Annotated in this window: 52 protein-coding genes, 2 pseudogenes and 1 riboswitch (1 of these 55 only partly in view); of the genes and pseudogenes, 26 read left to right on the top strand and 28 right to left on the bottom strand. The window is 66.8% G+C overall.

Translation table 11 applies throughout. The features are described 5' to 3' along the window. Positions 1–383 (top strand): annotated as a pseudogene (locus JSE7799_RS21935) (transposase); the annotation flags it as partial. A 149-nt stretch (positions 384–532) separates the two neighbouring features. Here the strand turns inward: JSE7799_RS21935 and JSE7799_RS21470 are convergent. Both JSE7799_RS21470 and JSE7799_RS19050 read right to left on the bottom strand, forming a co-directional pair. Next, on the bottom strand, positions 533–676 hold the full coding sequence (locus JSE7799_RS21470; RefSeq protein WP_222101825.1) for a hypothetical protein: 144 nt from the start codon (positions 674–676) through the stop codon (positions 533–535). A gap of 66 nt (positions 677–742) precedes the next feature. Next, positions 743–1516 (bottom strand): IS1/IS1595 family N-terminal zinc-binding domain-containing protein, encoded by a 774-nt coding sequence (locus tag JSE7799_RS19050; RefSeq protein ID WP_055665021.1) that lies wholly within the window; start codon positions 1514–1516, stop codon positions 743–745. 504 nt (positions 1517–2020) lie between these two features. Here JSE7799_RS19050 and JSE7799_RS19055 point away from each other — a divergent pair. From JSE7799_RS19055 to JSE7799_RS19075, 7 genes and pseudogenes are all read left to right on the top strand, one after another. After that, complete coding sequence (locus JSE7799_RS19055) at positions 2021–3037, top strand: MDR/zinc-dependent alcohol dehydrogenase-like family protein (RefSeq protein ID WP_055665022.1); 1017 nt, start codon at positions 2021–2023, stop codon at positions 3035–3037. After that, a complete protein-coding gene (locus JSE7799_RS19060) occupies positions 3034–4080 on the top strand; it encodes a Gfo/Idh/MocA family protein (RefSeq protein ID WP_055665023.1) in 1047 nt (348 codons plus the stop codon). The genes JSE7799_RS19055 and JSE7799_RS19060 overlap by 4 nt, the downstream gene beginning before the upstream one ends. 90 nt (positions 4081–4170) lie before the next feature. After that, positions 4171–4437: a transposase gene (locus JSE7799_RS22400; RefSeq protein ID WP_055665024.1), complete on the top strand. Its 267-nt coding sequence runs from the start codon at positions 4171–4173 to the stop codon at positions 4435–4437. Positions 4438–4535: 98 nt separating this feature from the next. After that, a complete protein-coding gene (locus JSE7799_RS22405) occupies positions 4536–4937 on the top strand; it encodes an IS3 family transposase (RefSeq protein WP_370736673.1) in 402 nt (133 codons plus the stop codon). Continuing rightward, positions 4883–5002 (top strand): annotated as a pseudogene (locus tag JSE7799_RS22410) (IS3-like element ISMamg1 family transposase); the annotation flags it as partial. The gene JSE7799_RS22405 and the pseudogene JSE7799_RS22410, both read left to right, overlap by 55 nt. A 32-nt stretch (positions 5003–5034) precedes the next feature. Continuing rightward, entirely contained in the window at positions 5035–5334 is a 300-nt protein-coding gene (locus JSE7799_RS22415) for an integrase core domain-containing protein (RefSeq protein ID WP_370736674.1), read from the top strand. Further along, positions 5298–5549, top strand: a complete 252-nt coding sequence (locus JSE7799_RS19075; protein WP_055665025.1) for a hypothetical protein — start codon at positions 5298–5300, stop codon at positions 5547–5549. Before JSE7799_RS22415 ends, JSE7799_RS19075 begins: the two co-directional genes overlap by 37 nt. Here the strand turns inward: JSE7799_RS19075 and JSE7799_RS19080 are convergent. After that, positions 5546–6127 (bottom strand): DUF6151 family protein, encoded by a 582-nt coding sequence (locus JSE7799_RS19080; protein WP_055665026.1) that lies wholly within the window; start codon positions 6125–6127, stop codon positions 5546–5548. The two genes, JSE7799_RS19075 and JSE7799_RS19080, sit on opposite strands and share 4 nt — an antisense overlap. Further along, a complete protein-coding gene (gene phaZ, locus JSE7799_RS19085) occupies positions 6127–7452 on the bottom strand; it encodes a polyhydroxyalkanoate depolymerase (protein ID WP_055665027.1) in 1326 nt (441 codons plus the stop codon). Before phaZ ends, JSE7799_RS19080 begins: the two co-directional genes overlap by 1 nt. A 224-nt stretch (positions 7453–7676) precedes the next feature. Here phaZ and JSE7799_RS19090 point away from each other — a divergent pair, with 224 nt between their 5' ends. The 3 genes from JSE7799_RS19090 to phaR all read left to right on the top strand — a co-directional run bounded on the left by JSE7799_RS19090 (position 7677) and on the right by phaR (position 10693). Beyond that, positions 7677–9407 carry a PHA/PHB synthase family protein gene (locus JSE7799_RS19090; RefSeq protein ID WP_245624943.1) on the top strand — a complete coding sequence of 577 codons (1731 nt, stop codon included), beginning with the start codon at positions 7677–7679 and terminating at the stop codon, positions 9405–9407. A 147-nt stretch (positions 9408–9554) separates the two neighbouring features. Beyond that, positions 9555–9998 (top strand): phasin family protein, encoded by a 444-nt coding sequence (locus tag JSE7799_RS19095; RefSeq protein ID WP_055665078.1) that lies wholly within the window; start codon positions 9555–9557, stop codon positions 9996–9998. A 110-nt stretch (positions 9999–10108) separates the two neighbouring features. Next, a complete protein-coding gene (gene phaR / locus JSE7799_RS19100) occupies positions 10109–10693 on the top strand; it encodes a polyhydroxyalkanoate synthesis repressor PhaR (protein ID WP_055665028.1) in 585 nt (194 codons plus the stop codon). A gap of 23 nt (positions 10694–10716) precedes the next feature. Here the strand turns inward: phaR and JSE7799_RS19105 are convergent, their stop codons facing one another. The 8 genes from JSE7799_RS19105 to JSE7799_RS19140 all read right to left on the bottom strand — a co-directional run bounded on the left by JSE7799_RS19105 (position 10717) and on the right by JSE7799_RS19140 (position 19348). Next, positions 10717–11922 (bottom strand): hypothetical protein, encoded by a 1206-nt coding sequence (locus JSE7799_RS19105; protein ID WP_055665029.1) that lies wholly within the window; start codon positions 11920–11922, stop codon positions 10717–10719. A gap of 622 nt (positions 11923–12544) precedes the next feature. Then, positions 12545–12982: a D-aminoacyl-tRNA deacylase gene (gene dtd / locus JSE7799_RS19110; protein ID WP_055665030.1), complete on the bottom strand. Its 438-nt coding sequence runs from the start codon at positions 12980–12982 to the stop codon at positions 12545–12547. After that, entirely contained in the window at positions 12979–13860 is an 882-nt protein-coding gene (locus JSE7799_RS19115; protein ID WP_055665031.1) for a carbohydrate kinase family protein, read from the bottom strand. Before JSE7799_RS19115 ends, dtd begins: the two co-directional genes overlap by 4 nt. 62 nt (positions 13861–13922) lie before the next feature. Beyond that, positions 13923–15053, bottom strand: a complete 1131-nt coding sequence (locus tag JSE7799_RS19120) for a TFIIB-type zinc finger domain-containing protein (protein WP_055665032.1) — start codon at positions 15051–15053, stop codon at positions 13923–13925. 110 nt (positions 15054–15163) lie between these two features. After that, positions 15164–16267, bottom strand: a complete 1104-nt coding sequence (locus JSE7799_RS19125) for an SPFH domain-containing protein (protein WP_055665033.1) — start codon at positions 16265–16267, stop codon at positions 15164–15166. A 43-nt stretch (positions 16268–16310) separates the two neighbouring features. Then, on the bottom strand, positions 16311–17267 hold the full coding sequence (locus tag JSE7799_RS19130; RefSeq protein WP_055665034.1) for a DUF2927 domain-containing protein: 957 nt from the start codon (positions 17265–17267) through the stop codon (positions 16311–16313). Further along, complete coding sequence (locus tag JSE7799_RS19135) at positions 17264–18460, bottom strand: toxic anion resistance protein (protein WP_055665035.1); 1197 nt, start codon at positions 18458–18460, stop codon at positions 17264–17266. Before JSE7799_RS19135 ends, JSE7799_RS19130 begins: the two co-directional genes overlap by 4 nt. Before the next feature lie 3 nt (positions 18461–18463). Next, positions 18464–19348 (bottom strand): 5-bromo-4-chloroindolyl phosphate hydrolysis family protein, encoded by an 885-nt coding sequence (locus JSE7799_RS19140; protein ID WP_055665036.1) that lies wholly within the window; start codon positions 19346–19348, stop codon positions 18464–18466. A gap of 287 nt (positions 19349–19635) precedes the next feature. Beyond that, positions 19636–19711, top strand: a riboswitch (SAM riboswitch). 44 nt (positions 19712–19755) lie between these two features. On the opposite strand from JSE7799_RS19140, the gene metZ reads away from it, so the two are divergent. The 3 genes from metZ (at position 19756) to chrA (ending at position 23596) form a co-directional block, all read left to right on the top strand. Further along, on the top strand, positions 19756–20949 hold the full coding sequence (metZ, locus tag JSE7799_RS19145; RefSeq protein WP_055665037.1) for an O-succinylhomoserine sulfhydrylase: 1194 nt from the start codon (positions 19756–19758) through the stop codon (positions 20947–20949). A 201-nt stretch (positions 20950–21150) separates the two neighbouring features. Further along, complete coding sequence (gene folE2, locus JSE7799_RS19150) at positions 21151–22191, top strand: GTP cyclohydrolase FolE2 (RefSeq protein WP_055665038.1); 1041 nt, start codon at positions 21151–21153, stop codon at positions 22189–22191. A 175-nt stretch (positions 22192–22366) separates the two neighbouring features. Next, on the top strand, positions 22367–23596 hold the full coding sequence (chrA, locus tag JSE7799_RS19155; RefSeq protein WP_055665039.1) for a chromate efflux transporter: 1230 nt from the start codon (positions 22367–22369) through the stop codon (positions 23594–23596). On the opposite strand, the gene glmM is transcribed toward chrA, so the two are convergent. From glmM to JSE7799_RS19195, 8 genes are all read right to left on the bottom strand, one after another. Beyond that, positions 23593–24939, bottom strand: a complete 1347-nt coding sequence (gene glmM / locus JSE7799_RS19160) for a phosphoglucosamine mutase (protein ID WP_055665040.1) — start codon at positions 24937–24939, stop codon at positions 23593–23595. The genes chrA and glmM overlap by 4 nt on opposite strands. Next, positions 24920–25912, bottom strand: coding sequence for a dihydropteroate synthase (folP, locus tag JSE7799_RS19165; protein ID WP_055665041.1), 993 nt, complete (start codon positions 25910–25912; stop codon positions 24920–24922). The genes glmM and folP overlap by 20 nt, the downstream gene beginning before the upstream one ends. Beyond that, positions 25912–26847: a dihydroneopterin aldolase gene (locus JSE7799_RS19170; protein ID WP_055665042.1), complete on the bottom strand. Its 936-nt coding sequence runs from the start codon at positions 26845–26847 to the stop codon at positions 25912–25914. The genes folP and JSE7799_RS19170 overlap by 1 nt, the downstream gene beginning before the upstream one ends. A gap of 72 nt (positions 26848–26919) precedes the next feature. Continuing rightward, positions 26920–27591, bottom strand: coding sequence for a cell wall hydrolase (locus tag JSE7799_RS19175; protein ID WP_055665043.1), 672 nt, complete (start codon positions 27589–27591; stop codon positions 26920–26922). A gap of 204 nt (positions 27592–27795) precedes the next feature. Next, positions 27796–30339: a putative PEP-binding protein gene (locus tag JSE7799_RS19180; RefSeq protein ID WP_055665044.1), complete on the bottom strand. Its 2544-nt coding sequence runs from the start codon at positions 30337–30339 to the stop codon at positions 27796–27798. Between the two features lie 153 nt (positions 30340–30492). After that, entirely contained in the window at positions 30493–32580 is a 2088-nt protein-coding gene (gene glyS, locus JSE7799_RS19185; RefSeq protein ID WP_055665045.1) for a glycine--tRNA ligase subunit beta, read from the bottom strand. Further along, positions 32581–33144, bottom strand: a complete 564-nt coding sequence (locus tag JSE7799_RS19190; RefSeq protein WP_055665046.1) for a DUF6446 family protein — start codon at positions 33142–33144, stop codon at positions 32581–32583. Continuing rightward, positions 33141–34091 (bottom strand): glycine--tRNA ligase subunit alpha, encoded by a 951-nt coding sequence (locus JSE7799_RS19195; protein WP_055665047.1) that lies wholly within the window; start codon positions 34089–34091, stop codon positions 33141–33143. Before JSE7799_RS19195 ends, JSE7799_RS19190 begins: the two co-directional genes overlap by 4 nt. A 155-nt stretch (positions 34092–34246) precedes the next feature. Between JSE7799_RS19195 and JSE7799_RS19200 the strand changes: the two genes are divergently transcribed. After that, on the top strand, positions 34247–35941 hold the full coding sequence (locus JSE7799_RS19200) for a serine protease (RefSeq protein WP_245624941.1): 1695 nt from the start codon (positions 34247–34249) through the stop codon (positions 35939–35941). A 3-nt stretch (positions 35942–35944) separates the two neighbouring features. Here the strand turns inward: JSE7799_RS19200 and JSE7799_RS19205 are convergent, their stop codons facing one another. The 3 genes from JSE7799_RS19205 to ilvC form a co-directional block, all read right to left on the bottom strand. After that, the gene (locus tag JSE7799_RS19205; protein WP_055665079.1) at positions 35945–37393 is read right to left on the bottom strand and encodes a TrkH family potassium uptake protein; all 1449 of its coding nucleotides are present in this window, start codon (positions 37391–37393) and stop codon (positions 35945–35947) included. A gap of 48 nt (positions 37394–37441) precedes the next feature. Then, a complete protein-coding gene (locus JSE7799_RS19210; protein ID WP_055665049.1) occupies positions 37442–38356 on the bottom strand; it encodes a DMT family transporter in 915 nt (304 codons plus the stop codon). 111 nt (positions 38357–38467) lie between these two features. Next, positions 38468–39490, bottom strand: a complete 1023-nt coding sequence (ilvC, locus tag JSE7799_RS19215; RefSeq protein ID WP_055665050.1) for a ketol-acid reductoisomerase — start codon at positions 39488–39490, stop codon at positions 38468–38470. Positions 39491–39628: 138 nt separating this feature from the next. On the opposite strand from ilvC, the gene JSE7799_RS19220 reads away from it, so the two are divergent. Together JSE7799_RS19220 and JSE7799_RS19225 are read left to right on the top strand one after the other, a co-directional pair. Next, a complete protein-coding gene (locus JSE7799_RS19220; protein WP_055665051.1) occupies positions 39629–40084 on the top strand; it encodes an Lrp/AsnC family transcriptional regulator in 456 nt (151 codons plus the stop codon). Positions 40085–40094: 10 nt separating this feature from the next. After that, positions 40095–40553, top strand: coding sequence for an Lrp/AsnC family transcriptional regulator (locus tag JSE7799_RS19225; protein ID WP_055665052.1), 459 nt, complete (start codon positions 40095–40097; stop codon positions 40551–40553). Here the strand turns inward: JSE7799_RS19225 and JSE7799_RS19230 are convergent. Both JSE7799_RS19230 and JSE7799_RS19235 read right to left on the bottom strand, forming a co-directional pair. After that, positions 40522–41742 (bottom strand): FAD-dependent monooxygenase, encoded by a 1221-nt coding sequence (locus JSE7799_RS19230; RefSeq protein ID WP_055665053.1) that lies wholly within the window; start codon positions 41740–41742, stop codon positions 40522–40524. The genes JSE7799_RS19225 and JSE7799_RS19230 overlap by 32 nt on opposite strands. Before the next feature lie 25 nt (positions 41743–41767). After that, the gene (locus tag JSE7799_RS19235) at positions 41768–42415 is read right to left on the bottom strand and encodes a pyrimidine 5'-nucleotidase (protein ID WP_055665054.1); all 648 of its coding nucleotides are present in this window, start codon (positions 42413–42415) and stop codon (positions 41768–41770) included. 225 nt (positions 42416–42640) lie between these two features. Between JSE7799_RS19235 and JSE7799_RS19240 the strand changes: the two genes are divergently transcribed. After that, positions 42641–43267, top strand: coding sequence for a GntR family transcriptional regulator (locus JSE7799_RS19240; protein ID WP_055665055.1), 627 nt, complete (start codon positions 42641–42643; stop codon positions 43265–43267). A 23-nt stretch (positions 43268–43290) separates the two neighbouring features. Here the strand turns inward: JSE7799_RS19240 and JSE7799_RS19245 are convergent, their stop codons facing one another. Further along, positions 43291–45387 (bottom strand): glycosyltransferase, encoded by a 2097-nt coding sequence (locus JSE7799_RS19245; protein WP_055665056.1) that lies wholly within the window; start codon positions 45385–45387, stop codon positions 43291–43293. Between the two features lie 56 nt (positions 45388–45443). Continuing rightward, a complete protein-coding gene (gene carA / locus JSE7799_RS19250) occupies positions 45444–46592 on the bottom strand; it encodes a glutamine-hydrolyzing carbamoyl-phosphate synthase small subunit (protein WP_055665057.1) in 1149 nt (382 codons plus the stop codon). 177 nt (positions 46593–46769) lie between these two features. Between carA and JSE7799_RS19255 the strand changes: the two genes are divergently transcribed. The 8 genes from JSE7799_RS19255 to JSE7799_RS19290 all read left to right on the top strand — a co-directional run bounded on the left by JSE7799_RS19255 (position 46770) and on the right by JSE7799_RS19290 (position 56503). Then, on the top strand, positions 46770–47222 hold the full coding sequence (locus JSE7799_RS19255; RefSeq protein WP_055665058.1) for a GatB/YqeY domain-containing protein: 453 nt from the start codon (positions 46770–46772) through the stop codon (positions 47220–47222). A 93-nt stretch (positions 47223–47315) separates the two neighbouring features. Beyond that, entirely contained in the window at positions 47316–48449 is a 1134-nt protein-coding gene (locus tag JSE7799_RS19260; protein WP_055665059.1) for an AI-2E family transporter, read from the top strand. Positions 48450–48452: 3 nt separating this feature from the next. After that, a complete protein-coding gene (locus tag JSE7799_RS19265; RefSeq protein ID WP_055665060.1) occupies positions 48453–49106 on the top strand; it encodes a P-loop NTPase family protein in 654 nt (217 codons plus the stop codon). Between the two features lie 159 nt (positions 49107–49265). Then, positions 49266–51464 carry an RNA degradosome polyphosphate kinase gene (locus JSE7799_RS19270; RefSeq protein ID WP_055665061.1) on the top strand — a complete coding sequence of 733 codons (2199 nt, stop codon included), beginning with the start codon at positions 49266–49268 and terminating at the stop codon, positions 51462–51464. Between the two features lie 100 nt (positions 51465–51564). Further along, positions 51565–53115: a Ppx/GppA family phosphatase gene (locus JSE7799_RS19275; protein WP_144431825.1), complete on the top strand. Its 1551-nt coding sequence runs from the start codon at positions 51565–51567 to the stop codon at positions 53113–53115. Positions 53116–53205: 90 nt separating this feature from the next. Continuing rightward, positions 53206–54564: a proline--tRNA ligase gene (gene proS, locus JSE7799_RS19280; RefSeq protein WP_055665062.1), complete on the top strand. Its 1359-nt coding sequence runs from the start codon at positions 53206–53208 to the stop codon at positions 54562–54564. A 3-nt stretch (positions 54565–54567) separates the two neighbouring features. Further along, complete coding sequence (locus tag JSE7799_RS19285; protein ID WP_055665063.1) at positions 54568–55836, top strand: lipoprotein-releasing ABC transporter permease subunit; 1269 nt, start codon at positions 54568–54570, stop codon at positions 55834–55836. Then, positions 55829–56503: an ABC transporter ATP-binding protein gene (locus JSE7799_RS19290; RefSeq protein WP_055665064.1), complete on the top strand. Its 675-nt coding sequence runs from the start codon at positions 55829–55831 to the stop codon at positions 56501–56503. Before JSE7799_RS19285 ends, JSE7799_RS19290 begins: the two co-directional genes overlap by 8 nt. On the opposite strand, the gene JSE7799_RS19295 is transcribed toward JSE7799_RS19290, so the two are convergent. After that, a protein-coding gene (locus JSE7799_RS19295; protein ID WP_055665065.1) for an alpha/beta fold hydrolase crosses the window boundary here: on the bottom strand, positions 56500–56613 show its final stretch. The gene runs 735 nt beyond the window's last position; only the last 114 of its 849 coding nucleotides appear in the window; the start codon falls outside the window, past its right edge; the stop codon is at positions 56500–56502. The two genes, JSE7799_RS19290 and JSE7799_RS19295, sit on opposite strands and share 4 nt — an antisense overlap.

Consider the following 56613-nt stretch of genomic DNA (forward strand, 5'->3'; position numbering starts at 1 on the left):
GAGCCTGCCGATGCGCACCGATGTGACGCCGGGCCAGACCTCGGACGACAGAGGCTTCGACCTCGTCATGGACGATGCCTTGCCCGCGCCGGGCGAACTGCTTGCCGACAAGGGCTACGACGCGGACCGCATCCGCGACTGGGCCGAGGCCGAGGCCGAGGCCGGCGATCCCCGTCATCCCCATGCGCCGCAACCGCAAGGCCCGCGCGGGCGTGGACAAGACCCTCTACGCGCTGCGCAACCCGGTCGAGCGCTGCGTCAGGCGGCTCAAGAACAGCCGCCGCGTCGCCACCCGCTACGACAAGACCGTCGAAAGCTTCCTCGGCTTCGTCGACGTCGCCTGCATCCGCCTCTGGACACAACGTTCTGTCAACAGGACCTAAGCGCGCGAGAGGCAACCTTTCGGAAAGCGCGGCGTCCATGATCAGCCCGGCACGCGCGTCCGCGCAGTCCTCAGGCTCTTCGCATTCGCGGGCAGCGATATCTTGCTCCTGCGCGGCGGCTTCTGGCGAAACATCCGCCTATGGCGGTGTCAGCAAACCGTGTTGGCGCGGGGGCCTGATGCGAGGAGCAGCCTGAGGACGTCAAGGTAATCCCGCTGGCCGTTGTCCCGGGCGGCGTGCCAGCGGCCGTAGGCGGCGAGGTTCTTTGAGAAGGGGCCACAGAAGGGCTTCATGAAGGTGCGGAATCGGCCGATGAGGGCAATCACGGTATTGATGTGATGGCTGCGCGGGGTGCGTTTCTAGCGCCGGCCGGCGTTGAGCGCAAAGTGCGGGATGCGCTCGTCCCTTGCGATCCGCGCGTAGGTCGCCAGGCCGTCGGTGCAGAGGACCGCGTCCCGCGCCATCACTGGCAGAAGGGCACCGGAGATCGCCCGCTGGCCCGCGTCGGTGATCGCTTCGAAGACCCGGTGGCCGCCGTGATCGGTCGCCGCGAGGAGCTTCTTCTCCCAGACCCTCCAGCCGCCTGGAGGTGTCGTGGCCGGATCGCGCCGGTGCCGGACCCACTCCCGCGACGCCTTTCGGCTCTCGCGCTGGTGCGCTTCGTCGGCCTCGACGATACCGGCGAGGGTGCCGTCGGGCTCCGGCGCCAAGGCGCCGATGATCGTCATCCGCCAGCGCCAGATGCTGTGGCGCGACGTGTCCAGGACCTCGGCCCCGCGGCGGCAGGACATCGGCTGCGGCGCCTCGATCATGTCGCGCGCCAGTGCAACCACGAGGTCGGGGCGGTGCACCCGGGCGAGCGGCGTGTCGCTGCGACCGGACCAGGTCGCCCCGCAGCCCGAGCAGTTCCATCGCTGCGCGCCTGTCCGGGTTCGGCCCCAACGGATGCGCTCGTCGCCGCCGCAGCGCGGGCACGAGCTCGCCGGACCACCCGCCTCGGCACGGGCATCAATCTCCAGGACGGCCTCGGCCCGCTTGCGCGCCTCGGCAACAATCCCCTCGACTTGGCGCAGCTCCTGCGGTGTCAGGCGGGCAAGCATGCGGCTGAACTCGGCCGGATCGAAGTGGGACATGGCGGGTCTCCTGAGGTCTCGGGACCTCGGACTCTATCCTGCTGCCGCATAAGAACAAAGACGGAACAAACACGGTTTGCTGACACCGCCGAGAAGTGTATCAGCGCTCTGCCACAAGAAGACAGACTTGCATTAACAAATCCTTCTTTGCGCTTAATCCTCAACTGAACCTCTGGTGTTCCTCCGCTTGAGTATTCGAACCCACCGCGGCCTTCCAGTAGAATAAGCGGCTTCGGGGCTCGGCCTAAGCTGCAATCCCTCCGGCCTCCTCGTCCTCGATGATCAGGAAAACAAGACCCGGACCTCAAATCGTTTTTTGACCTTGTAGAAACATGAAGAGTCAGGTTCGCTCAATGAGCGCGTCTGATCCGGCGTACTATGACACCCTGAGGATCTTCTTCTGGAACGTATCGAGCATTGATGAGTTGGCCGTGTCGACGGCGCCAGACGAGGGTAGTGGCGCCGTCATGAGTGGTCGCGACCCCCGCCAAACAAGGAGAAACGATGTTCGAAGATAGCTTGGCCGCCGCCCGACCCGATCCCGTCGCGGCGCATGTTCAGGCGGTGCGAGTCGTGGCGCCCGGGCGGGTGGAGACGGTCGAGACCCCCCTGCCCCAACCGGATGCCGGTCAGATCCGCATCCGGATCGAAGGCTGCGGCGTCTGCGCCTCAAATCTCGAGCCTTGGTCCGGGCCCGAATGGCAGTCATTCCCGATGGAGCCGGGTGCCATGGGCCACGAGGCTTGGGGCGTCGTCGAAGAAATGGGTGCAGGGGTTACAGGTCTGCGCGAGGGGCAGCGGGTCGCCTTTGCCGGCAGCCACGGCTATGCCAGCCACGAGGTCATCTCAGCCGACGGCGCACTGCCCTTGCCCGATGCACTGGCAGGTCGGCCCGTGCCGGCGGAGCCGCTGGGCTGCGCGATGAACATCTTTTGCCGCGCCCAGATCGCTTCCGGGCAGACGGTCGCGATTATTGGCATCGGGTTCATCGGCGCGGCGCTGACCGCGCTTGCGGCGCAGGCTGGCGCACGCGTCATCGCCATATCGCGACGCGAAAGCTCATTGGAACTTGCCCGCACCATGGGGGCAGCCGAGACGATCCCGATGCAGGACCACTGGGAGATCATGCGCGAAGTCGGGCGGATGACCGGCGACCGGCTGGCGGACGTGGTAATCGAGGCGGTGGGCCAGCAATGGCCGCTCGATCTTGCGGGCGAGTTGGTGCGTGAAGGCGGGCGGCTGGTGATAGCCGGATACCACCAGGACGGCCCGCGCCAGGTCAACATGCAGATGTGGAACTGGAAGGGGATCGACATCGTGAGTGCGCACGAACGGGACGCCGAGGTGCAATTGCACGGAATGCGCGAGGGCATTGCCGCGGCGGCCGAAGGTCGGCTTGATCTGGATGCTCTCGTCACCCATCGCTATCCGCTGTCGCAACTGGACCGGGCGCTCGACGCGACCCGCGACAAAACGGAGGGTTTCGTGAAGGCTTGGGTCTCACCGGAGGCCTTGGCATGACCGATACCACGATCCTGACCGTCGGCACCGATACCGTCACGACACGCCGCCCCCGCCTCGCGTTTCTCGGGCTTGGCTGGATCGGCCGGCACCGGATGGAGGCGATTGCCGCCGAAAATGCCGCCGAAATCGTTGCCATCTCCGACCCCTCACCTGAAGCGATCGAGGCGGCGGCGGGTCTCGCGCCCCACGCGGCACGTTGTGGCAATCTTGAGGAGCTGCTCTCGCTGCGCCCCGACGGAATCGTCATCGCGACGCCGTCCGCGCTTCATGCCGAACAAACGATTGCCGCTCTTGAGGCCGGGGTCGCCGTGTTCTGCCAGAAGCCGCTCGGGCGCACCGAGAGCGAAGCCCGCGCCTGCATCGGTGCCGCCCGCCACGCCGATCGGCTTCTGGATGTCGATCTAAGCTACCGGCACGCCGCCGCTTTCCTTGCGCTGCGCGATGCGGTCGCGGCGGGAGAATTGGGGCCGGTCCATGCGCTCGACCTGACATTCCACAATGCCTATGGACCTGATAAGCCATGGTTCCGCGATCGCGCGCTCTCGGGCGGCGGCTGTCTCATCGACCTTGGCGCGCACCTGATCGATATGGCGACTTGGGCGCTGGGGGCACGCAATCTGCGCTGCACTTCGGCCCATCTCTACGCCGGTGGTCAGCGTCTGCGCGGCGAGACCGTCTTTCAAGCGGTCGAGGATTATGCGGCAGCCACCCTGGAGACGCCTGAGGGCGGGGTAATCCGCATCGCCTGCTCGTGGAACCTGCCTGCGGGCTGCGATGCTGTGATCGGCGTCGACGCCTTCGGCACGCAGGGCGGGTTCTCGGTGCGAAACGAGAACGGCAGCTTCTACGACTTCTCTGCCCATCGCCATCACGGCACGCAGAGCGAGCAACGCATTGCCCCACCCGACCCATGGGGCGGACGCGCCGCCGCCGACTGGGCGCGGCGATTGGCCGAAAACCTCGGCTTCGACCCTGCCTGTGAGAGTTTGGGTGAACTTGCCGCCGCCATCGACGCCATTTACGCACGCGCCGCAGCCTGAGGTCGGACAACGGCGACCTAGACGGTTGACCTGAGACCCGTATCTTCCTCCAGTTTGAGGTAGAATCCGCTCCAATTGAGGAGACGGACGATGAAGCGATCGAGGTTCAGCGAGGAGCAGATCATCGGGATGCTGAAGGAGCAGGAGGCCGGGATGTCTACGGCCGCTGTCTGCCGGAAGCACGGGGTCAGCTCAGCGACGTTCTACAAATACAAGGCGAAGTATGGCGGGCTGGAGGTCTCGGATGCGCGACGGCTGAGGGCGCTTGAGGACGAGAATGGCAAGCTCAAGAAGCTCTTGGCCGAGGCGATGCTCGACAATGCCATCCTGAAGGATGTTGCGGCAAAAAAACGGTAACGCCCGGTGTGAAGCGGGAGGCGGTGGCGCATGTCGTGGCGGTCCACGGCGTGAGCCAGCGCCGGGCGTGCCGGGCCCTGGCCGTGGATCGGTCAAGCGTGCGCTATCGCAGTGTCCGTCCCGACGATGCCGAGGCGCGGGCGGCGATGAAGGCCGTCGCGGCCGAGCGGCGGCGCTTCGGCTACCGGCGCATCCACGTCATTCTCGAGCGACAGGGGATCGTGATGAACCTCAAGAAGCTGAGGCGGCTCTACCGCGAGGAGAAGCTCCAGGTGCGCCGCAGAGGCGGTCGGAAGCGCGCCCTCGGCACACGACGACCGATGCTACTGCCGGATGCGCCCAACATCCGCTGGAACCTCGACTTCGTAAGCGACGCGCTCACCGACGGACGCCGGTTCCGGGTGCTGGCCGTGGTCGACGACTACACCGGGAATGCCTCGCGCTGGTGGCCGACACGTCGCTGTCCGGCCACCGCGTCGCCCGAGAACTCGACGCCGTGATCGCCCGGCGGGGGCGCCCGGCCATGGTGGTCAGCGACAACGGCACGGAGCTGACCTCGATGGCGATCCTATCGTGGCGCCAGCGGACCGGCGTCGAATGGCACTACATCGCGCCGGGCAAGCCGATGCAAAACGGCTTCGTCGAGAGTTTCAACGGGCGGTTCCGGGACGAACTGTTGAACGAAACCTGTTCACGACGCTCGACGAGGCGCGGCAGAAGATCCAGGACTGGCAGCACGACTACAACCACCGCCGCCCGCATTCCGGCCTCGGGAACATCCCGCCGGTCGAGTTCATGGCAAAGAAGGGGCTGGAAATCCGTGCGGCGCAGCCCCAAAAATCAACCCGTGGATTCTCCGAATGGCCGGAGGAGAGTCGGGGCTCCGGTCAAGTCTGATCGAGCAGTTCCGGGAGCCGAACGAACGTCTGCTCGAGATGCTGACGCCGCGCGATCAGGAACCCATGCGATCGGATGCACGCTGGTGGTCGGCGGAGGCCTATGCCGGGCGTAAGGTGGAAGACTGGCGTCCGCAGCCGCCCAATCCGGAGGAGTTGGATGCCTTGGCTGTGCGCCTCGTCGAGCTTGCCTTTGCGCAGGGGCGCCGCCCTTAGCGGCCGAGGGCCATGAGTGCGGCTGCCCGTTCTTCACGGGTGAGGATGCGGGGTTCCACAACCGGGGCTCCTGCCTTGTCGAAGAATGGCGTGTCGCGCCACTCTCCGGAAAGATTTTTGGCCAGTATCCGTGATGCAATTCGCGCAACCATGCGCGCGGCTCCCTTGTGGCGGTGCTTGCCGTCGCGGCTCGGCAGGAAACCTTCGGCCGTGACCTTGCCGATCGACACGGAATCGTCGAGGCGATCGGTGTTGACCCCCACATGAGCCAGCCGTGCCTTGAGCGGTGTGAAGAAAAGCGGCGTGTCGCAACATGTCGCATACCAGCGCAAGGCGCCGCGGGAGGTGTGGCGGAGGACCCGAAGCTTCTCTCCCCCCTGCGATATGTGGATGCGGTCCTGCGTCGTCTGCAGGATGCCGACCCTCTGCGGATCGGCCTGTCCTAGATGTGTGTAGGCGGAGCGGCAATCGTCGCAATGGCAGACGATATGCGTGTAGGCGGCGGGCGAGACGTCGGTGATCCTGCTCCGCAATGTACCGCAGGCGCAGGAGAAGCCGAGCGTTCCGTCCTCCTCCATCAGACGGGAACCGAATCCGGCCCTTCCGCAGGAGCTGAGCGCTCCGCCTCGCGCGCGGGTGCATCGGCGGGCGCGATCTTCTTCGAGGCGGGCATATCGGAATTCGCATCGATGAAATCGAGAACGAGAGGCCGGATATTGCGCCGCCAGGAGCCCCCGGCAAAGATGCCGTAATGGCCCGCGTCCGGCTCGAGGTGGCTGGCCTTCTTCTCATCGGGCAGGCCGGTCAGCAGGTCCAGCGCCGCGACGCACTGGCCGGGCGCGGAGATATCGTCCTTGCCGCCCTCGACCGTCTTGATGGCGACCTTCGTGATCTTGCCGATATCGACCGGCTTGCCTTCCACGGTGAAGCGGTTCTGCGCGATCTCCAGCCCTTTGAAGATACGCTCTACGGTCGAGAGGTAGAATTCGGCCGTCATGTCCATCACGGCGAGGTATTCATCGTAAAAGCGGTTGTGCCGGTCATGGTCGGATGCCTCTCCACCCGCGACGGCGAAGATCTGGTCGCGGAATGCGCGCGCATGAGTCTCGGCGTTCATCGAGATGAAGGACGACAGCTGCAGCAGCCCGGGATAGACCATCCGGCCGACGCCCGCATATTTGGAGCCGACCCGCTGGATCATCGCCTGTTCGAGTTGCCCCATCGTGACCCGGCGGCCGAAATCGGTGACGTCAGTGGCGGCGGCGTCCGGGTCGATCGGTCCGCCGATCAGGGTGAGCGTCCGCGGCTGCGCGTCGGGATCCCGCTCGGCCAGAAGCGCAGTCGCCGCGAGCGCCAAGGGCGCCGGCTGACAGACGGCGATGACGTTCAGGTCGGAGCCGAGATGCTTCATGAACTCCGCGAGGTAGAGGGTGTAATCCTCCACATCGAATTTTCCGGCGGAGACGGGGATGTCGCGGGCATTGTGCCAATCCGTGATCCAGACATCGGCATCGGGCAGAAGGGACACGACGGTCGAGCGCAGCAAGGTGGCGTAGTGCCCCGACATGGGCGCCACCAGAAGGATGCGCCGGGCCTTCGGTTCGCGCCCGTTGACGTGGAACCGGAGGAGATCGCCGAACGGACGCTCGAGAACCTTTTCCACCAGCACGGATTGGTCATGTCCGTCGGCGGCGGCGATCGGCGGGATGTTCCAGTCAGGCTTGGCGACCATGCGGTTGAAGGCGCGCTCCGTCACCTCGCCCCAGGCGGCGAGCATTTGGAACCCGGGGTTCAGCGACAGAGCGGTCGCCGGATAACTACCCATCGTGCGCGCAGTCGCGCCGAGCCACGCATTTGTGTTGCGGGCGGTTTCCATCAGATCATAAGCGGCCATGAAACGCATGTCGCGGTCCTCCTCCGGGCGGATACGGGTGGCATCGTTGCGCCGGGATGTTACGGTTTCCCTAAGAGCAACGTTCGAGATCACTTAGCAGTTGCAGCATGGCAGCGGGAAGGCAAGCGATGAGCGGAGGAGATCACGTGGGCGAGAGCGGTCGTGACGGAGATGACACGGGTGGCGTGGACGGGGCCGAGGCGCTGGCGCGGCTGAACGCGAACCTCGCGAAGATGGACGAGCTGACGAAGCGGCTGGTGGCGGCGCTGGCGGCGCGGCGCGCGTCCGATCCGGGCCTGCAGGGGCCGGGGCCGGAGCTTTATGCCAAGGCGATGGCCGCCTATTGGGTCGAGATGGCGAACAATCCCGGTAAGCTGATCGAGCGTCAGGTCAGCTACTGGGGCCATGCCGTGCGCCACGCGATGGAGGCGCAGCAGGCGCTCGCAACCGGGCGGCCGGCGCCGCGGGGCGAGGGGACGCAGGATGACAAACGGTTCTCCAATCCGCTCTGGGACGAGCATCCGTATTACAACTTCCTCAAGCAGCAATATCAGATCAGCGCCGCCGCGATTCGCGAGCAGGTGCAGGATCTCGACGGGCTGAATGAAGATGATCGCAAACGTGTCGCGTTTTTCAGCCAGCAGATCGTGGATCTGTTCAGTCCCACCAACTTCCTCGCCACAAATCCCGAGGCGATGCAGAAGGCGGTGGAGACGGAGGGCGAAAGCCTTGTGCGGGGGCTGGAGAACCTCGTTCGCGACATCGAGGCGAATCACGGCGACTGGCTGGTGACTCTGGCCGATCCCGACGCGTTCCAGGTGGGCGGCAACATCGCCACTACGCCGGGAAGCGTCGTCTACCGCAATCGGATGTTCGAACTGATCCAATATGCACCGACCACCGAAAAGGTGCGGCAGGTTCCGATCGTGCTGTTTCCGCCTTGGATCAACAAGTTCTACATCCTCGACCTCAAGCCGCAGAACAGCCTCGTGAAGTGGATCGTCGACCAGGGATACACCCTCTTCGTCGTCTCTTGGGTGAACCCGGATGCCTCCTACGCGGATGTCACGCTGGGCGACTACGTGGAGCACGGTTTCATCGAGGCGATGCGCGTGGCCAAGGAGATCACCGGACAGAAGCAGGTCAACACCATCGGCTACTGCATCGCCGGGACGACCCTGTCGGCAACGCTCGCGCTGTTGAGCCGGCGGGGCGACGACACGGTGCGTTCGGCCACGTTCTTCACGATGCTCGCGGATTTTTCGGATCCGGGCGAGATGGGCGTCTTTCTTGACGAGGACTTCGTGAGCGGGATTGAGCGGGAAGCGGCCGTGAAGGGCTATCTCGACAAGTTCTTCATGGGGCGGACCTTCACCTATCTGCGCTCCCGCGATCTGGTCTACGGGCCCGCGATCAAATCCTACATGCTGGGCGAGGCGCCGCCGGCGTTCGATCTGCTCTACTGGAACGGCGACGGGACCAACCTGCCGGGCCCGATGGTGACGGAATATCTGCGGCGGCTCTGCATTGAGAACCGGTTGGCGGAAGGCGGCTTCGACCTGTTGGGGGAGGAGGGGCTGACGCTGGACGACGTCAAGGTGCCGCTGACCTCCATCGCCTGCGAGACCGATCATATCGCGAACTGGCCCGGCGCGTGGCGCAGCGTGGCGCGGATGGGCAGCAAGGAGAAGACGTTCATCCTGTCGCAATCGGGGCATATCGCTGGCATCGTGAATCCGCCGACCAAGAAGAAATACGGCCATTATGTGAATGAGTTGGGTCAGGAGAGCCCCGAGGATTGGTTCGCACAGGCCGAGTTTCACGAAGGCTCGTGGTGGGGGCGCTGGGAGGAGTGGCTGCGGTCCCGATCCGGTCGTCTGGTCAAGGCGCGGGAACCGGACGAGGGCAAATTCCCGGAGATCGAGCCAGCCCCCGGGCATTACGTGCTACCCGCCGCGGAATAGAGATGCCGTAGGGGAAAGTTTTTTTGCTGCGCTGCAGCATTGGTCTTGCAATGCCGCGGTGCAGAAAGTATATCCCGGTCATCCGCTGACGAGGGCCACGCAAGGGCCGCAGCAGCGAACTGAAAAGCCAGCGAGGATCTGAAAATGATGACCAAGACGCCCGATTTCACCAAATACATGACCGACATGATGGGTTCGTTCCCCGTCGACACCACCGCGATGCAGGACGCGTTCAAGACGCAAGCTGCCTTCGCCGAGAAGATGTCGAAGGTCGCGCTGACCGCCGCCGAGCAGTCCGCCGAAGTGTCGCACAAGTGGACCCGCGAGACGCTCGCCAAGATGGGGCCGATGGCTTCTGTCAAGGACGAGCCCGCCGACTACGCCAAGTCGATGACCGATTTTGCCTCCGCCTCCGCCGAGGTTGCGTCCGAGAACATGGCCGCCTTCGCCGAGATCGCGAAGAAGGTTCAGATGGACACGGTCGAGCTGATGATGGCGGCCGGCAAGGAAGCGCAGGAAGATGCGACCAACGCCATGAAGAAGGTCTCCACCGACGCGACGACCGCGACCAAGAAGACCGCCGCGAAGTGAGACCTTCGAACGGCTGAACGGATCGGGCGCCCCTGTGGGCGCCCTTTTCGTTTGCGCTTTCTCGCCCGAACGTTACCCTTGCTGCGGTGCAACATGGGGAGGACCGGGCGATGGCGGACGATACGAAACCGCTTCTGATCAAGCGTTACGCAAGCCGCAGGCTCTACAACACCGAGACGAGCGATTACGTCACCCTCGACGATATCGCGGGCTTCATCCGCGCAGGCCGCGAGGTCAAGATCGTCGATCTGAAATCCGGCGACGACCTGACGCGCAGCTACCTTCTGCAGATCATCGCGGAGCATGAAACGAAGGGAGAGTCGGTCTTGCCTCTCGGCGTGCTGACCGACCTCGTGCGCTCCTATACGGGGGCCGCGCAATCGGTCGTTCCGGATTTCCTCGCCTCCAGCTTCGAGATGCTGCGGTCCGGTCAGTCGCAGATGATCGAGAACATGAACTCGATGAACCCGATGGCTCAGATGCCCGGCTTCAAGGCGATGCGTGAGCAGCAGGCAGCGTTCTTCAAGGCGATGACGAGCGGGGTCGGCGGCGCCGGACCCGCATGGCCCAGTGGTCCGGCGCCGGAGGAGATGGAGGACGAGCCCGCTGCGGCCGCGCAATCGCGCGAGGAACTCGATGCGATCCGCAAGCAACTTGCCGAAATGCAGGCGATGCTTGCCAAGATGAATAAGTAGGCTCCGTCAGGGCGGGGCGCTAGTCACTCCGCCGGTACATATCGCTGAAGCAAAAGCCGCACATTTCCGGTCGTGCTCCCTTCCTCGATCGTCCGGACGGCGAGAACGTAGCTGCCGGCCAGAAGCCGGGAGGCGAGGAAACTGTCGAGGCCGGTCGGACCGTCATCGTTCTCGCCGATCCGCCGGCCGACCCGGTCAAACAGGACGATCATCGGATCAACGCCATCGCCGATCGCTTCGGTCACAACCAGCCCGCCTTCAGGCAGATCGAAACGGACCCAGGAGGCGACAATCGAGGTGGAAACGTCGTGCAGGACCGACGTGTCGAGCGTACCGAGCTCCGTGACCTCGACATCGTCGGACGCCGTCGGGGAAAACTCGGCCTGACCGATCCGGCGCAGGCGAAAGGCCGTCGGATCAAACTGCTCCACAGTGACGTTGATTGTATTGTCCCCGCCGTCGAGATCCTCGACCGCAACACAATATTCGCCCGCCGCAAGCGGATCGGATAGGTCGATCCGGCTGTTCAGACCGTCATGATCGTCATTCTCGGCAATTATGGCACCCGCCGAATCGAGCACGCGGATCAGCGGGTCGCCACCGATGCTGGTCGCGGTAATCGACAGCGGCATCGCCTCATCGAGGTTGAAGCCGTAGGCGGGAGACTCCGCAGCGGTCGCAACTGCCCCAACGCCGTCCAAAGGGTCGAGCATCGCCATGTTCCCGATAAAGCAAGCTGCATCGGGCGCGCCACCTTGCGAAGGAACGCCATCGTTTACCTCCGCGATGTCCTCCGGCGCCTGTTCCGTGCGACCGATGAAGACGGAGACGTCGGTGACGCCGCTCTCATAGCTGCGAGCGGCGAGGCAGTAGGCGCCGGGATCGAGCGTCACCTCAAGACGGCTCGCCAATCCGTTGCCGCCGTCATCGTCGGTGGCGATCTCCGATCCGGCCGCGTCGAAGACCGAGATGTAGGGGTCGCCGGAACGCAACGCCGCCACATCGACCCGCAGATCCGTCGTCTGCGAGATGGAGAAGAGGCGCACCAGATGGCCGGCGATCGGCACCTGGCCCTCCATCTCGAACGGACTTCCGGCAACGCTGACATCCGAGCCTGCCTCGTCGCCACCGACCCATTCCCCAACGAGGCTGATCCCGCCGCAGATCGGCGCCTGTGCCGATGCGGGCGTGGCGAGCGCGAGCGCGGCTGCGGTGAGCAGGAATTTCATGGGGACCTCTCGTGTCGGACCGGAAGACGGTAGGCGGAGGATGCTGTTCGGGCAAGGCAACCGCCCCTTGTGGGTCTGAGTATCCTTTGCGGTGCGGTCGAAGCGCATCTGTCTTCGCCAAAGGCGATGATGCGGCGGCCGCCCACTAAGCGCGTTGGTTCTCGGAAAAGCATGATGGAACGCGACGATCTCCAGTGTCCGTGTTCCTGAGGAAAACAACGCCGCGCATCTCCGCCGTCCTGTACGCGTTATGCTGAAGCCAGTGAGTTCCATCAGCGGACCTGCGCGTTGCCAACAGAACTTTACCGCTGTTCCGCACTTGGCTTTTTGTGAACATATGCGCGGGGTCAGAGCTGCGGTTCGGTGCGCTGTTCTGTTGTCCAGATCGGCTTCCCACCAGGGCACCGAGGCTCCACCCGCTTGCGACCGTTTGGAGCGGCCTTATCAGGAAGGTGCGCGGTCGCCGAAGGCGCTGGGGGAGTCGGTTGCTGTCGGTGCTTCCACCTACCTATGCGATGCGAAAGCAGTATGGAAGTTCGTCACTCTGGATTTGCCGAAGCCGAAGGCCATCTCGCCGGCGGCGCTCGATCCAGTGGCGGCCAAGCAACTTCTGAGGGGACGCTCATCGCTCGATCGGGATCGTGACGGGGCCGTCATTGACCAAATGGATCGCCATGTCGGCACCAAAGTGTCCGGTCTCGACGGCAATGGCGGTGGCGCGCAGGGCCGTGACGAAGTGTTCGTAGAGCCGCTCGCCAATCTCGGGCGCGGCCGCGGCGGAGAACCCCGGTCGGTTGCCGCGCGACGTGTCGGCGGCGAGCGTGAACTGGCTCACCACAAGCGCTGCGCCTCCGACATCCAGGAGCGAGCGGTTCATCCGTCCCTGATCGTCCCGGAAGATGCGCAACTTTACGATGCGGCCGGCCAAGGCCTCGGCGTTTCCCTCCGTGTCCCCCCGCATGGCACAGACGAGGATCAGCAGGCCCGGCCCGCAGCGCCCAACCACCGCGCCCTCGACTTCCACGCGGGCTTCGGTCACGCGTTGCAGGACCGCCTTCACAGCTCGTGCGCCCAAGGCGGGTTCGCGCCTGCGCGCCCGACCGTGACGGCCGCCGCGGTCACACCCAGTTCCAGCGCCGCGCGAAGGATATCGGGCGCGGGGGCGTCCTTCGTAAGTGCGCCTGCACGGGACAAGCCAGCCAGAAGTCCCGCATTGAACGTGTCGCCCGCGCCCACCGTGTCGACGACCTCCACCGCTCGGGCCGGGACATGCACCTCCGCGCTCCGGGTAATGGCACGTACACCCGCCGCCCCCTCTGTCAGGCACAGCATCTTCGCACCCTTCGCGAGCAGATCGTCAGGCTTCAGCCCAAGCCACTCCAGATCCTCGTCCGACAGCTTCACGATATCCGCCACCGCAAGCAGCCTGTCGAGCCGGGCGCGGAAAGCGTCCGCGTCGCGGATGAAGCCGGGGCGGATATTCGGGTCGATCATCAGCGGCAGGTGCGCGTTCGCAAGCGCCAGCGCGGCATAGGCCTCCGCGCAAGGTTCGACGGCCAGAGAGATGCCGCCCACGAACAGCGCCGTGACCCCCTCCATCGACGGCGCGTCTTGCGGCGACAGCATGCGGCCCGCGGTCCCCTCGTCATAGAACGCGTATGTTGCCTGCCCCTCGACCAGCGTTACGAAGGCCAGCGTCGTCGGCCGGTCCGAGACAGCGGCCCGGCAGGCGACATTGGATGCGGCCAAGCCATCGGACAGCATCTTGCCGAACAGGTCCGAGGACAGGCCGGTATGCAGCGCGACCGGCGCGCCGAGCCGACCGAGAGCGATGGCGGTGTTGTAGACCGCGCCCCCCGTCGCGGGCAGAAAGGCCGGCCCCTCGGGCGTGACCCGCGGCAGCATGTCGATCAGGGCCTCGCCCGCGCAAAGGATCATGTCGATCTCCAGCAGTTCGCCTCATGCCGGACTAGCCTCCGGGCCCCCCAACCCGCAAGCGTTCAGCGTCCTGCCGCCGCGACGAACCCGACGATGGCGGCCACGATCAGCGCGGCGAATACCGCGGCGGCGATCTTCCACTTCGACCAAGGCCGCTCACCCTGTACGCGCCCCGTCTGGCCGTTGACGACGAAGCGGTAGGATTGTCCCCGGTACCGGTAGGCGGCGATCCAGACGGGCAGCAGGACATGCTTGAAGGTCACATCCGATATTCGTGTGTCCAGCCGGTGGATCCGCTGCCGGTCGCCCCCGATATTCATGCGCACGTCGCGCGCGATGACCGCATCCATCCGCGCCCGCGCCTCGGTCAGCCCGTCTTCCAGCCCGACCTGATACGCCTCGGCCCGAAAGCCCGCGAGGTATTGCGGCGCGTAGGGCGCGAGCGCGGCCATGTCCCACGGCTCCAGCGCGTCGGTATGCGTCTTGGGCAGCGAGCGGGAGGCAAGGACCGTCACGTCGTCGAAAAAGCGCCGCACGCGCCCGCGCCGTGGGGACCAACGGATCTTCGGCACCTGAACCGTTTGGCGCTTGCCGTCGCGGACGATGGTGCGGGTTTCGAAATAGGTGTCGCCGCGCTCGCCGGCATAATCCGTTTCGGTCTTCGCATCGAACGTCCAGAACGGCACGTAAATACCCGTCAGCTTGCGACCCTTCTTGGCATAATCCTGCAGCCCGTTCGGGGCGAACCACAGACGGCCCAGCCAGTCGTTCATCGCGTCGTGCGCCTGTATCTCCTCGAGCACGAAGGGGACGAGGGCCGCCGGCTTGATGTGACGATTCATGCCGGTCCCGGTCACGACCGGCGTGGCGCAGAATGGGCATTCGGCAGCGTGAATGTCGGGATCGAACTCGACCTGTGCGCCGCAATTGGGGCAGTCGAGGACGCGGGTCTCCTCCTGCTCCGCACCGCGTCCGGCGGCATCGAGGCCCTCCGCAATGGCGATTTCGCGAATGGTGCCGGCGGTCGAGGACAATCGTTCGGTGTTGCCGCAATGGTCGCAAATCATCCGGTCGTCACCGGGGTCGAAGCGCATGTCGCCGCCACAGGCGTCGCAGGGAAAGCGGTGCTCCTGCGTCTTCGGAATGCTCTCGGGGCGCTTTGGCTCGGCGCGGCGAATGGTGGGGACCTTCATGCGAATCTCCGCAGGACATGTGGCGCCGTTATCCGCAAGGATCCGGGCGAGGGGCTAGCCCCTCGCGCTCCCCAAGGTATTTCGGGCCAGAGGACGGCACGTACGCATCGTCACACGCCCGGCGGCGGCGGCGGCGGCATGACAGTGAAGAGTTGCGCCAGTTCGGCGACATCCTCCGCCTTTTGCCAGCCGTCCTGGCCTTGCGTCCAGACAAAGGTCTCGCGCTTGATTTCGCCTTCGGCAACCATCCGGCCGAGCCGCGCCTTGGAGAACGGACCTCTGGTCTGTCCGCCCTCAGCCACGTGCCAGACATGCTCGACAGGTGGCGGGGGCGGGGCGGCCGCGGCGGGTCTCTGGCCCCACGGACCGGCCTGCGCCATCGAGTTCGCCATTCCCATGCCCATACCCATGCCGAGACCCGCGCCCATGCCCGAATTCGGCGTCGTGGCGGCGTTCTGCATCGCCTCGGCCGTCGCGTATTGCTGGTATTTCGACAGATCGCCCAGCACGCCCATGGAGGTGCGCTTGTCCAGCGCCTCCTCCACCGCAGGCGGCAGCGAGATGTTCTCCACGTAGAGTTCAGGGACCGCGATCCCGTATTCGGCGGTCGTCGCCGTGATCTGCTCCGCCACGATCCGGCCCAGCTCGTCGGTGTTCGCCGCCATGTCGAGGACGGGGATGCGGCTGCTCGCCAAGGCGCGGGAGGCCGACTGGACGATGATGTTGCGCAGCTGGAACTGGATCTCGTCCTGCGTGAATTCGCCGTCCGTGCCGACGATCTCGGTCAGGAACAGGCCCGGATCGGCCACCTTGATCGCGTAGGTTCCGAAAGCCCGCAGCCGCACCGGCCCGAATTCCGGATCGCGCAGCGTGACGGGATTCTTGGTGCCCCATTTGAGGTCGGTGAAGCGGCGCGTGGCGACGAAGTAGATCTCGGATTTGAACGGCGAGCGGAAGCCATGGTCCCAATGCTGCAGCGTTGTCATGATCGGCATGTTGTTGGTCTCGAGCATATAGAGACCCGGCATGAACACGTCCGCGATCTGGCCCTCGTGCACGAACACCGCCGCCTGTCCCTCGCGCACCGTCAGCTTGGCACCGTATTTGATCTCGTGTCCGTAACGTTCGAACCGGTTGACCAGGGTGTCGCGTGTGTCGTCCGTCCATTCGATGACGTCGATGAACTGTCCCTTGAGAAAATCCATGAAGGGCATTGGCGGTCTCCGGCTCAGCAGGGGGAAGGGGAACGGCGACGCATCACACGGGGCCCGGTTCGCCCACCAGTTCTCGGGCGATCTGGCGGACGATGGGGCGCGCTTCCTCCGCGGTCATGCCGACGCGCAGGCGCTCGTCGTAGAGAATGCGCAGAAGAAGTTCATCGTGATAGGTCAGCAGCGCGAATTCCTCGTCGTCGTTGAAGATCGAGGGACGCACGGCCGGGCTGTCATTTGGAAGGCCGAGGCCTTGGGCGATCTCCTCGTGATAGCAGGCCAGCCGGAAGAGGTCGGGATGTTCCGCACGCACGAAGGCGATGGCGGAGACGTAGCTGTCGGGTGCGTCCGTCGAAGACGAGGCATAGACCGCGCAATAGATGGAGCGGTCGAGTCTTGTGATTTCATGCACGGTGGCGCGGGTCAGGCCGGGTTCGGCGGCGCTGATCCGGGGGCCGAGGTCACGCTGCTCGTCGGTATTTCCGACGAAGAGGTGAAAGTTGCCGCGCGATCCGACGACGCTGATCGGGTGCCCGCTGATCCGGCTCAGGCGGGCGACATATTGCTCAATGCGGGTGCGGTCGGCGGCTTGTATGGCTGGATCGACGGACTTGCCGAAATGGATCTGGAGGCGAACGGGACGCTCCCACCGGCGCAGCTCGGCCTGGTTCTGGCGCGCAACGTAGCGGCCGTCGACCTGCATGTATTCGGAGAACAGCGCGATCCGCTCAAAATTGCGCGCCAGCGTTGTCGCATCGACCCGCGCATCCGCACCGCCACCATCGCGGCGCATGTACCCCCGAGCCAGCAGATCGGTTTGACGGCGCTCATAGAACGCCTTGGCCGAATGGCTTTCCAACGACGGCTTTTCCGGGGCCGGGGGGCGAACCGGACGGGGCGCCGGCGTGGGGGCCGGCACGATCGGCGACGGCGCCGCGCAGGCGGTCACCCCCGCCAAGGCGGTCGCGGCCAGAAGGCTGCGGAGGGGGCGGCCAGTTTTCATCGCGGCCCCGGCACCGCGGTCCCGGCCGTATCGCCCGTCCCGGTGCCCCGGGCGCGGGCGGAGGACAACGTCTCGCGCAGTTCCTTTTCCATCCCCTCAAGCTCTTTCTCGGCCTCGACACGGCGCGCCTTGCCTTCGTCGGCGATCTGCAGGCTCTCGTTGATGGTGGCAATCAGATCCTCGTTGGCCTGCTTGACGGCTGCCACATCGAACACGCCGCGTTCCATCTCGGACCGTACGACCGCGTTCGCATCGCGCAGGTTCTTGGCATTCGCCGTCAGAAGCTCGTTCGTCAGGTCGTTGGCGTCACGCACCGCCTCGGCGGCCTCGCGGGAACGCTGGATCGTGACCGCCTGGGCAAGCTGCGTTTCCCACAGCGGCACCGTATTCACGAGGGTCGAGTTGATCTTGGTCACGAGGCTCTTGTCGTTTTCCTGCACCAGCCGGATCGAGGGCAGGGACTGCATCGTCACCTGCCGTGTCAGCTTCAGGTCGTGGACCCGCCGCTCCAGATCGTCGCGGGCTGCCCGCAGGTCGCGAAGCTCCTGTGCGCCGACCATCTTGTCGTCCTCGGGCAGGGCAGCCAGCTCCGCCTCCTTGGCGGGGACCGCCGTGGCGTCGAGATCCGCCAGCTTCGCCTCGCCCGCCGCGATGTAGAGGCCCAGCTCCTCATAGAAGTCGAGCGTCCGGTCGTAGAGCAGGTCAAGCGCCTTGATGTCCTTCAGAAGCCCGTGCTCATGGCGCAGGAGATCCTCCGTCACGCGGTCGATCTGGCCCTGAACGTCCTCGAACCGGGAGACGAACTTGGCGAAGGGGGCCGCGCGGCCGCTCAACTTCTCCCACCAGGACCGCTTGCGCCGCACGTCCAGTTCGCTGACGGAGAAGCCGCGGATCGTGGACACCATGGAGCGCAGGGAATCGCCGGCCGGGCCCACATCCTTGTTCTTCACGTCGGCCAGCATCGACTGGCTGATCTGCTGCAACTCCGCCTGTGCGGTCGAGCCGAACGAGATGATCGACTGCGTATTGCTCATGTCGAGCTCTTCCATCCGGCGGCGGATACCGGCGGCAACGGGTTCCGGCGCCTGATCCAGTGCAACGACCTCCGTCCCAGGCTCGCGCAGCGGAGCGGCGGTAATCTCGCTGACCTGAGCCGAATCCTCGGCGGCCTTGGTGCGGGTTGCGGTGTCCATCTCTCAGTCTCCCGTTGTCAGGCCGTCGGCCTTCAGGCGGTCCCGCAGGACCTCGATCTCTACGTCCAGATCGGTGCGGTCCGACAGGAGGAGCGTCTCCCGCTTGGCCTCCATCGCGCGGTCCAGATCGTCGAGCAGCGCAAAGTAATCGGTCCGCGCCACCGGATCGCGGGTCGCCGCGTAGAGGTTGGCGAATTTTGCCGTCGCGTCACGCGCGCCCATCAGATACACGCCCAGATAGCGCCGCGCGGCGGTCAGATCGCGCGGATCGTCCTCCACCGTGCGGAACATGGCGCGCGCGGTCGCGGCGACCCGGTCGACCCGCGCCTCGGCCTCCCGGTCGCGGGCGTGCTTCACCGCTTCGCGCATCGCCTCCAGGTGCTTTTCGGCCTCGGCGATCGTCCGCGCCACCCGTTCGGTCTGAAAGGCGTCGACGCCCTCCATGCCCTTGTCGCGCATCGGATCGGTGCCAAAGGCCACGACATGCAGCACCCCCGCAACCAACCCGTAGACCGCCGCCGGCAAAAGCCCGGACAATCCCGTTGCCGCGGCAAGCGTCACCCCGAGGCCCACAGCCACCGCGCCCAGTATCTTGCGGGGCAGGGCGGGTCGCCGGGCGACGCGCCGTTCCGCCCAAGCCGCCTCGGCCTTAAGGCCCTCGCGCGTCAGGACGCCGCTGCCGAAGATCGCGGCCCCGGCCAGCAGGTTTCCGGCCAGTCCGACCGGCCCGCCCTGCGTGAACGCGAAGATCACCGGAACCAGCGCCAGCGCCATCAGGATCGCCGTTCGCGCGCGGCCCTTTAGCGGCCGCGCGAGCGGCGCTGGCTTCGTGCGCGCCGCCTCCGTCGCGCCACCGGGGCTGAACTGACCTCCAAAACGACGGGCCAAGACCTACAATCCCCCGCCGCTGAGCACACCCGTTCCCGCCAGTGCAACCAGCACGGCGAGCGCGACGAACGCGGTTCTCTGCAACCCTTCGGAGCCCATGCGAGCCATCTCCCGTTGATCCCTCGTTAGATAGGGCACTCGCCCACCCGGTTGAACCCCGCCCGTTCCCGCGCCGCCCTTAGTTTTAGCGCGTCGCAACCCCGAAACCATGCCCGCTCGCCGCGGCGGCGGAAACGACCGGGCGTCGAAATCGCCCACATCTTGACCAGACGAAGCCGAGGGGCTACCGCAGGCTGCGAGGGGATTTGAACCAGCTTGCGGCCCTCGTGAAACAATCCGCTAAGAGGTCTGGCGCTCGCGCCCCTTCCTCCGAATATGCTGCGACCAGGTCCCGAAGGAGGCCCGCCATGAAGGACGAACACGCCCGTCGTCGCGCATCTCGCACGCTCGCGGTCCATGCCGGCACGCGCCGGTCGCAATACGGCGAAGTCAGCGAGGCGATGTTCCTCACGCAGGGCTTTGTCTACGACAGCGCCGAAGCCGCCGAAGCCCGGTTCCTCAAAGCTTCGCGCGACGAGTTCATCTATGCCCGCTATGGCAATCCGACCGTCGCGATGTTCGAGGACCGGATCGCCGCGCTGGAGGGGACGGAGGACGCCTTCGCGACCGCGTCCGGCATGGCGGCGGTCAACGGTGCGCTCATGTCGATGCTGCGCGCGGGTGATCACGTCGTCGCTGGGCGGGCCTTGTTCGGCTCCTGCCTCTATATTCTCGAAGAGATCCTGCCGCGCTTCGGGGTGGAGGTCACGTTGATCGACGGAACCGACCTCGCCGCGTGGGAGAACGCGATCCGGCCGGACACGAAAGCCGTGTTCTTCGAAAGCGTCTCCAATCCCGCGCTGGACGTGATCGACATCGCGGCCGTCGCGGAACTGGCCCATGCCGTCGGCGCGACCGTGATCGTCGATAACGTCTTCGCGACGCCGACCTATTCGCGCGCCGTCGAACTGGGGGCGGATGTCGTGGTCTATTCGACGACGAAGCATGTCGACGGGCAGGGGCGCTGCCTCGGCGGCGTAATCTGCGGCACGACGGAATTCATTCGCGGTACGGCCGAGCCCTACCTCAAGCATACCGGCGGATCGATGAGCCCGTTCAACGCCTGGGTCATGCTCAAGGGGCTGGAGCATATGGGGCTGCGCGTCCGTGCGCAGGCCGAGACGGCGGAGCACATAGCCCTTGCGCTGGAGGGCCATCCGAAGCTGGCCCGCGTGCTCCATCCGCATCTCCCCTCCCACCCACAGCACGCCTTGGCCCGCGCGCAGATGGAGAAGGGCGGCACGGTCATCGCCATCGATCTTGCCGGCGGAAAGGACGCGGCATTCCGGTTCCTCAACGCGCTGGAGATCGTCATCATCTCCAATAACCTCGGTGATGCGAAGTCCATCGCGACCCATCCGGCGACCACCACGCATCAACGCCTGCCGGATGAGCAGAAGGAGATGCTCGGGATCACGCCCGGTCTCATCCGCCTGTCGCTGGGGCTGGAGGATCCCGAAGATCTGCTCGCCGATGTGATGGCGGCACTCGACGCCGCCTGAGGTCCCGGCGGTGCCCTTGGCCTTGCGGGTGCGACCACGCTTCCGCACGGGGCCTGCGCATCCGCGCACGCCTCTTCGGCTGGTCATTCGTGCGAAATTCATGAGGCTGCAATGTCGCAGGTGTTTCACGGAAACGAGTTGGCATTCCGCAGCGGAAGCCCCAAGTCTAGGAACGTGAGCGCGAACCGAGGGGAGCACGACATGAACGTCTATGCACCGGATATTGACCGCATCCCGACCGAGGAGGAGGCGCAGGCCGCGCTCGACCTCCTCAAGCGATACGCCGCAACCGGCCAGGGCGCGGCCGTCCCGCTCTACCCCGATCTGGCGAACATCTACCCGTCCCACGCGGCCGACGCGGCCTACCGCGCGACCCTTCCGGACCTGCAGAACGGGCCGGCGGCGCTGATCCGCGGGGCCGACCGCCGGATCCAGCATGTCGGCATCTCGAACTTCCGCCTACCGATGCGCATCGCCACGCGCACGGGCGATCACCTCGCGCAGGTCTCCGTCACCGGCACCGTCAGTCTTGAGGCCGGGCTGAAGGGCATCAACATGAGCCGGATCATGCGATCCTTCTATCGGCATGCCGAGGAGACCAGCGATTTCAACGTCGTGGATCGCATTCTGGACGATTACGTCACGGATCTGGACGCGTTCGACGCCCGCCTTCTCCTTCGCTTCCAGCTTCCGCTACAGGTCGAGAGCCTGCGCTCCGGCCTCAAGGGCTGGCAATACTATGACATCGCGATGGAGGTGGTGCAGATGGCCGGAACCCGCCGGCACATCCTGCATCTTGACTACGTCTATTCCTCTACCTGTCCCTGTTCGCTGGAATTGTCGGAGCATGCACGCCGCACGCGCGGCCAGCTCGCCACCCCGCATTCGCAGCGTTCTGTGGCCCGGCTTTCTGCGCAGGTCGAGTCTGGGACGACGGTCGAGGATATGATCGACATGTGCCGCGCACAGGTTCCGACCGAGACGCAGGTGATGGTCAAGCGCGAGGACGAGCAGGCATTTGCCGAACTCAACGCCGCCAATCCCATCTTCGTCGAGGACGCGGCGCGTCTGTTCGCCGAAGGGTTGGAGGCGCTGCCGGGGGTGGGGGATTTCCGCGTCGTCGCCTCTCATCAGGAGAGTTTGCACAGCCACGATGCGGTTTCCGTCCTCACGCACGGTGACCTCTTTGCAGCCGACACGCTGGAGCCCCGTCTCTTCGGGACGATGGTTCACCCCGGCTGACGCATTCCCTTCGTTGTCGTTCTTTGCCCCAACAGTGCATTCGTCGATCCGTTCATCCCGAAGGATGCCTGATGGCGGGCCGCTCCGTCTTCCTACCTGATCACTCCCGGCGCCTCTGCCGTCCGCAGGTATCCGTCGCGGCGCAAAGGCGTGCGGCCCTTGCCGAGCCTGCCGCATGATCCCCTCCTGGGCGGAGCTTGTCCGCACGTTCGGCCGCATCGGATTGCTCAGTTTCGGCGGTCCCGCGGCACAGATCGCCCTGATGCACCGCGAACTGGTCGAGCAGCGAGACTGGCTTGACGAGGCGACGTTTCTGCGCGGTCTCGGCTTCTGCACATTGCTCCCCGGGCCCGAGGCGATGCAACTCGCGACCTTTGCCGGCTGGCGCCTGCGGGGCATGGGTGGCGGGCTTCTGGCGGGGCTGCTCTTCGTGTTGCCGGGCGCGGCGGTGATGATCGCGCTCGCCGCGCTCTATCTCGCCTATGGGCGCGTGCCCTCGGTCGAAGCGGCCTTTCTCGGGATCAAGGCGGCTGCTCTCGCCATTGTCGCGGGGGCGCTGTGGAAGCTGCGGGCCAAGGCACTGCGTGGGCCGCTGGCCGTGGCGGTGGCCATTGCCGCCTTCGTGGGGCTCTTCCTGCTGGGCCTGCCGTTCTGGGCGGTCCTTCTCGCGGCACTCCTCCTCGGCTTCGCCCTGCCCGAAGGGGAAACGGAACCCGCGGCAAAAGCGCCACCCGTCCGCACGTGGCGCATTGTTGCCACCTGGCTCGCGATCTGGTGGGCGCCGCTCCTCCTCCTGCTCCTGATCGCTCCGGAATCCGTCCCCGCACGGGCGGGGCTGTTCTTCTCCTGGCTCGCAACCGTAAGCTTCGGCGGCGCCTATGCCGTCCTCGCCGCCCTCGCGCAGACTGCCGTCGAGACGCATGGCTGGCTCACACCGGAGCAGATGGTCGACGGGTTGGGCCTTGCGGAAACCACGCCCGGGCCCCTGATCCTCGTGACGGTCTTCACCGGGTGGCTCGGCGGGGCGCAGGTCGGCCTCGGCACGGCGATCGTGACCGCTCTCGTCACGATCTGGGCGACCTTCGCGCCGTGCTTTTTGTGGATCTTCGCGGGCGCCCCCCATCTCGAGCGCCTGACGGCCCAGCCGCGCCTGCGCGGCGCGCTGTCGATGGTGTCGGCCGCCGTGGCGGGCGTGATCGCAAACCTGTCGCTGTGGTTCGCGGTCCACGTCCTGTTCGCCGAGGTCCGCCCCGGAACGCCGCCGGTTCCCGCCCTGTCGAGTTTCGTGCCCGAGGCGCTCGCGCTGGCGGTCTTTGCGCTCTTCTGGCTTCTCCTGCTCAGGCGCGGGGTGGTTGAGACGCTCGCCCTCGCCGCGATGGCCGGAACGGCGCTGCAGGCGTTCTAGCCGGCCGCGCGCACGGCTCCGGCCACATCCTCAACCACACGGTCGAGAAGGCTGGCATCTTCGCATTCCGCCATGACGCGGATAAGCGGCTCCGTTCCTGAGGCCCGGATCAGAAGTCGACCGCAGCCGACCAGCTCCGCCTCAGCCGCGGCAATCGCCGAAACCACCGGCGCGGCGCTCAGGGGCGTGCTGCCGGCGGCGTAGCGTACGTTGTCGAGCCGCTGCGGCACCCGTTCGAAGCTTTGCATCAGGTCGGCGGCCGGCTTGCCCGTCCGCACCATCTCGGCCAGGAACTGCAGCCCCGCGATCAGGCCGTCGCCGGTCGTGGCGTAATCGGTCATGACGATATGGCCCGACTGCTCTCCGCCGAGGTTGAAGTTCCCCGCGCGCATCGCCTCGACCACATAACGATCGCCGACGCGCGTGCGCTGCAGCGTCAGACCCCGCCCGATCAGGAACCGCTCCAGCCCGAGGTTCGACATCACCGTCGCCACGAGGGTGCCGCCGCGCAAGCGCCCCTCCTCGGCCCAGCGCGCAGCGAAGAGCGCCATGAGTTGATCGCCATCGGCCACGCGGCCTTCGGCGTCGAGGATCATTACCCGGTCGGCATCGCCGTCGAGAGCGATGCCCACATCCGCCCCATGCGCCACGACCGCCTCGGCGCAGGTTTCCGTATGAGTCGATCCGCAGGCCTCGTTGATATTGCGCCCGTTGGGCGAGATGCCGACAGGGATCACCGTCGCGCCGAGTTCTGCTAACACGTCCGGAGCAGCGCGATAGGCCGCGCCATTCGCACAATCGATCACGACCTTGAGCCCCTCCAGGGTCATCCCCGAAGGAATTGTCGTCTTGGCGTATTCGACATAGCGGCCGCGCCCATCGTCGATCCGCTTGGCGCGGCCGATGTTCCGCGCATCGGCGGGCGCAACGCCCTCGGCGACCAATCGCTCGATCTCCGCCTCGACCTCGTCGCTGAGCTTGAAGCCGTCGGGCCCGAAGAACTTGATGCCGTTATCGTCGACCGGATTGTGGCTGGCCGAAATCATCACCCCCAGATCCGCCCGCATCGAACGTGCCAGCAGCCCGACCGCCGGAGTCGGAACTGGTCCCAGAAGCAGCACGTTCATCCCCGTCGATGTCAGCCCGGCCGTCAGCGCATTCTCGAGCATGTAGCCGGACAGGCGTGTGTCCTTGCCGATCACGACACGGTGCGCCGCATGGCCCATATCGCTTTCGCGGCGAAAGAACCGACCGGCCGCGGCCCCGAGCCGCAACGCGATTTCCGCCGTCATGTTTCCTGAATTGGCGCGTCCGCGCACGCCGTCAGTTCCAAACAGGCCCATCTAAATCTCCAATCTGCCGCCAGAGGGCCAGCCCCTGCGCGATCTCCGCCACGTCATGGACGCGGTGCATCTGCACGCCTTGTGCCACGGCCGCGAGGGTGATCGCCAGAGTGCCCGGCATCCGCTGATCGGCGCGCGGCGCATGGCCGATACGCCCAATGAAGCCCTTCCGAGAAACTCCCAGCAAGAGCGGCACGCCAAGACCGTGGAACAGGGCGATCCTGCGGATCAGCGCGAGGTTGTGCGCCTCCGTCTTGCCGAAGCCGATACCGGGATCGACAACGATCCGGGCACGGGGGATCCCGGCCGCTTCCGCGGCGGCAATCCGCGAGGCCAGCGCATCGAAGATATCGAACACGACGTCGTCGTAGCGCGGGTCGTCCTGCATCGTCTCGGGCGTCGCCACGCTGTGCATTAGGCACAGTGCCGCGTCCGAAGCGGCAATCGTGGCGGCCATGTCCGGGTCGAAGGTCAGGCCCGAGACATCGTTGATCATCGCGGCCCCGGCCTCTACGGAAACCCGCGCAACCGCCGCCTTGCGGGTGTCGACGGAAATCGCCCGATGGGTGAGCGTAGCGAGGGCCGGGCGGATGCGTGCGATTTCCTCGTCAGCCGGAACTTCGCTTGCGCCCGGTCGCGTGCTCTCGCCGCCGATGTCGATGATGTCGGCCGCTTCCATGGACTCGGCCTTGGTGCGCACCGCGGCCGGGTCGAAGTATCGGCCGCCGTCTGAAAAGCTGTCGGGCGTGACGTTGAGGACACCCATCACGCTGGGCCTCGTCATCGGGATGCCGACGACCGGTCCACGTGTTTCGACAAGGGGGGCGAGGTCCGCGTCGGACAGGTCATGAACAGGCACGATCTTGGACGGCCGATTACGCCTGAGGATTATCACCCGGTCGAACCGGACCCATCCCCCGGCAAGACATGGGCCGTCGGCATGCGGGCCGGTAAGCGGTAGAAGGTACTGCATCAGATGTCGGAAAGGCGCGCGGCGTGGCGCTCCGGTACTTTGTCGGAGGAAGCCTGATGCGGCGTGACGAGTTCGACCGCGCGAAACGTCTCCGCAAACCAGCGCGCTATGATCAGGGGCGCGGTCCCCGCAGGGCCGTCCGTCGCATCGAGCACGATCCGCGACGGGGCCCACACGGTCAGCCCGCCGCGCCGCATCGACCAGTCGAGTTCGGTTCGGCTGTCGACGACGATGCAACGCGCATCCCGAGCGGCCAGCCGCCAAGCCGCCTGTTCGAGCGCCAGCAAATCGATGCGACGCTGGGCGAGGGGGTGCGCAGCCTGCGGCGCGTCGAAATCCGGCGTGGCGATCAGAACCGCCGGCTCCGCACGCGACGCAAGCCTGTCGAGCAGGGCGCCGAGATCGGGATCCTCCTGCGCCCCGGGCGGCAGGAGGACGACAAGCGGCTGCGGCGCGTCATCGGACGTCGGCGGCGATGTCGCGATGCGGGATCGCACGATCTCCACCCCGAGTATATGCGGCCCGCGATCCAGCTTTTCAATCCGCACGAACACCCGCGCGGCGCGTTCATTTCTCAGGATGCGCGCGGCAATGCGCTCTGCCAGCGTCTCGAGCAGATTGATACGCTCGGCCGCAAGTTCCACCTCGATCGCGTCGGTGAGGGTGTCGTAGCTCAGGATATCGTCCACGTCGTCCATTGCGGCGCCGGCCTCGTCGGGCGATACTTCCGCCACGATGTCAAAGCGAATGCGCTGCGTCACACCCCGCTCGGCCTGAAACGCCCCGATTTCGACTTCCCGAACGTGTTCACGCAACGATATGCGGTCGAGGGGCAGGCCGGACGCTCGAGCGCGATCCAGCGGTGCCGCGAAGGCGAGGCGCAGGGCCTCCTGATCGGGACTCGTCGAATCCGTTGCGGCATGTTTCGGCAGCATGGCGGACCTCCGGGTGATCGCTCGACTTCAGTAAGACCACGCAGCCGCGATAACCGAAAGCCCCGCTTTGGATCAGGCGCCGGGGATCTGCCGGTAGAAGATATGCTGCCCGACCTTGGCCGTCTGGGGGTAGACCTTCGCCCAGTAGGGATTGACGTAGTCGGCATGGTAATGCGTCGCACGCTTGGTGAGGATGCGCGGCGCCCCCTGCATCAACCGACGCGCGACACCGGCCGCCCGATCCCAGGCATCGGGTTCCGTCACCGCTTCCGGTTCTCCATCACACGTGTAGCTGAACTGGCAGGCATGAAGCTTTCCCGTCCCCTGATTGACGACTTCGCAGACCGTGGTGGGATAATTCTCGGCGTCGACGCGGTTCAAAATGACCTCGGCTACGGCGACCTGTCCGTCGAGCGGCTCACCCCGTGCCTCGAAATAAACCGCTTCCGTAAGGCATTCGAATTCCGCATCATCGATCGGACCGGTGCGGACGGATCGTGCATCGTCGTTGCGAACCATGGCGCCTTGGTCGAGTTTGCGCTTTCTCGGCCCAAGCGGCAGCCCCTGATCGGCCAGAGGGCGCGCGGAGGCAAGGATCGGTCTGTTGGCGTCGCCGCCGGCACGCTGCGTGAAAAGGCTTGTGCGGGGGCCGGAAATTCCGGCAGCGAGCGACTGGGACCAAGCGGCGCCGGAAAGCGTGAGCATGACCGCCGCAAGACAAGCGGCGAGACGGAATATCGACATCGAAACCTCGTGGGACGTTCGTCCGCCCTCCGGTTAACCCGGAGACGTTGATGGAGCGTGAAGAGGGCGTGTTCTATATTGCGCGCCTCATGCAGACCCGCGCCGAGGATGGCAACCACACGCTTACCGAGTTGCGCGGCCGCATCCGTCGAATCTGAGGTAGTTTCGGCAGAAGCCTGCCAAGGAGTGCCGGTCAGGTCAGCGTCAATCCGCCGGTCCGGCCGGATCGCGTGCGCCGAGGATGGTTGCCTGCGCTGCCGCGAGCTTGGCCACCGGAACCCGGAAGGGTGAACAACTCACATAGTCGAACCCGGCAAGACGGCAGAAGGCGATCGATTCGGGGCTTCCCCCATGTTCGCCACACAGCGCAACCGTAAGGCCCTCGCGCGCCTTGCGCCCGCGCGACGCGCCAAGCAACAGAAGCTCCCCGACGCCGTCCACGTCGAGCGTGGTAAACGGGTCCTCGGGATAGACGCCTTCGTTGACATAGGCCGACATGAACCGCCCCGCATCGTCGCGCGACAGGCCGTAGGTCATTTGCGTAAGGTCGTTGGTGCCGAAGCTGAGGAAATCCGCCGTCTCGGCAATTTCGCCGGCGCGAAGAGCGGCGCGCGGGGTCTCGACCATCACGCCGACGCGGAACTCGAACGCCATTCCCGTCTCTTGGCGGACGGCGGCGGCCACGGCATCGATCCGCCGTCGGACCAACTCGACCTCGCGCCGGGCGGTAACGAGCGGGATCATGATTTCCGGAGCGATTTCCGCGCCCGTCCGAAGCGCCGCGACGGTCGCCTCGAAAATGGCGCGCGCCTGCATCTCGTAGATCTCGGGCACCGCAATCCCGAGGCGCACGCCGCGCATGCCCAGCATGGGATTATATTCCTGCATCGAGGCGATCCGGGATTTTACTTCGGAAACCGGCCGGTCAAGCGCCTCGGCCAAGGCATGGATCCCCTCGCTCTCTGCCGGCAGGAACTCGTGCAGAGGGGGGTCGAGGAGGCGGATACAGACCGGCAGGCCCGACATCAGCTTGAACAATTCCGTGAAATCCGCCCGCTGCATCGGCAGCAGGCGCTCCAGCGCCGCCGCCCGATCCTCGGAGCCTTCGGCAAAGATCATCTCCCGCATGACGGTCAGGCGGCTTGCGTCGAAAAACATGTGCTCCGTCCGGCACAAGCCGATCCCGTCGACGCCGAACGTCCGGGCGAGCGTGGCATCGGCCACCGTGTCGGCATTGGCCCGCACGCCGATGTCGCGCACCGCGTCGGACCAGCTCATCAGATCGGCGAAGGCGTCGTCGAGCATGGGCTCCTGCGTGGGGACGACCCCAGCCAGAACCTCGCCGGACGAGCCATCGATCGTGATCTCGTCGCCTTCCTTGAGCACCGTTCCGTCGGCCAATGTCAGGCGACGCTTGGCGGCATCGATCCGAAGACCCGTCGCGCCCGTCACGCAAGGCAGGCCGAGCCCGCGCGCGATGACGGCGGCATGGCTGGTGGAACCGCCCCGCTCCGTCAGGACACCGTCAGCCGCATGCATCCCGCGCACATCGTCGGGTGCGGTCTCGCGGCGGACGAGGATGCAGGGTTCGTCCCGCGATAGGGCGGCCTGCGCGGCGGCGCTGTCGAAGACGATGCGCCCGGCAGCAGCACCGGGCGAGGCGGCGACGCCACGGGAGAGGACTTGGCGCTCCGATCCGGGGTCGAGCTGTCGGTGCAACAGGCGGCCCAGCGTCCCTGGCGCAATACGGAGCAGCGCATCGGAGCGCCGGATGATCCCGTCCCGTGCGAGCGCCGTGGCGATTGCGACAGAGGCGCGGGGCTCGCGCGGGCAGCGTACGGCGTCGAGCACGAAGAGACGGCCTTGGTCGATCGTGAACTCGATCGACATTTCCTCCCGCAGGCGCCGACGGCAGAGCGCGCCGGCCTCCAGAAGCTCCGCATAAATCTCCGGCAGCCGATCCTCGAGGGAGGGGCCGCGGGCGTCGTGCCGCAGGTATAGCGCGGTGGCGCGGTCGCCCACCATGTCGCGGCCTCTGGCCTGACCGGTGTAACGGCCGGTAACCTGCGGCTCTCCGGTCAGCGGGCTGACGAACTGGACGACACCGACGCCGGACTGGCCCGGCCCCATCCCGTGCGCCATCCGCTGCACCACAAGGCCAAGCCCGGCATCCGCCGGCGCGCCTTGCGCCTGCCGCAACAGGCGGGCCGATGTGCCCTCCCAAGCGCGGGCCATCGATCGCAGAACGCCGCCAAGTTGTTCCGTCAGGGATTGCGGGAAGGGCGCGTCGCACTCCGCTTCGTATATCTCCAGCGATTCGGCGGGACCGGCGGCGCCGACGAACGGTTCCTCATCAAGGCGCATGACCTCGGTGGCATAGGCGCAAATGAACCGGCTGTAGGCTTCATCGGCTGCGCACTGCCCCAACGTGTTCGACAGCCGGTCATGCGCATCGCTGTTCATGCCGATGTTGAGAACGGCGCCGGGCCCGCCCCAATCGGATGTCTGCGACGACGAGCGAACCGACAGCAGTCGCGGTGTGCCATCGAAAAGCCCGATCAGCGTGTCGAGATCGGGCATCGTGCCTTCGGCGATCTTGCGCACCGTGGCAAAGGGAATGGCGACCGTCTGCGGCACGGGCAGGTCCATCCGCACGAGCCGCTGCAGGCATTTCGCACGATTTCCGTGCTGATCGACCGAGATATCAGCCGTCGGGGTGACTTCCACGAAACCGGGTGTGTCGAGCATGATGATGTCCTCGCACGTGCGGCATGCCATTGCTGCGGCGCAGCAACAAGCACGCCGTCACGTTACGTAGCGCGCGAGCATGGGTAAACCATTAATGACGAAACGCGTATTCGGGCATCATAAAGCGCGATATTCTCCGCCTCGACCTGTCCCCTATGCACTGATCTGCGACAAATCTCCCAGCTTCTCGCATGTGCGCACGATCTCCGAGAGCATGTTGAGCCGATTGCGCCGCAGAATCGCGTTTTCCGCATTGACCTGAACGGCCTCGAAAAACGCGTCGATGGGCGTGCGCAGACCCGCCAGCGCGGACATCGCGGCGGGATATTCCTCGCTCGCCAGCGCCGCGTCGATCCGGGGACGGGCGGTTTCGATGGCATCGAACAGCGCACGCTCCTCGTCGGTTTCGGCCAGCTTGCGCTCGGCACCGTAGCTGTATTCCACCCCATCCGCTTCCTCGGCCTGCGTCAGGATGTTCTTCGCACGCCGATACCCCTGGATCAGGTTCTCGCCATCGCCGGTCTTCACCACGTCGTTCAGAGCCCGCGCCCGGGCGACGAGGTCGGTCAGGTCGTCGGTCCGGTCCCCGGTCAGGCAGGCATCGATTACGTCGTGCCGGATACCTTCGTCGCGAAGGTGAACCTTCAGGCGGTCGTGGATGAAGGAAAGGAGATCTTCATGGCTCTGCTTGAAGCCGCTTTTGTTCAAAAAGCCTGTCAGCATGACACCGGCAGGTTCCATCAGCTTCATGAGCGACGCTTTGATCTTGTTATCCAGAACCACCCGAATGACCCCCAGCGCCGCCCGCCGCAGCGCATAAGGATCTTTGCTCCCCGTCGGCTTCTCGTCGATCGCCCAGAAGCCCACCAGCGTATCGAGCTTGTCCGCCATCGCTACCGCCACGCTGACCGGCGCGGTCGGGACTTCGTCGGACGGACCCAGCGGCGCGTAATGCGCGGACGCCGCCGCCGCGACCTCTGCCGGCTCACCCGCCGCCTCGGCGTAGTAGCGGCCCATCACGCCCTGCAGCTCGGGAAACTCATAGACCATCTCGGAGGCCAGATCGGCCTTCGCCAGACGCGCCGCGCGTTCCGCCAGATCCGGGTCCGCGCCGACTGCGGGGGCAATGTCCCGCGCCAGTGCCGCGATCCGCTCGATCCGGTCCCGCTGTGAGCCCAACTTCGCGTGGAAGGTGACGTTCGACAGCGCGTCGAGCCAGTGGTCCATCCCCGCCTTGGCCACGCGCAGATCGTTCTCCCAGAAGAACTTCGCGTCGGCCAGACGGGCCGACAGGACGCGCCCGTTTCCGGCGAGGATCGTGGCGCCGTGATCGGCGGTCTCGCGATTGGCGACGGTCACGAAATGGGTGATGCGGCCGGATTTATCACGCGCGGAAAAGAACTTCTGATGTTCCCGCATCGACGTCTGCAGTACCTCGGGCGGCAGGTCGAGATACTCCTCCGCGATCCGCCCCATCAGCACGACCGGCCATTCCACAAGCCCCGCCACCTCGGCAAGAAGCCCCTCATCCGGCACGATCTCGAGGCCCGCTGCAAATCCCTGATTGGCCGCGTCCTGCCGGATCGCCTCGGCACGCTCCTCGGACGCCAGAATAACTTTTGCGCGTTTCAGCTTCGCCTCGTAATCGTCGAAGGACGTCACGCGGATCCGGCCGGGCGACATGAATCGGTGGCCTTCGGTGGTGTCGCAGGCCGCGATACCATCGACCGTCAGCGGCACGATCTCGGCCCCATCCTCACGCACGAGGATGCACAGGATGCTGCGCAGCGGACGGACCCAGCGCAGAGACCCATCCCCCCAGCGCATCGATTTGGGCCAAGGGAATTCGCGGATCGTCCGCTCCAGAACCTCGGCCACGATCTGCGGCGCCGGACGGCCCGGATGGGTGATCCGCGCCAACAGGAACGTCCCCTTCTTCTCCTCGACCTGCCCTAGCTGTTCCAGCGTCAGCCCCGTCGAGCGCAGGAAGCCTTCGACCGCTTTCTGCGGAGCATCGACGCGCGGGCCACGGCGCTCCTCCGTGGTGGTCGGGCTTTCGTCGGTCAGCCCCTCCAGCGCCAAAGTCAGGCGGCGCGGCGTGCAGTGGGCGATGGCGCCGGAATAGGTCAGCCCGGCCTCGACCAGGCCGTCGGTGACGAGCCGCTTCAGATCGTCGGCCGCACGCCGCTGCATACGCGCGGGGATTTCCTCGGAGAAGAGTTCGATCAGCAGGTCGGACATTCAGATTTGTCCCTCGATCAGGGGTTCATAGGTGTCGCGGTCGGGACAGGTGTCACCCACGGGCGTGCCGTCATAGGCGCGCGCGCCACAATCGTTGAGCTGGTGCCACGCCCAGCCGCGCCCGTCGGCGGTCAGCGCCACGATTCGGTCGACGCCGTAGCCGGCATTCGGATAGGCGGTCAACGCACGCGCCTCACCCGAAGCGAGCAGCTCGCCGATACGATCCGCGTCGAAGCAGCCGAACCAGCCCGGCGCGATGGTCGGGGCGGCATCGAGCCGCGTCTCGACCGGAATTTCGGTGCCCAGCGCCGCGACGTCCAGTTCGTGCCGGAAACAGGCGCGAAACCCGAGCGGCGAGGAACTGGACGCGATCGCCTCGACCTCGCGGGCGGGCAGGGTGGTCAGCGATCCGTCCGGCGCGGCCAGCGTCAGGGTCACAGGCCCGTCGACCGGCGCGTAATAGCCGCGCGTTTGTGCATACCACAGGCCGCCGCCCATCAGGATCGCGGTGACGAGGATCAGGATCACGGCGATCCGGCCGCCCCTGTTGCGCCCCTTCGTCACGCGGCCCCCTCCGACCAGCCGCCGGGCGGCGTGCGCACGAACGCATCGGCGCAGGCCTTCGCGAGCGTCCGAACCCGGCCGATATAGGCTTGCCGCTCGGTGACGGAAATCACCCCGCGAGCGTCGAGAAGGTTGAAGATGTGGCTGGCCTTGATGCACTGATCGTAGGCCGGCTGGGCCATGACGATACGGCGGCCGGTCTTGGGGTCGATCTCGGGCTGTGACAGAATGGCGTGGCAATGCGCCTCCGCCTCCTGGAAATGGCGGCTCAGGACCTCCGTGTCGGCCACATCGAAGTTCCAGCGGGCATATTGCGCCTCCGCCTCCCGGAACACGTCGCCATAGGTCAGCGGGATCGGCGCATCAGGCGCGTTGAACGGCATCTCGTTGCCGTCGTCGCAACCAAGGACATACATCGCCAGCCGCTCCAGCCCATAGGTCAGCTCTCCCGAGACGGGATGACAATCGTGGCCGCCGACCTGCTGGAAATAGGTGAACTGGCTGACCTCCATCCCGTCGCACCAGACCTCCCAGCCCAGACCCCACGCGCCGAGCGTCGGGCTCTCCCAATCGTCCTCGACGAAGCGGATGTCGTGAAGGTCCATGTCGATGCCGATCGCCGCGAGCGAGCCGAGATACAGCTCCTGAAGGTCGGGCGGCGACGGTTTGATGATCACCTGATACTGGTAGTAATGCTGCCAACGGTTCGGGCTGTCGCCATAGCGGCCATCGGTGGGCCGGCGGGACGGCTGGACATAGGCGGCCGACCACGGAACGGGGCCCAGCGCGCGCAACGTCGTGGCCGGATGGAACGTGCCGGCGCCGACCTCCATGTCGTACGGTTGCAGCATCGCGCAGCCTTGCGCGGCCCAATACGCCTGAAGCCGCAGGATGACCTCCTGAAAGCTGCGCGGCGCATCCGCACGCGGATTATCCTGTCTGTTCATCCGGGTCTCCCTCGCGCGGTCGGCACCGCGTCTATGCGGCAACAGATAGGCCGTCAACGCGCCCGCCGCGGCGGCTTTGCCCGATCGGGGCTCTTTCCTTGACCCGTGGTATGGGAAAGGAGGGCTCGGTCCTTCGAATCTTCCCGGGTTTCATCATGCGTCTGTCCCTGTTTCTGCCGGTATGCCTCCTGATGCTGATCGTCGCGCTGGCGGGGCCGGGGCGCGCGCAACAGAACGTCTACGTCCAGATCGAGGCGCATCCGGACCGCGCCACCGCAGAAGAGCGTGCGGAGCGCTATGACAACCGTGTGGATCCGGTCAACGGCTTCACCCTCGGCGCCGGGTGGTATGCCATCGCCCTCGGCCCCTACGAGGTGGAGCAGGCGCGGGCGGAGCTGCAACGGCTGACCGCCGAGGGCCTGATCCCGGGCGACAGCTACCTGACCGAAGGCGACACCTACCGCGAGCGGTTCTGGCCCACCGGCGCGCGATCGGAGGGAGAGACGGCCACCGACGATCCGGCCGCCCAGCCGGAGGAAACCCGGGAGGAGGCGCTGCGTTCGGAACGGTCGCTGACGCGTGCGGACCGGATGGACATCCAGCGCGCCCTGCAATGGTTCGGCCATTACGAAGGTGCCATCGACGGCGTCTTCGGCAGTGGAACCCGCGACGCCATGGCCGGGTGGCAGCGCCGGATCGGCGCGGCGCCGAGCGGTATCCTGACGACGCGGCAGCGTGCGAAGCTTCTGTCCGACCGGGCGGAGGCGCAGGCGGCGCTGGGCCTGCGGCCGATCACGGTGGGCGAGGCGGGGATCGCGCTGACGGCGCCGATGGGACTGGTCGCGTTCGACCGGATCGAGGCTCCGTTCGTCCACTACGCGCCGGCAGACGGCAGCGGTATCCGCCTGTCTTTGATCTCCCAGGCCGGGGATGCGCGGAAACTGGCGGGCCTCTACGAGGTGCTGCAGACGCTCGAAGCGATCCCACCCGAAGGCGACCGTGCGCGGGAGCGGGACACGTTCCGCATCACCGGCCTCGCCCCCGACCGCACGACGCAGGCCTTCGCCCGCCTGACGGATGGGCATATCGTCGGCTACATCCTCAGCTGGCCGGAGCGGCAGGACCCGCTCGCCTCCGCCGCTCTGGCAGAGATGGAGCGTACCTTGGCCTCGGTCGGTGCGCCGCTGCCGTCGGATGCCGGGCTCGATCCTGCCGAACAGAGCGTCGACATGGTTTCCGGGCTGGAGGTTCGCAAACCACAACGCTCCGGGTCGGGCTTCTACGCCGATGCCGCGGGTGCGGTGGTGACGGCGTCGGCGAATGTCGCCGGCTGCGGGCGGATCACCATCGACGGCCGTCACGATGCAAGCGTTACGGCCGAGGCGGACGGCATCGCAATCTTGCGGCCGGGCGCGGCGCTGGCTCCGTCGCAGGTCGCCGCGCTGGCCCCCGCCGTGCCGCGCCTGCGCAGCCGCCTCGCCGTCGGCGGCTTCCCCTACGGTGGCCTTCTGAGCGATGCGGCGTTGACCTTTGGGACGCTGGCGGATGTGCGCGGACTTCGCGACGAGGACGTGCTCCGTCTGCAGCTTTCCGCGCAGCCGGGCGATGTCGGCGGGCCCGTCCTCGACGATGCGGGGCGCGTGGTCGGAATGCTGCTGCCTGCGCAGAACGGGGATGACCGCATCCTGCCCGACGACGTCGCCTTTGCCGCCAAACCGGAGGATTTGCGCGCCGTTCTCGCGACCGCGGGCGTGGAGGAGACGGCTGCCGCAGGCGATGCCGCGCTCAGCCCTGAAGAGCTGGCGGCGCAGGCGGCGGCGATCACGGTTCTGATAGGCTGCTGGAACTAGCCGTCAGATCTGCCAGAACCGCCGGGTGAACAGGACATAGACCGCCATCAGCTCCAGCCGCCCGATCAGCATCGCCGCCGCCAGAAGCCACTTGGCCGTGGCGTTGAGCCCCGCGAAGTTGCCCGACGGCCCGATCCGGTCGCCGAGACCCGGCCCGATATTGGCGATCGCCGTCGCCGCGCCCGAGACGGCGGTGACGAGGTCCAGCCCGGTCATCGCCAGAAGCACCGAAAAGATACCCAGCGTCACCACGAACAGAACGAAGAACGCCATCACCGACGACATCACGTCGTCCGTCACGACCCGTCCCTGATAGCGGGGCCGGAACACACCGTGCGGCGAATGGATACGGCGTATCTGCGCCTTCATCGCCGTGAACAGAAGCTGGTACCGGAAGACCTTGACCGAACACGACGTCGAGCCTGAGCAGCCTCCGATCAGCCCGGTGAAAAAGAAGATGGCGACGATGAAGCCGCCCCAAGCCATGTAGTCGACGCTGGCATACCCCGTCCCGGTCAGGATCGACGCGATGTTGAACAGCGCTTCCCGAATTGCGGGTTCCGGCGCGAAATCGTCGACGATCATCAGCGTCACCGCCACCGTCGCCACCAGCGTCGCGGCGATGCCGAAGAAGGCCCGCACCTGGCTGTCGGTGAACAGCGGCCGGGCCTCGCCGTTGACCAGCCGGATGTAGAGCACGAAGGGCAGGGCGGCGAGGCACATGAAGCACGTCGCGATATATTCGATCACCCCCTGATAGACCCCGAAGCTCGCGTCGTAATTCGCGAAACCGCCGGTGGACATCGTGGTCATCGCGTGAACGGTCGCGTCGAATGCTTCCATTCCGGCCGCGCTGTAGGCCAATCCGCAGGCGAAGGTCAGGCCGACATAGATGATCGAGATCTTCGACGCGATCTCCGCCGCCCGGGGCAGGACCTTGCCACCCACGTCGAACGCCTCGGACCGGAACATCTGCATGCCGCCCACGCGCAGTTCGGGCAGGAAGACCATCGCCATGACGATGACCCCGATCCCGCCGAACCATTGCAGCATCCCGCGCCACAGCAGGATCCCCTCGGGCAGGAAATCAAGCCCCGAGATGACGGTGGAGCCGGTCGTCGTCAGACCCGACATCGCCTCGAAGAAGGCGTCGGTATAGCTCAACTGCGTGGTGCCGAGCACGAAGGGCAGGGCCCCGAAAATCGGCAAGGCCAGCCAGACGCTGGTGGTCAGAAGGAACGTCTGCTGCAGGCTCAGCCGGTCGCGCACCCCGTTGGAGCAGGCGAGCGCGAGGCACATGCCGACCAGCCCCGTCAGCAGCCCGGTCTCGAGGAAAGTCGGCCATTCGCCGTTCCCCGCGATGATATCCGCCGCCAGCGGCAGGGCCATGGCCACGCCGAGCACGATCAGCAACAGGCCGATCACGTATCCGACGGGGCGCACGTCCAGCATCGCGCCGGTTTCGGCCGTGGCGCAGGCGGCGTCAAGCACCTGCGCGCCTCAGGCCCCGCGGCGCTCCGACTGCGACACCAGAAGGCCGCAGGCGATCAGCGCGAGCGCCGCATAGAAGCGTCCCGGCAGCGCCTCGCCCAGAACCAGCGCGCCGAAGGCCATGGACCAGACCGGCACCTGATAATTCACCAGCGTCATGAAGGACGGCCCGGCCGAGCGGATCACCTGCACCCGCAGGAGCGCCGCGAAGGCCGTCGGAAGAAGGCCGAGAAACACGATCGCGCCCATCACCCCCGGCGCAGCCGCTCCCGGCACCCCCTCGAATGCCAGCATGGCGGGCACGAGCACGACGGAGCCCACCCCGAGCGTCGCCGCCGACAGCCACATCCCGTCGATGGGCGGGCAGAGCCGCGTCAGGATCGAGCCGAGGGCGTAGCACACCGTCGCCCCGAGACAGGCAAGCCGCCCGAGCGCCACGAGGTCGCCCGAGCCGGCCGCTCCGATCCCCGGCCCGATCAGGACCATCGCCCCCGCAAGGCCCAGCGCGAACCCGCCGGCCCGCCGCCAGGTCAGCCGGTCGCCCGGCACGAACACATGCGCCAGCGGCAGCACGAAGAGCGGCAGCACCGCCATGCTGAGCCCGGCAAAGGCCGAGGGCACATATTGCTGTCCCCACGACAACAGCAGAAACGGCATGGCCGTCGTCAGGAGCCCGATCACGAGGACATAGCCGGCCAGCGCCGCGCTCATCGCCGGGAGCGGCCGCCGCATCGCCGCGACCAGCACCAGAAGCGCCACCGCCCCCAGCGCCGTCCGCGCCGCCGCCACCGTCACCGGCCCGTAGCCGCGCAGCGCGATCGCCACCACCATGAACGTTCCGCCCCAGATCAGGCCGAGCGCGACGATCGAGGCGTAGTTTCCCGAGGTGGGACGGGAAACGGGGGGCTGGAAGGTCGTGGCCATACGGGCGCAGCTAGCGTGCGGCCACGGGAACGGAAAGGGCGCGGCCATTCGCGGCCGCGCCCCCGTGTCGCAGATACCGGACCGGGTCCGGAGACGGTGTCGCCGACTGGCTCAGTTCCGCGCCTTGTCGACCATCTTGCCCTCGGAGATCCACGGCATCATGTCGCGCAGCTTCTCGCCCGTCTCCTCGATCTGGTGCGCATCGTTGATCCGGCGGGTCCCCTTGAAGAAGGGCTGGCCCACGGCGTTCTCGGTCATGAAGTCCCGCACGAACTTGCCGGTCTGGATGTCCGTCAGGATCGCCTTCATCCGCGCCTTGGTCTCGTCATAGGGCAGGACGCGCGGGCCGCTGACATATTCGCCGTATTCGGCGGTGTTCGAAATCGAGTAGTTCATGTTGGCGATACCGCCCTCGTAGATCAGGTCCACGATGAGCTTCACCTCGTGCAGGCACTCGAAATACGCCATCTCGGGGGCATAGCCCGCCTCGACCAGCGTCTCGAATCCCATCCGGATCAACTCGACCAGACCGCCGCACAGGACCGCCTGCTCGCCGAACAGGTCGGTCTCGCATTCCTCGCGGAAATTGGTCTCGATGATGCCCGAGCGCCCGCCACCGATGGCCGAGCAGTAGGACAGTCCGATCTCCAGCGCACGGCCCGAGGCATCGTTGTCGACGGCCACGAGGCAGGGCACGCCGCCGCCTTTCCGATACTCGCCGCGCACGGTATGGCCGGGGCCCTTGGGCGCCATCATGATGACGTCGACGCCGGGCTTCGGCTCGATCAGACCGAAATGCACGTTCAGGCCGTGGGCGAAGGCGATGGCGGCACCGTCCTTCAGGTGGGCGTGAATGTGGTCGCGGTAGGTCTTGGCCTGCAATTCGTCGGGCATGGTGAACATGATGAGGTCGCACCAGGCTGCGGCCTCCTCGATCCCCATGACCTGCAATCCCTCGGCTTCGGCCTTGGCGCGGCTGGGCGACCCCTCGCGCAGGGCGACGGCAACGTTCTTGGCCCCCGAGTCCCGCAGGTTCAGCGCATGGGCGTGGCCCTGACTGCCATAGCCCAGGATCGCGACCTTCATGTCCTTGATCAGGTTCACGTCGCAGTCACGGTCGTAATAGACGCGCATGGGATGTTCCTCTCGTTCCCTCATTCGTTCTGCGAAGTGCATACGGGTCACAAAACGGGAATACGAGAAGCGATCGCGCTCGAACTCCTCGCTGGTGCGGCATAGACATTCGCCAATCTGGCCAAAGGTGAAAAAATCATGCTCTACGACACCGACCGCCGGATCCTGCGCCGCTGGCAGGGCGATCCCGACCTCGCGCCTTCCGATCTCGCCGCCGCGCTCGATCTTCCCGCCGCGACCGTCACCCGCCGGATCGAGCGTCTGCGCGAGGCTGGCATCCTGCGCGGCGTCCACGCGGTGATCGACTGGGCCGCGCTGGGCTATGCGGTGCAGGTCTCCTTGCGCATCCAGCTCGACAAATCCGCGCCGCGCGCCTTCGACGCCTTCGCGGCCGCCGCGCGCGAGATCCCGGAAGTGACCGAGATCCAGACCTTCCTCGGCCGCGTCGACCTCCGCCTCGACGTGATCGCGCGCGACATGGCGCATTGGCAGGCGCTCTACCGCGACCGGATCCTGACCTTGCCGCATATCGCCGAGATCGAGGCGCTGATGCACGTCGCCACGGTCAAGACCGACGCGACGTTGCCAATATGAGGAGCGCAGGATGAGCGTTGCCTTCGACGACACCGACCGCGCCATCCTGCGGGTGGTCCAGACCAACGCCACCCTGTCGGCCGGTGCCGTCGGACGCGCCGTGGGCCTCAGTCAGCCCGCGACCTGGCGCCGCCTGCGCCGGTTGCGGGAGGCGGGCGTCCTGCGCGGGCGCGAACTGGTGTTCGACCTGGAGAAACTGGGCTTCGGCGTTACCGTCTTTCTCGGCGTCAAGCTCGCCACGAAGGGCCGCGTCAGCCTCGACGATTTCGAGCGCGCCGTCTCCGCCATCCCGGAGGTGCGCCGCGTGGAGCATGTGCTGGGCCGCTACGATTACCGCCTGCGCGTGACCGCGCGCGATCTCGCCGATTTCGAACGTGTGCTGCGTCGGCGGATCATGGCCCTGCCGGGCGTGGGCGAGATCGAGTCGAACGTCCTGCTCAGCGAGGAGCGTCGTCCGGGCCCGCTTTGACCGGCGCGGCGCCGAGGCCCAGCCGCATCGCCGCACGTCGCAGCGGCGGAATGTCGTGCAACGCCGCGATGCCCGCCGCCCGCAGCGCCTGAATCGGGACGATCCCGGCAATCGACGTCCGGTTGAGCAGGTCAATCCCCGCCACCCGCATCGTCACGTCGCCACGCCGGGCCCGCGCATAACCATCCAGCATCTCGTCGCTGCCCAACGGATACCGCGCCGCCAGATCGCGCAACGCCGCGACATCCTTGAGCGACGTGTTCAGGCCCTGCGCCCCGATCGGCGGCATCCCATGCGCCGCCTCTCCGATCAATGCGAGCCTGCGCGCCGTGAAGCGCTCCGCCAGAACCGACGTGATGGGCCAGGCCCCGCGCGGCGACACCACGTCCAATGGCCCCATCACGCCCGCGGATCTCTCGTTGGCCTCCTCCGCAAAGGCCGCATCGTCGAGCGCCATGCGCCGCGTCTGCTCCGCAGCCGTATCCATCCACACCACCGAGGATCGATGCTGTCCGTCCCGGTCGGGCAGGGGGACCAGCGTGAACGGCCCGCCCGTGCGGTGGATTTCGGTCGAGACATCGTCGTGCGGCATCTCATGCGCCACCGCGAACACGATCGCCGTCTGCCCGTAATCCGCCCGATGCACCCCGATCCCGGCCATTTCGCGCAGGGGGCTGTTCCGCCCGTCGCAGGCCACGACAAGCTTCGCCGCGAGCCGCTCGCCATCGTCCAGCGTCACCCGCGCGCCTGAGTCGCGCACGAACAGGCTGGCGACCGACGCGCCGAACTTCGTCTCGACCTCGGGCAAGGCCGCGACCCGCTCCAGCAGTGCGCGGCGCAACGCCCAGTTCGCGACGTTCCACCCGAACGGTGCGTCCGAGACGTCGCGCGCCTTGAAATCCCGCGTCAGGTGGCTTGTCCCGGAGGCTTCCACCATCCGCATCGTCCACAAGGCCGTCGCATCCGCCTCGATCGCCCCCCACGCCTCCGCCTGGACCAGAAGGTCCCGCGCCGGTTGCAGCAGGGCCGTCGTCCGGAGATCCGCCCCCGGCGCGTTCTCGCCCGTCACCGGCGTCACCGGATCCACGAGGATGACGCGGTGCCCGGCCGAACCAAAAGCGCAGGCGGCGGCGAGCCCCGCGGGGCCCGCGCCCGCGATCACGATGTCGGTCTTTATGGCGTCGGTCATGCCCCAGACCTAGGCCGAAGGCGCATCACGATCCAGCCGTCCCGATGCCGCACAGGAATTCGGTGAGGTCCGGCGCGTGGTGGTGAACATGCGCCCCCGGCGCCCGTCGTGGCGCGACATGAATCGTGGCGAGCCCCATGTCATGCGGGACCAACAGGTTACGTGGCGTGTCCTCGAACATCGCCGTCCGCTCCGGCCGCAGCCCGTCGGTCGCGAAAACCCGTTCATATGCCGCCCGCTCCGGCTTCGGGATGTGACCGGCATGTTCGATGCCATGGATTTCGTCCCAAAGCCCTTCCAAACCGCGCGCCGCGAGCACCGCACGCGCATAAGGGGCCGTGCCGTTCGTATAGATGACCTTGCGGCCCGGCAGCGCGGAAATCGCGGCGGCAAGGCCCGGATCCGGCGCAAGAACGGAGAAATCGACGTCGTGTACATCCGCGAGGAACGGTCCCGGATCCTCGCCGTGTTCGCGCATCAGCCCCGCAAGGGTCGTCCCGTGATCGTGCCACCACCGCGCGCGCAACCGATCGGCCTCCTCGACCGACACATCGAGCTTGCGCACGATCCATTTGACCATCCGCGCCTCGATCTGCGGAAACAGGGGCGTCGTTGGCGGGTAAAGCGTCTCGTCCAGATCGAAGACCCAGGTTTCGATGCGCGCGAAGGGCATGGCGGTTCCGTCCAGTCGAAGCGTCGCCTGTGTCGCGATGCGGGGGCAGGGCGTCAAGCCGTGGCATTGGGCCCCGCAGCCCCTCATGGCGACGGATCGGCCGCGACGAAATGAGGACGGCCGCACATTCTTGCCTGCGCCGTTCCCGACTGCGCCTGCTTGGCCGCGTGTTGAATGCAGCAACCGGGCTCGCTACCGTGCAATGTCGCCGCTAAAGGAGGATCGATGGCCCAGAAGGACGCACATGCGCTGATCCTCGACGCGATCGACATGGGGGCCTTCCGGCCCGGTGACCGGCTGGTGGAAAGCGAACTGGCCGACCGCTTCGGCGTCTCGCGCACACCGGTTCGCGAGGCGTTGCAGCGGCTTGAGACGCAGGGCGTCCTGACGCGCGATGGCCGCTCCCTGATGGTGGCGGCGCTGGATCACGACCAGATGGCCGAACTCTATGCCGTCCGCACGGAACTCGAGGCTCTCGCGGCAAGGCTCGCCGCCCGGCATGCCGCGCGTGAGGAGATTTCGGTCCTGCGGCAGATGGTCGAGGAGGATCATGCCCTTCTGAGCGATGCCACCGCACTCGCCCGCGCGAACCGGCGCTTCCACGGCCAGATCCACCTCGCATCGCACAACCGCTATCTCGTGCAGCAACTCGGAATGGTGCGGCGATCCATGGCTCTCATGGCGACGACCTCGCTTGCCGTGGCAGGGCGCGGCGCGGCAGCTCTCGAGGAGCATCGCGAGATCGTGGAGGCAATCGCGCGGCGCGACGGCGAAGCGGCGGCTGATGCCCTGCGCGCTCATCTGAGCCTCGCCTTCGAGACCCGCCTGCGTGAGGAGGCGCGAAGCCTCTGATCCTCCGCCCCGTCGGGCAATCGTCAGGCAGGGTGCGAGGACCGCAGCGAGGGATTGTCGTCGGCCGCAGCCAGCAGCTTTTCCAGCGACGAAATTCCCGCCCCGTCCGTTCCACCGAACGCACCGTGCGTCGTCTTGTCCCAGTGAAACGGCCGCGCCACCAACTCCAGCAAGGCCTTCAGGACCGCGAGCGTGGCCAAGGGGAAGTAAAGCTCCAGCGTCGGGATCCAGCGCCGCAACCGCCGGTGGTGGGCCGCGGAGCATCCGATCGCCGTCACCGTCATCGAGATTGCGGTCGCGCTCAGGACAAGGACGCCCAGCCACATCGGTCCGCGACCCGGCAGCCAATCGAGAATCGGATGATGGATGCCGAACGGAATGATGGCCATCGACCACAGGACCGGGATGAGCAGCGGGCTCAGGACGGAGCCGAGGAAGAGGAGATGGAAGCCGAAGAACCGCCGCGTTCCCAGGTCGCGCCACAGCCGTATGGGCCTGCGGGAATGCACGGCCCACGTCATGATATAGCCCTTCACCCAGCGGGACCGCTGCTTGATCCACGCACCGGGGGACGCATTCGCCTCCTCCAGCGTCGTCGTCTCGATGATTTCGGTGCGGTAGCCGCGACGCGCAAGGCGCACGCCCAGATCGGCATCCTCGGTGACGTTGTGGGCGTCCCAGCCTCCGACCTCCTCCAGCGCTTCCCGCCGGAAAAACAGTGTCGTGCCACCCAAAGGCACGACCAGCCCGAGCCGCGCGATACCCGGCAGAACCAGCCGGAACCAGTTTGCGTATTCGATGGTGAAGCAGCGCGACATCCAGTTTCGCGTCGGGTTGTAGTAATCGAGCCGCCCCTGCAGGCAGACAACGTCCTCGGGGGCGGTCTGGAACCGGCGGGTCACCGCGAGGATCTGGTCGGGCGCGGGAGCGTCCTCGGCGTCGTAGATGCCCACAATCGCGCCGCGCGTGAAGTTCAACGCATAGTTCATCGCCCGTGGCTTCGTCCGGGGTTGCCCGTCAGGGACCGGAATCACCCGCATCCAGCGCGGCAGTTCGGACGCGGCGAGCGCATCGAGCGTCTGCGTGTCGTCCTCCTCCACCACGAGACAGATATCGAGCAATTCGCGCGGGTAATCGATGCGCGACAGCCGCTCGGTCAGCGGCCCGGCGATCTCCGGTTCGCGGTGGAGCGGGACGAGGATTGAAACACACGGAAGTTTTCTGTCGACTTCCTCGCTCGGGCGGCCCGAGCGGAATCCGTACGGTCTGCGCCGCATCGCAAGCGCCGCTGCGATGCGCAGACCGAGATTCGCTGCCATGACCAGCAGGCCGACCGCCGTGGCCACGCGCAGCGTCGAGACTGGCCAGAGCAGCGCCGTCGCCGCGATGGCCATCACCAGTAGCGCCAGCGCCGCCGCCCCGGTGCGCGACCGCCACCTGCGACAGGAGATCGCGTCCGGCACCCGCGATTCGGCTTCGCGCGCGAGCGATTGGCCGTGGATTTCATGCAGACGCGCCTCGATCGCCGCATCCGTGACGACGGCGAACAACGCATCGCGGAATTCCGGCGGCAGCGTCTCGCGCAGGTCGTCGATCATCTCGGGCCGCGACGTCGCGATCAGCGGACGCCCCCCGACCCGCCGCCACGGCAATGCGCGATAGGTCATCGCCATCGAGACCGGCATGCGGCGCGCCATCGCGTCGTCGGTCGCCGATCCCCGCGGCGCCGGACCGGCCAGCCCCATGCCGCGCTGCTGCCCCAGCGCCTCGGCCAAGGTGCTCTCCGTCACCATGCCCCGCCGCACGAGGACATCGCCCAGACGCGCCGAAAGTCGCCGTTGCAGGACCAAGGCGCGGGCGAGGTCGGAAGCCGTTATCGCCCCCATCTCCAGCAGAACCTGACCGAGTTTCGGCCGGCGGACATAGGGCCTGCGACGGAAACCGGGCCCCGCCGGCACCTGTGCGGGGGCGGGCGCCGCCTCTGGGGCCTGCACAAGCCGTTTCGGCCGCTTGGGAAAGTCGAGAACGCGGGACGGGTCCGCACGGTCCGGCAGAACCGGACGGCGGGGGCGGACGGGTTCGGCCGGCACGGCATTCGATCGGGAGGGAATAGAAGCCATGGCCGTTCTCGCTTTGCGGACGGCCAGACGATTGCCTGACGTTTATTAACAGAGGGTTAACGCCCTGACCGCTGCGCCATGGCTGTGGCAAATTCGTTAAAGAGATACGCGCTGTCCTGCGGTCCCGGGCTCGCCTCCGGATGGTACTGTACCGAAAAGACCGGCCGTCCCGAAAGGCGGATGCCGCAATTCGACCCGTCGAACAGCGAGACATGCGTCTCCTCCACGCCGGCCGGCAATGTCTGCGCATCGACGGTGAACCCGTGGTTCATCGACGTGATCTCGACCTTGCCGTCGCGATGCCGCTTGACCGGATGATTCGCCCCGTGATGGCCGTGGTTCATCTTCACCGTCCGCGCACCCAGCGCCATGGCGAGCATCTGGTGCCCGAGGCAGATCCCGAAGACCGGCAGGCCCGAATCCACGACCTCCCGGATGGCGGGCACGGCATATTCGCCCGTTGCCGCCGGATCGCCCGGCCCGTTCGACAGGAACAGCCCGTCCGGGTTCAACGCCAGCACGTCTTCCGCCGTCGCCGTGGCGGGCAAAACCGTCACGTCGCAGCCCGTCGAGGCGAGCGACCGCAGGATGTTGCGCTTGGCACCGTAATCGATGGCGACGACCTTGTGACGCGACTCGCCAAGGATGCCGTACCCGGTAGGCCAGGCCCATTTCGTCTGATCCCAGCGATAGGACTGCGCGCATGTCACGTCGCGCGCGAGGTCCATGCCCGTCAGCCCGCGGAACGCACGTGCCTGCGCAACCAGCGCCTCGATGTCGAAATTCCCCTCCGGATCGTAGGACAACGCGACATGCGGCGCCCCCTGCTGGCGGATCGCGCGCGTCAGGCGTCGCGTATCGACCCCGCCCATGCCGATCCGTCCGCGCGAGGCGAGCCACGTCTCCAGCGCCTGCGCCGCGCGCCAGTTCGACGGCTCCGTCGGGTCCCACTTCACGATCATGCCGGCGGCGACCGGATCGGCACTTTCGTCGTCGTCGGGGGTGACGCCGGTATTGCCGATATGCGGGAAAGTGAAGGTGACGATCTGCGCCGCATAGGACGGATCGGTCATGATCTCCTGATACCCGGTCATCGCCGTGTTGAAGCACAGTTCCGCCACCGCGGTTCCGGTGGCGCCGAAGCCGCGGCCCATGAATATGGTCCCGTCGGCGAGGGCGAGGCAGGCGGTCGGTTTCACGGGCATGGGGGCCTCCGGGCGCAGGGTTCGGGGCAAAGTCACGGGCTTCTAGGGAGGTGGCGCGGGCCCGTCAATGATCGACCCGCGCGGTTGGCCGCACGATCGGGCCGGTGCGGAACCGTTTGCCCGGCGGACGCGGTTGCCCTATAGCCCCCGCCTCAGGAAACGGACGGGACGGACCAGATGGATCTGCGGGACCGATTGAGCACGCGCCTCAAGGAGGCGATGCGCGACAAGGACCAGAAGCGTGTCGGCACGCTGCGCCTCATCAACGCGGCGATCAAGGACCAGGATATCGCGCTGCGCACCGAGGGCCGCACCGTCGGCGACGCCGAGGCGGCCGCGATCATGGCGAAGATGGTCAAGCAGCGGCAGGAGAGCGCGCGCGCCTACGAGGAGGGCGGCCGGCTCGAACTGGCGGAGGAGGAGATGGCGGAAATCGGCATCATCGAGGAATTCCTGCCCCGCAAGCTGTCGGACACGGAAGTCGACGCCGCCGTCGATGACGCCATCTCTCGAACGGGCGCGACCTCGGTGCGCGATATGGGCCGCGTGATGGGCGAGCTGAAGACGAAGTATCCCGGCCGGATCGACTTCGGCGCGGTCGGCCCGATGGTGAAGGCCCGGCTCGCCTGATCGCGCGCCCGTGACGCGCGTGCCCGCTGCGCTTTGGGTGCTTGAACGGGCGCGCAGGGGCGGGCATCTGTGTGTCTGGATGGAGGTGGGCGCATGGCTCTGGCCGCACGGCAGCAAGTGACCTATTGGGGCGTGGCGGCGGCGCTGTTTCTCGTCGTGCTCTGGTATCTCGGCCACGTTCTGCTGCCGTTTCTCGTGGGCGGCGCGATCGCCTACATCCTCGATCCGCTCGCCGACCGGCTGGAGCGGATCGGCATGCCGCGCGTGGCCGCCACGGCGATCATCACGATCCTCGGGGTCGCGCTCCTGCTTCTGGCCATCGGGTTCCTGATCCCGATGCTGGTGAAGCAGATCAACGCGCTGGTGGCGGCGGCGCCGGATTACTTCTTCTCGCTGCGCAGCTGGCTTGTCGTGCGCTTTCCCGCCGCGGTCGGCGAGGGGGGCATCGTGCAGACCGGTCTCGCCGATCTGGGCGAGGCGATCCGCGCGCGGGGCGGGTCGCTCGCGCAAGGCCTCGTGGCGGGGGTGTTCGGCGTGGTCAACGCGCTAGTCTTCATCGTCGTGGTGCCGGTCGTGGCATTCTACATGCTCCTTGGATGGGACCGGATGGTCGCACGCATCGACGACTTGCTGCCGCGCGACCATGCCGACACGATCCGCCGCCTCGCCTCCGAGATCGACACCACGCTGGCCAGCTTCGTGCGCGGGCAGCTGACGGTCTGTCTGATCCTCGGCACGTTCTACTCGGTCGGGCTGATGCTCGTGGGGCTTCAGTTCGGGCTCGTGGTCGGGGCGGTGGCCGGGCTCATCACTTTCATTCCCTATGTCGGCGCCCTGGTGGGCGGAACGCTCGCGATCGGGCTGTCGCTGTTCCAGTTCTGGGGTTCGGGGATCGAATCGACCGACTGGACCTCCATCGCCCTCGTCGCCGCGATCTTCGCGGCGGGGCAGTTTCTGGAGGGCAACGTGCTGACCCCCAAGCTCGTGGGCGACAGCGTCGGGCTCCATCCGGTCTGGCTTCTCTTCGCGCTCTCGGCATTCGGCACGATTTACGGCTTTCTGGGCATGCTCGTGGCCGTGCCCGTGGCCGCCGCCCTCGGCGTGGTCGCGCGGTTTCTCGTGGCGGAATACAAGGCGAGCCTGCTCTACAAGGGCACCGATCCGCCACCGGATGCGCGTCTGGGCGCCGAGCCGCTCACCGCGCCCACCGACGCCGCCGCCGAGTAGCCGATGCCGCAGCTTTCCATTTCCCTGCCCCGGCTCGATGCGAGGGGGCGCGAGGACTTCATGATCTCGGGCTCGAACGCGACGGCGGTCGGACTGCTCGACGCGTTTCCCGACTGGCCCGGCGGGCGCCTTGCGCTGGTCGGGCCGGAGGCGTCGGGCAAGTCGCATCTCACCGCCATGTGGGCGGGCGAGACGGGCGCGCGGGTCGTGGCCGCCCGCGACCTGCGCGCCGCCGACGCGCCCATGCTGGCCGAGGCACCGGTCGCGGTCGAGGATGTCGATGGCGGCACGCTCGACGAGGAGGCGCTGTTCCACCTGTGGAATGCCTGTGCGACGGCGGGGAACGGCCTGCTCCTCACGGGGCGGGCGGCGCCGTCGGACTGGCCGGTCCGGCTGCCCGACCTGCGCAGCCGTCTCTCGTCGCTGACGCCTGCGCGGATCGACGACCCGGACGATGCGCTTCTGTCGGTCGTGCTGCTCAAGCTCTTCGCCGACCGGCAGCTTTCGGTGAAGCCGGCGCTGATCGGATACCTCCTGCCGCGAATGGAACGGAGCGCCGCCGCCGCCGCCGCTCTCGTCGCGCGGCTTGATGCGGAATCGCTTGCGCGCGGAGAGCCGATCGGCACGGCGCTGGCGCGCGATCTGCTGGATGGCTGACGCAATTACCCATGGGTAATTCTCACAACGCCCTGATTTCGTGGGATTCCATTTTGGGGGTTACCCGCATCATCCCTGCGGGGGGCGCTTCTGGACACCTGCGCGCACTGCGCCTAGCGTGTCATCTCCCCGACACAGATGCCCGGTAGTCCGCCCGCCATGACCGAACCCGTCCCCGCCGTCGACTTCCTGCACGCCCCGCTGCCCGAGCCCGTCGCGCTCGACGAGGAGCGGATGTACAGTCCCAAGCGGTTCTTCAACCGGGAGCGGAGCTGGCTTTCCTTCAATTCGCGCGTGCTGGAGGAGGCGGAGAACCCGCGTGTGCCGCTGCTGGAGCGGCTGCGCTTCCTGTCGATCTCAGCAGCCAATCTCGATGAGTTCTATACCGTCCGTGTCGCCGGTCTGCGGGAGCTGGCGCGGGCGGGCCACCGGACGCCGGCCGCCGACGGTCGCACGCCCGCCGAACAGCTCGTGATGATCGACGCCGATTCCGGGCGCCTGCTGGAGCGGCAGCAATCGGTGTGGAAATCGCTCAAGCCCGAGATGGAGCGGCAGGGGATCTGCCTGCTCAGCCCCGGCGACCTGGACAAGCAGGAGCGTGCCGCCCTGGCGGAGCGGTTCCTCGCGGAAATCTTCCCCATCGTCTCGCCGCTGGCCATCGACCCCGCGCATCCGTTTCCGTTCCTGCCCAACGAGGGCTTTGCCCTGGCCGTGGAGCTGGAGCGTGCGACCGACCGCCGCACGCTGCGCGCGCTCCTGCCGATCCCCGCGCAGGTGCCGCGTTTCCTGCGGCTGGCCGACGAGGACGGCGAAGCCGGCAAGCGCATCCGCTTCCTGCCCCTCGAATCGCTGCTGCTGATGCAGATCGACGCGCTGTTTCCGGGCTACGCGCTCAAGGGCTCCTGCGCGTTCCGGGTCTTGCGCGACAGCGATCTGGAGGTCGAGGAGGAGGCCGAGGATCTCGTGCGGGAATTCGAGACCGCGCTGAAGCGTCGCCGGCGCGGCGAGATCATCCGCATGAAGATCACCGCCAATGCCCCCGCCGGCCTGCGCCGCATCATCATCGAGGAGATCGGCGTCGACGAGAACGAGGTGATCGAGGTGGACGGCCTCGTGGGGCTTGCCTCGCTCAAGGAACTGGTCACCGACGACCGCAAGGATCTCCTGTGGTCGGCCTTCACGCCGCGCATCCCCGAGCGTGTGCAGGACCACGGAGGCGACATGTTCGCCGCCATCCGCCAGAAAGACATGCTGCTGCATCACCCCTACGAGACGTTCGACATGGTGATCCGCTTCCTGCAGCAGGCCGCCAACGATCCCAACGTCCTCGCCATCAAGCAGACGCTCTACCGCACGTCCGAGAACTCCCCCATCGTCTCCGCGCTCTGCGAGGCGGCCGAGGCGGGCAAGCAGGTGACCGCGCTGGTGGAGCTGAAGGCCCGGTTCGACGAGGCCGCCAATATCCGCCAGTCGCGCAGGCTGGAGCGCGCGGGCGCGCATGTGGTCTACGGCTTCACCCGGCTCAAGACCCACGCCAAGATCTCCACCGTCGTGCGGCGCGAGGGCGAGAAGCTGGTGACCTATACCCATTTCGGCACCGGCAATTACCACCCGATCACGGCGCGCATCTACACCGACCTGTCGCTGTTCACCTGCAACGCGGCGCTCGGGCAGGATGCGACCAAGGTGTTCAACTACATCTCCGGCTATGCGCCGCCCGCCGATCTGCGCGAGCTGGTCATCTCGCCGTCTCAGATGAAGGACCACCTTCTCGCCTCCATCGCGGCCGAGGTGGCGCATGCCAAAGCAGGGCGCCCGGCGGTGATCTGGGCCAAGGTCAATTCCCTGATCGAGCCCGACATGATCGACGCGCTCTATGCGGCCAGTCAGGCGGGCGTGCACATCGACCTGATCGTGCGTGGCATCTGCGGCCTGCGGCCCGGGGTGAGGGGGCTGTCGGAGACGATCCGGGTAAAATCGGTCGTCGGCCGCTTTCTCGAACATTCGCGCATCGTCTGCTTCGGCAACGGCGCGGGCCTGCCGTCGAAGAAGTCGCGCGTCTACATATCCTCGGCCGACTGGATGGGCCGGAACCTCAATCGCCGGGTCGAGACGCTGGTCGAATGCACCAACCCGACGGTGAAGGCGCAGATCGTCAGCCAGATCATGGCCGCCAATTTCGCCGACGTGGCGCAAAGCTGGATCCTCGGGCCCGAGGGCGAATGGACGCGTCCGGATTTCACCGCGCTGGAAAATCCGTTTTCCTGCCATCGCTTCTTCATGGAGAATCCGTCGCTGTCGGGGCGGGGCACGGCGGGGGCGAAGGACGTGCCCGAGCTGACCCACTCGGCGGAGTGAGGGCGGCCCCATACGCCGCAACGGACCTTGCGCCGGGTGATTGACCCTCCGCGCGCCCCCGTGCCAGACCTCGACACAATGGGCCGGGGAGAAACCAAGCATGATCAGTGATGTCGCCGCCGAGCCGGACGATTACGGACCATTCGGCGCACCGCTTTTCGACGGGCCGGAGGCGCGGGCGCTCCGGCGGGTGGGGGTGATCGACGTGGGGTCGAACTCCGTCCGTCTGGTGGTCTTCGACGGGGCGGCGCGGTCGCCCGCCTATTTCTACAACGAGAAAATCCTCTGCGGTCTCGGCGCGGGCATGGCCGAAAGCGGCCTGCTCAACCCGAAGGGACGGGGTCGCGCCATGGCGGCTTTGCGCCGGTTCGCGATCCTCGCGCGGGGGATGGAGGTGAATTCCCTCACCGCCGTCGCCACCGCCGCCGTGCGCGAGGCCGAGGATGGCCCCGCCTTCGAGGCGGAGGTCGAGGCGGAGACGGGGTTGAAGCTGTGGGTCATCGACGGCACGGAGGAGGCGCGCCTTTCGGGGCAGGGCGTGCTTCTGGGCTGGCCCGAGGCCGACGGATTGATGTGCGACATCGGCGGCTCGTCCATGGAACTGGCGGAGCTGTCCGGGGGAAAGGTCGGCGCGACCGTTTCGGGCAAGCTCGGCCCGCTGAAGTTGCAGGGGAGCGGGGGCAAGGGCGCGCGCCGCAAGGAAATCGACGCGGGCGTGGCCGAAATGGCCCGGGCGCTCGGCCGCGACCGCTACGATCAGCTCTACCTCGTCGGCGGATCCTGGCGGGCGATTGCGCGGGTGGACATGGAGCGGCGGGGCTATCCGCTCCACGTGCTGCACGAATACACGATGACGCCCAAGGATTTGCGCGCGACCATCGATTACATCGCGGAATCCGACCTCAACGAACTCGGGGCGCGGTCGGGGACGAGTGCCGCGCGCATGTCATTGGTGCCGATCGCATCGGAGGTTCTGGCGCGTGTGGTCAAGACATTTCGCCCGAAGGAGATCGCGGTTTCCTCCTACGGCATCCGCGAGGGCCTGCTCTACGAGCGGATGCCCGATGTGCTGCGTGCGCGCGATCCTCTGGTCGAAAGCGCCCGCGCGTCGGAGGCCGCCTCGGCCCGCCTGCCGGGCTTCGGGCGAGTACTCTACAAGTTCGTGCAGCCGCTCTTCTCGCGCGCGACCGACCGGCGGCGGCGTCTGATCCGGGCGTGTTGCCTGCTGCACGACGTGTCGTGGCGCGCGCATCCCGATTACCGCGCGGAAATCTGCTTCGATAACGCGACGCGGGCCAATCTGGGCGGGTTGACCCATTCGGAGCGTGTGTTTCTCGGCCTCGCGCTCTTGCACCGCTACAAGAACAAGCGCGAGGGCACGCCGTTCGAGGCCCTGGCCCCGCTCCTGTCGGACGGCGACACCGCCGAGGCGGAGGTGGTCGGAAAGGCGATGCGTCTGGGTGCGATGTTCTCGGCGCAGGATCCGGCGCTGATGGGGTCGCTGAAGCTGTATCCGAAGAAGGGCTTGCTGGAACTGACGCTGGCGGCGGGCGATGGCGAGGCGCTTTATGGCGAGGTGGCCGAGGCGCGGTTCCGCTCGCTTGCCCAGAGTCTCGGGGCGCAGCCGACGGTGCGGATCAAGCGCAAGTAGCGGTGCGGGCGATCACGCACGGCTTGTCCCCGACCGAGGTGCATGCAAAGCACACATTCCATGACCCCCCGTGATGCGTGAGATGATCCGATGCGCCTGACCCGCTACTTCCTGCCCGTCCTCAAGGAGACACCGGCCGACGCGCAGATCCCGAGCCATCGGCTGATGCTGCGCGCCGGGATGATCCGGCAATCCGCGGCGGGGATCTATTCGTGGCTGCCATTCGGCTACCGCGTGTTGCAGCGCATCGAGCGGATCGTCCACGAGGAGCAGCAGCGCGCGGGCCACATCCCGATGCTGATGCCGACGCTGCAATCGGCGGATCTGTGGAAGCAGTCGGGCCGCTACGACGCCTACGGTCCCGAGATGCTGCGCATCACCGACCGGCACGACCGGGAGATGCTCTACGGCCCGACGAACGAGGAGATGATCACCGACATCGTCGCGAACTACGTCACCTCCTACAAGGCGCTGCCGCTGACGCTCTACCACATCCAGTGGAAGTTCCGCGACGAGGTCCGCCCGCGCTTCGGCGTGATGCGCGGGCGCGAATTCCTGATGAAGGACGGCTACAATTTCGACCTGACGAAGGAGGCGGCGCTGCACGCCTACAATCGCCACCTCGTCAGCTACCTGCGCACCTATGAGCGGATGGGCCTTCAGGCGATCCCCATGCGCGCGGATAGCGGACCGATCGGCGGCGATTACACGCACGAATTCCTCGTGCTGGCCGAAACCGGCGAGAGCGAGGTTTTCTACGACTCCGAGATTACCGACCTGCGCTTCGGCGACCGCGCCATCGATTACGACAACGAGGCGCAGTGTCAGGCCGTGCTTTCGGAATTCACCTCGCGCTATGCCCGCACCGACGAAACCCACGACGAGGCGGCCTTCGACGAGGTGCCCGAGGCGCGCCGCCGCACGGCCCGCGGCATTGAAGTGGGGCAGATCTTCTATTTCGGCACCGACTACTCCGAAAAGCTCGGCGCCTTCGTGCAGAACGAGGCGGGCGCGCGGGTGCCGCTTCACATGGGCTCCCACGGGATCGGAGTCTCGCGGCTTCTGGGCGCGATCATCGAGGCGAGCCATGACGACAAGGGCATCATCTGGCCCGAGGGCGTCGCGCCGTTCGAGGTGGGCCTCGTCAACCTGCGCCAGGGGGATGCCTCCACCGATTCCGCCTGTGAGGGGATCCTGCGCGAGCTTGAGGCCAAGGGCCTGTCGGTCCTTTATGACGACCGCGACGAGCGGGCGGGCGGCAAGTTCGCCACAATGGACCTGATCGGCTTGCCGTGGCGGATCACGGTGGGGCCGCGCGGTCTGGCAAACGGCATGGTGGAGCTGACCTCCCGCCGCACCGGCGAGAGCGAAGAGATGACTCCGGAATGGGCGATCAAGCGGCTGTCCGAGATCTACGCCCCGCATCACGCCGCCGCGCTGGCGATCTGAGCGATGTTCCAACGCTTCGAGTGGATGATCGCGTGGCGCTACCTGCGGGCACGCCGCTCGGAGGGGGGGATCAGCGTGATGACGTGGATCAGCCTGCTGGGCATCGCGCTGGCGGTCTTCGCGCTGATCGCGACGCTCGCCGTGCGGTCGGGCTTCCGGTACGAATTCGTGGACACGATCGTCGGTGCGAACCCGCATCTGACGGTCTACAGCTACGGCGAAACGCTCCCCGACGGGCGTCAGACCGGCACGATCGCCGATTACGCCGCGATGACGGAGCGTCTGGCCGCGGTGGAGAACGTGACCCATGCCGCGCCGGTCGTCGTGGGTCAGGTGATGGCCACCGCCAATGGCCGCAATGCCGGGCTCGAGGTCATCGGCATCCGCCCCGAGGACCTTGCCGCGATCCCGCGCATCGCCACGCCCGAGAATGCCGAAGGGTCCCTCGACGCGTTCGAGGGTGGCATCGCGCTGGGCTGGCACGCGGCGCGCGATCTGGGGGTCGGGGCGGGCGATACCGTGCGGCTGATCTCGCCCGACGGGGTGCGGACGGCCTTTGGCACCTCACCCCGCATCAAGGCCTATCCGGTCACTTACGTGTTTCAGGTCGGCCGCTACGATATCGACAAGATCCGCGCCTACATGCCGCTGGCGGAAGCGCAAAGCTACTTCAACCGCCCCGAAGTGGCCGACGCGATCCACGTCACTATCGCCGACCCCGAGGCCACCGACGCGGCCGCCGGACCGCTTATGCAGGCCGCCGGGCCGGACGCCTATCTCTGGACCTGGCAGCAGAGCGCGGGCGGCTTCCTGCGCGCGCTCGAGATGGAGGACAACATCATGTTCGTCATCCTCTCGATCCTCGTCCTGATCGCCACGCTCAACATCACGAGCGGATTGGTGATGCTGGTCAAGAACAAGGGCCGCGATATCGGCATCCTGCGGACGATGGGCCTGTCGGAGGGGACGATCCTGCGGGTCTTCTTCCTGTGCGGCGCGTCGATCGGCGTGGTCGGAACGGCCATCGGCGTGGTGCTTGGGTGCCTCTTCGCGATCTATATCGACCCGATCTTCTCCTTCGTGAACTATGTCGCGGGCGGCGGTGTGTGGGATCCGTCGATTCGCTACATCTCCGCCCTGCCTGCGCGGCTGGAAGTCGGTGACGTGGTGTCGGCCGTGGCGCTGTCGCTTGCACTGTCCTTCGCGGTCACGATCTTTCCGGCGCGGCGCGCGGCCCGGATGAACCCGGTCGAGGCGTTGCGCTATGAGTGAGATGCTGCGCCTCGACGGGATCGAGAAGGGCTACCACCTCGGACAGCCGGGCGAGATTCGCGTGCTCAACGGCGCGGATCTGACGCTGTCCGCCGGCGAGATCTGCGCGCTCGTGGCGCCGTCGGGGGCGGGCAAGTCGACGCTCCTGCACATTGCGGGCCTGCTGGACACGCCCGATGCGGGAACTGTCACCTTGGACGGCGACGACCTGACGGGGCAGGGCGACCGCGCCCGGACCCGCGCGAGGCGGCAGCGGATCGGCTTCGTCTATCAATTCCACCACCTGTTGCCGGAATTCACCGCCGCCGAGAACATCGTTTTGCCGCAGCTTGCCAACGGCATCGCCCAAGGCGACGCGCGGGCGCGGGCGGAGATGCTGCTGGATCGCGTGGGGCTGACGCACCGCGCCGATCACCGCCCGGCCGAGATGTCGGGGGGCGAGCAGCAGCGCACGGCGTTCTGTCGCGCGCTGGCCAATGGGCCTCGGCTTCTGCTGGCGGATGAGCCGACGGGCAACCTCGATCCGGGCACCTCCGACACGGTATTCGGCGCGCTGGTCGGGCTGGTGCGGGAGACGGGGATGGCCGCCCTGATCGCGACGCACAACCTGGAACTGGCTGCGCGGATGGACCGCGTCGTGCGGCTTGAGGGCGGCGTGCTGGTCTAGCCGGCGAAGGCCGCGATGCGGTCGAAGGCGCGACGCCGCATCTCCGGATCTCCCATCAGGACCTCGTGACGCGCGCCGGGCACGATTTCCAGCGTGCTTTGCGGCCACGA

The sequence above is a fragment of the Jannaschia seosinensis genome (assembly GCF_001408515.1).
In the GTDB taxonomy this organism is placed as follows: Bacteria; Pseudomonadota; Alphaproteobacteria; order Rhodobacterales; family Rhodobacteraceae; genus Jannaschia; species Jannaschia seosinensis.

Coding starts and splice junctions, on each gene's coding strand:
- JSE7799_RS19270 (WP_055665061.1), top strand. CDS start 49,266: ATGACCGAACCCGTCCCCGCCGTCGACTTCCTGCACGCCCCGCTGCCC.
- JSE7799_RS19205 (WP_055665079.1), bottom strand. CDS start 37,393: ATGCTGGACGTGCGCCCCGTCGGATACGTGATCGGCCTGTTGCTGATC.
- JSE7799_RS19220 (WP_055665051.1), top strand. CDS start 39,629: ATGCTCTACGACACCGACCGCCGGATCCTGCGCCGCTGGCAGGGCGAT.
- JSE7799_RS19170 (WP_055665042.1), bottom strand. CDS start 26,847: ATGCTGCCGAAACATGCCGCAACGGATTCGACGAGTCCCGATCAGGAG.
- JSE7799_RS19115 (WP_055665031.1), bottom strand. CDS start 13,860: ATGATCCTTTGCGCGGGCGAGGCCCTGATCGACATGCTGCCGCGGGTC.
- JSE7799_RS19195 (WP_055665047.1), bottom strand. CDS start 34,091: ATGAACAGACAGGATAATCCGCGTGCGGATGCGCCGCGCAGCTTTCAG.
- ilvC (WP_055665050.1), bottom strand. CDS start 39,490: ATGCGCGTCTATTACGACCGTGACTGCGACGTGAACCTGATCAAGGAC.
- folP (WP_055665041.1), bottom strand. CDS start 25,912: ATGCAGTACCTTCTACCGCTTACCGGCCCGCATGCCGACGGCCCATGT.
- JSE7799_RS19210 (WP_055665049.1), bottom strand. CDS start 38,356: ATGGCCACGACCTTCCAGCCCCCCGTTTCCCGTCCCACCTCGGGAAAC.
- proS (WP_055665062.1), top strand. CDS start 53,206: ATGCGCCTGACCCGCTACTTCCTGCCCGTCCTCAAGGAGACACCGGCC.
- JSE7799_RS19135 (WP_055665035.1), bottom strand. CDS start 18,460: ATGGACACCGCAACCCGCACCAAGGCCGCCGAGGATTCGGCTCAGGTC.
- JSE7799_RS19175 (WP_055665043.1), bottom strand. CDS start 27,591: ATGTCGATATTCCGTCTCGCCGCTTGTCTTGCGGCGGTCATGCTCACG.
- carA (WP_055665057.1), bottom strand. CDS start 46,592: ATGCCCGTGAAACCGACCGCCTGCCTCGCCCTCGCCGACGGGACCATA.
- JSE7799_RS19230 (WP_055665053.1), bottom strand. CDS start 41,742: ATGACCGACGCCATAAAGACCGACATCGTGATCGCGGGCGCGGGCCCC.
- metZ (WP_055665037.1), top strand. CDS start 19,756: ATGAAGGACGAACACGCCCGTCGTCGCGCATCTCGCACGCTCGCGGTC.
- JSE7799_RS19260 (WP_055665059.1), top strand. CDS start 47,316: ATGGCTCTGGCCGCACGGCAGCAAGTGACCTATTGGGGCGTGGCGGCG.
- JSE7799_RS19075 (WP_055665025.1), top strand. CDS start 5,298: ATGGCCGGAGGAGAGTCGGGGCTCCGGTCAAGTCTGATCGAGCAGTTC.
- JSE7799_RS19265 (WP_055665060.1), top strand. CDS start 48,453: ATGCCGCAGCTTTCCATTTCCCTGCCCCGGCTCGATGCGAGGGGGCGC.
- JSE7799_RS22400 (WP_055665024.1), top strand. CDS start 4,171: ATGAAGCGATCGAGGTTCAGCGAGGAGCAGATCATCGGGATGCTGAAG.
- JSE7799_RS19130 (WP_055665034.1), bottom strand. CDS start 17,267: ATGAAAACTGGCCGCCCCCTCCGCAGCCTTCTGGCCGCGACCGCCTTG.
- JSE7799_RS19245 (WP_055665056.1), bottom strand. CDS start 45,387: ATGGCTTCTATTCCCTCCCGATCGAATGCCGTGCCGGCCGAACCCGTC.
- JSE7799_RS19200 (WP_245624941.1), top strand. CDS start 34,247: ATGCGTCTGTCCCTGTTTCTGCCGGTATGCCTCCTGATGCTGATCGTC.
- JSE7799_RS21470 (WP_222101825.1), bottom strand. CDS start 676: ATGAAGCCCTTCTGTGGCCCCTTCTCAAAGAACCTCGCCGCCTACGGC.
- glmM (WP_055665040.1), bottom strand. CDS start 24,939: ATGGGCCTGTTTGGAACTGACGGCGTGCGCGGACGCGCCAATTCAGGA.
- folE2 (WP_055665038.1), top strand. CDS start 21,151: ATGAACGTCTATGCACCGGATATTGACCGCATCCCGACCGAGGAGGAG.
- phaZ (WP_055665027.1), bottom strand. CDS start 7,452: ATGCGTTTCATGGCCGCTTATGATCTGATGGAAACCGCCCGCAACACA.
- phaR (WP_055665028.1), top strand. CDS start 10,109: ATGGCGGACGATACGAAACCGCTTCTGATCAAGCGTTACGCAAGCCGC.
- JSE7799_RS19060 (WP_055665023.1), top strand. CDS start 3,034: ATGACCGATACCACGATCCTGACCGTCGGCACCGATACCGTCACGACA.
- JSE7799_RS19080 (WP_055665026.1), bottom strand. CDS start 6,127: ATGGAGGAGGACGGAACGCTCGGCTTCTCCTGCGCCTGCGGTACATTG.
- JSE7799_RS19105 (WP_055665029.1), bottom strand. CDS start 11,922: ATGAAATTCCTGCTCACCGCAGCCGCGCTCGCGCTCGCCACGCCCGCA.
- JSE7799_RS19225 (WP_055665052.1), top strand. CDS start 40,095: ATGAGCGTTGCCTTCGACGACACCGACCGCGCCATCCTGCGGGTGGTC.
- JSE7799_RS22415 (WP_370736674.1), top strand. CDS start 5,035: ATGGCACTACATCGCGCCGGGCAAGCCGATGCAAAACGGCTTCGTCGA.
- chrA (WP_055665039.1), top strand. CDS start 22,367: ATGATCCCCTCCTGGGCGGAGCTTGTCCGCACGTTCGGCCGCATCGGA.
- JSE7799_RS19275 (WP_144431825.1), top strand. CDS start 51,565: ATGATCAGTGATGTCGCCGCCGAGCCGGACGATTACGGACCATTCGGC.
- JSE7799_RS19235 (WP_055665054.1), bottom strand. CDS start 42,415: ATGCCCTTCGCGCGCATCGAAACCTGGGTCTTCGATCTGGACGAGACG.
- JSE7799_RS19180 (WP_055665044.1), bottom strand. CDS start 30,339: ATGCTCGACACACCCGGTTTCGTGGAAGTCACCCCGACGGCTGATATC.
- JSE7799_RS19240 (WP_055665055.1), top strand. CDS start 42,641: ATGGCCCAGAAGGACGCACATGCGCTGATCCTCGACGCGATCGACATG.
- JSE7799_RS19255 (WP_055665058.1), top strand. CDS start 46,770: ATGGATCTGCGGGACCGATTGAGCACGCGCCTCAAGGAGGCGATGCGC.
- JSE7799_RS19285 (WP_055665063.1), top strand. CDS start 54,568: ATGTTCCAACGCTTCGAGTGGATGATCGCGTGGCGCTACCTGCGGGCA.
- JSE7799_RS19050 (WP_055665021.1), bottom strand. CDS start 1,516: ATGTCCCACTTCGATCCGGCCGAGTTCAGCCGCATGCTTGCCCGCCTG.
- glyS (WP_055665045.1), bottom strand. CDS start 32,580: ATGTCCGACCTGCTGATCGAACTCTTCTCCGAGGAAATCCCCGCGCGT.
- JSE7799_RS19125 (WP_055665033.1), bottom strand. CDS start 16,267: ATGCCCTTCATGGATTTTCTCAAGGGACAGTTCATCGACGTCATCGAA.
- JSE7799_RS19055 (WP_055665022.1), top strand. CDS start 2,021: ATGTTCGAAGATAGCTTGGCCGCCGCCCGACCCGATCCCGTCGCGGCG.
- JSE7799_RS19120 (WP_055665032.1), bottom strand. CDS start 15,053: ATGAAGGTCCCCACCATTCGCCGCGCCGAGCCAAAGCGCCCCGAGAGC.
- JSE7799_RS19095 (WP_055665078.1), top strand. CDS start 9,555: ATGACCAAGACGCCCGATTTCACCAAATACATGACCGACATGATGGGT.
- JSE7799_RS19090 (WP_245624943.1), top strand. CDS start 7,677: ATGGACGAGCTGACGAAGCGGCTGGTGGCGGCGCTGGCGGCGCGGCGC.
- JSE7799_RS19290 (WP_055665064.1), top strand. CDS start 55,829: ATGAGTGAGATGCTGCGCCTCGACGGGATCGAGAAGGGCTACCACCTC.